Origin of the sequence: Paenibacillus anseongensis, assembly GCF_009757995.1 — a bacterium.
In the GTDB taxonomy this organism is placed as follows: Bacteria; Bacillota; Bacilli; order Paenibacillales; family NBRC-103111; genus Paenibacillus_E; species Paenibacillus_E chondroitinus.
On sequence record NZ_WSEM01000006.1, the window covers coordinates 230,687 to 288,357 of the forward strand.

The window sequence follows — 57,671 nt, forward strand, 5'->3', positions numbered from 1 at the left end:
GGTTCCACGCGCGGATGTAGTTGCCCTGCACGTTGAAGCGTGCAGCGAGCAAATTCGCCGCGAGCAAGCCGCGGCGCTTGGAGTCCTCCGCGCCTAACAGCTTGTAGCGCGCAACGCTCGTCAGCGTCCACATGAAGCCGATATCATGATCTAAGCGGTAATAATCCGCGATCACTTGATCGAGTTGCCCCTCACAGGACTCAGCCAGCAGCTTCAGCTGCTCGTCTTGCGTGTCGCGGTACAACAGCCACAGCAGTCCCGGCCAGAAGCCGGCCGTCCACCAAGACGCAGGCTCCAGTTGGTATTCGCCCTTCACGCTGGCATGCGGGAAGCGGTCTCCGATTCTTTGGCTTGTCTTTGCTACTTTGTGAACCGTCTTGTCCCAAGCTTCCTGAACCCAATCTAGTGAAGTACTCGAAGTACTCATATTGATCACATCCTAAGTTAATTTTATTGAAAGGCAAATCTAAACGCTGCATAAATATTTAGGTTTGAATCGGTCAACACACCCGGCTTCAACTTGAAATCAAGCGCATAGCATATCTCAGGCTGGTCAAAATGATTCACATGATCCAGCACCACTACCTCCCAATCAAACAGGTCCATATCATAAGAAACAAAAACCCGAGCTTCTGCCGATGCCGCTACTAAAATCCGCCCATCCTCCGCTTGCTGCGGGCGATGCCATGCCACGAACCGCTCCACAACTGTTGTTGGGGCTTGTGCAAATTCGTAGCTATCCGTCACCTCTAGTGTTGGCGGCTCTGTTTTGTGCCAAGTGAATCGACGTACAAGTTCATTAAGCTTCTCTGTGTCATAGGCGCTGGATATTTCTAATGCGAAATCATCCTGCTCCTCACTGCTGCTATACTCCAACACCTCTGCCCGATGCTCCGCCCCAGCCTGTTGATACAAGCCGTCAATGATCGGTACAGAGTGGCTCTGCGAGCCGTTGCACAAAATTTCATAACGCTCCGGACCAAAATATTTCCGCGAATATTGCCCGCTCCCCAGATCCGGAAGCAACGTTTCGCCTTGCGCATAGAGGATGAAATGTCCGATGTCATTATGATTATGCGGTTCATTATTATGTCCGCCTTTGGCCGCGAAAACATAAGCGCCCTGCTCTTGAAGCTGTCTGGACACCAGCCACTGGGCATCCGGCAAATAGTAAGCCGCCGTTCGCCAAGCGCTTTCCTCGATGTCCTCTAAAGACCAGAGCAAATTCCTTAACGCAGGCGCCCATCTGCTGCAATGATCATCACGGAAACCTGCACGCAGCGACAGCTCGGGATGCTCAATTTCCGGATAAAGCTGCTTCAGGTAGCCGCTTAATCCCATAAAAATCCCCGCCTCCCCTTGCGAGTCGGAGAAATTCACAACCTTCCTCCCGTGGAGGAAGCTTTTTTGCTGGAACAAGGCTACCTGCCGCACCTTGTCCGCCTGGAACCAATTGACGGCGCCGGCAGTACGCCGCAAGATCAAATCAGCGGCATAGGTGAAGTAGCCGAAGCCGTACTGCCAATACATGTACCCTTCGGTACATGCTCCGTCTTCTTCGAAGCCGCTGAGGTACGAAGCGAGCGCGGGAAAAGCTCGCTCCAGCACAGCTGCGAGCTCGTCCTCGTCCTGCAGCGTGTAAATCGCTGCAGCAGCAATGGAGCCTCCGCAGACAGAGGCCCAGTTGTGAGTTGCAGTCTCCCAGTGGCTGGGAGACTGCGTCACAAAGGGCCGCAGAATGCGGCGCAGCACTTCTTCGCGAATGCGTACGCGAAGAAGTTGCGGCAGCGCGTCGCCTAGCAGCGCGCTGATTTCGCTGAGCGCGAAGGCGGTCTCTGCCGCGAAGAGGTCAATGGTGAACGACTCCACGGAGTGGTTCATAAGCCCTTCCGCCGCATATTGCGCCTCTTCGGCGGACCTCATTTCCGGCCCATGCAAAATATGCGCAGGCAAACACCATGTATACTCATCCAAAATGGACGAAATTGTATCAGAAAGCGCATCCAAATAGGGGCTGTCCGCCCCATCTAACCAAGCTAATAAACCAAATGTCGTCAATCGGTTGCGACGGCGGAAATACACAAGCTCATATTCCCTTCGAGATCCAGTTGTGGAGAATAAACGAAACAAGGAATACGTCAATGCCGGCATCGTTTCCTGCAGAAGCTTGTCCCCTTCTTCTCGAATCTCCTGGATCAACTGTTTGCTTTCCTTGCCATGCAGTAAGCGCGTCTTTACTTGCAAAGGCGTTTCATCCTGAAACAACAGCTGTGAAGGGGTATTCGACGCAGCTAGCAGGGCTGCTTTTACATTTTCCAAGTTCAAGTTGTCTACAGATACACTCATCGTAATTCGACCCACTTTCCCATGTCATGTGAAGGCGGCTAGCCTTCCGTCCGAGCAGACTTCCTGCAACTTACCATTTACATGCTACATATCTTTCATTATAAAGAATTAGAGACCATTCGTTAGCCTGTTATTTTGACTTTTTTGACTATTATCTTGACCTGTTTGGCACTATGGCGCAACATGAGAGAGAGATAGAAAGACTAGACTTTACCGGAGAGGTTGGACAGAAAAATGAGTCATCAAGCCGTACAAGGAAGCAATGCCCCCAAAGGGCGGTTTCCGATTTCCCTGCTTTCTTTAACCGCTGGCGCCTTTGCTATAGGCATGACGGAGTTTGTGATTATGGGCCTTTTGCCCAATGTTGCGGAAGACTTGCATGTCACCATCTCACAAGCCGGCCAGCTCATCACAAGCTATGCCATGGGTGTAGCGATCGGTGCTCCGATTCTCGCTTTGTTCACGAACAAACTGCCGCAAAAGCTGTTGTTATGCCTGTTAATGGGTGTGTTCATTTTAGGCAATGCCATCAGCGTCATCGCACCCAACTACGCCATCTTGATGGGCGCTCGTATTGTGACAGCGCTAGCGCACGGGACGTTCTTCGGCGTAGGCGGCGTTATCGCCGTGCATCTGGTTCGCCCGGATCGACGGGCGGCGGCCATCTCCATTATGATGGCTGGTCTTACGATCGCCAATATTATGGGCGTTCCATTTGGTACTTTCATCGGGCAGCAGCTCGGCTGGCGTGCCTCGTTCGGTGCGATTGTACTGATGGGCATTGTCTCGCTCATCGGCATTATATTCTTAATCCCGCGTGTGCAACAGGAGAAAAGCGCGGGTATTCTACAGCAATTCCGTGCTTTAACGCAGCCTAAGCTGCTGTTGATGCTGCTCATGGGTGCGCTGGGCAGCGGGAGCTTGTTCACCGTTTTCACGTATATCACACCGCTGCTGGAACAAGTAACTGGCTTCTCGGAGCATCGTGTTGCGTGGATTCTCGTTCTTTTCGGCTTTGGCGTCACCTTCGGCAATATCATTGGTGGCAAGCTTGCCGACTGGAAGCTCATGCCGGCATTGCTGGGTAATTACGCGGCTTTGGCCCTCATTCTTATTATTTTTAATATCACGGTTCATCTACCCGTTGCTGCTGTTATCACCATTTTCGTCTGGGGAGCGGCTGCTTTCGGCATTCTTCCGGGGTTGCAGCTGCGCATTATGACGATGGCGAAGGACGCGCCTATGCTTGCTTCCACTTCGAACCATTCGGCGAATAATCTCGGCAATGCCAGCGGCGCCTTTATCGGCGGGTGGGTCATCACTCATATGGGGCTGACCTATCTCCCTTGGGCAGGCGCTTTGCTGCCTGTGCTGGGACTGCTGATCGGCTTCGTCAGCTATGGGTTGGAGCGGAAAGAGAAGCGCGCGAGCGCAACCCCAGATGGGCAAAAACTAGCCGGGTAACTCGTAGGTTCGCAGGTCAAACCTGACCCTCAAATCGCGGACTCCAGTTCCCTCCAGCAGTCTGGAGAACAACAAAAGGCATACCCACCAGTAGTTACTACTGAGGGTATGCCTTTTCTGTTATGGCCGCTGCGATTCCGCGGTAACCGGCTCAATTAATTTCAATAACGCGATGACGTCCGCTTTATCGAACGTTCTATTGCCATCCATATCGTAGCGCAATGGCGTCACGGCGAGAACATTGGTGATATCCCAAAGCTTCTCCCCTTTTTGATAAAAGAGGGACACGATACGTTCGGTCGAAACTGTACCGTCCAAGCTCACTACTTTGACTTGGAATCGGTTCAGTCCTTCCACGAAAGTAACAGGTTCACTCTGGCCGTTCGCCACTGCGATGGCTGCGCCCAGCTCGCCGCTCTGCGGATCCATTCGCTTCAGCGAGGTGCTAGTGCCCTCTTCCGAAGAAGCTGCGTGAAAGGTGAATGCCGGGCTACCGCCATGAACAACAGCTGCGGTCCACGACGTGGACGTTGGAAGCATTTTGCCATAGTCATCACTCGTGAGCACCAGCTGCGCCAAAGCAGGCTGCACAACAACAGTCACCGCTTGGGACTCCGTGCCGTCCGTGATGCCGCTTCTTTCGTACAGCGCTGTGAATTGGTGTGTACCAGAGCTCACGCCTGTTAAGTTAATTTCGGCGTTCCCGTACACATCCGTCGTTACCCTCGCTCGTTCAGTGCCGTTTTCTCTCAATGAAATGTAGCCGGGTTGATTCAGGTCACCGATCAAGTTCCCTACAGAAACGGAGAATTGAATAGGTTCCCCAAACTGAAAAATGCCACTCGGATGATTCAAAATGAGTACGGTCCCCTGTGTATTGGGTTTGATGATTTGGGTGATCGGGGCTGAAATCCGCTCCTCGTGCACCAAATCAGGAACGTACGTAGCTTGTATGTTGTATGTTCCCGGCAGCAGCGCTGCTGATGTCATTGTAGCAGTCCCTGTAGCGTCAAGATCTATTGGTGTGCCTAGTAAATTGCCGCCGCTAAAAACAATATGGCCGCCAGGGATTTGCGGTTCTCCATTCGTATTCGTCACGTGAGCGGTAAATGTAATTGGACTTCCGTAATAAACAGCCTCCGTTACTGAAGCGGTAACCATGACGGTAACAGGGATCGGCTTGATCTGCAAGCTGCTGCTCGTTGACACCCCGTCAAGGTGCTCGTCATCCCCCAAGTAGCTGGCGAGTACGGTATGTGTGCCAACGGCAAGCTGCTCGGTCTCCCAAGTTGCTGTCCCGTCCGTCAACGTCATAGCCCCTGGCCAATTGCTGAAGCCACCTGTACCTGAAAGTATGACCGTCCCCGTAGGAACAGAACCTCCACTGCCTGCATTAGCTACCTGCACGGTTACGCTAACCTTGTGCCCGTAGACGCTATCCCCCGATTGCGGTGTCATAGATAGGTGAACCGTAACCGGCGCTTTGGATACCGGCTGGGTGATTGACTGTGAAACACTCGTGACATGATTGCTATCACCGCTATATTCCGCCGTAATAACGAGATCGCCAACCGGCAGATCATGAGTGGTAAGCACCGCGGTGCCGTTGCTGTCTAGTGAGATCGGCACTTGTAAACTTTCACCGTTATTTTTGAATGTAACTGTACCTGTAGGTTTAATATTAGGATTACTTGAATTAATGACCTGTGCTGTTAAAGTCGTCGTTTCACCAACTGAAATCCCACCTGATGACGACAGGGTTGTTGATGTGCTTGCTTTGTTAACGGTATGCCCAATTGCAGTTGCTAGACTAACCGCATGGGTGGCATCTCCGCCGTACTCCGCTTTAAACGAGTAGGATCCTGCTGAGACGAGATTTGGCAACGTCCAATCAGCCGTTCCTGCATTAAGTGTGGCGGTACCCAAAGTGGTTGCACCATCTTTGAATGTTACGGTACCAGCTGGCGTAACCGAGCTGCCATTCGTATTCGACACGGTTGCCGTTAACTTCAATGGAGTCCCGTAGGTGGAAGCCGCGTCCGTCGCTCCTGTAACCGTCAAAGTGGAAGACGTAGGAATCAGATTAATCGTCACTGGCGTGGAGCTTGAACTATTCGCAGTATGGGTAAGACTTCCTCCGTAATTCGCTGTAATCGAATGGGTTCCCACGTCCAAATTGGAGGCCGTCCAGGTTGCCGTTCCCGAATTCAACGTCGCTGTGCCAAGCACTGTCGAACCGTCCTTAAACGTCACGGTACCCGTTGGTGAAAAAATGCTTGCCTGGCCATTCGTCACGGTAGCCGTTAACGTTACCGAATTCCCGTAAGTTGTACTTCCCGGACTGGCGCCAACCATCACTACGGTCGGTATCCCTAGCACGGATTGCGACAAACTGCTTGACGTACTGTCGAGGTGCTGACCATCTCCGTCATAAGTAGCCGTAACCGAGTACCCGCTAACCGGCAACGACGACGTTGTGAAGCTGGCAACGCCACTTCCATTGACACTCACGGTGCCCAGGACATTGCTGCCTTCTTTAAAAGTAACCGTCCCTCCCGGCAAAACCGGACTGCCGTCTGTGTTGGTGACTGTCGCCGTGAAAGTGATCGGCTCGCCGACGTAAATGAATCCGGCATTCGAGCTTAGCGTCGTATTGGTTTGAATCTTAGACACCGTATGTACAAAGCTAGACGTCTTTGAACCATGTATACCGTCACTGCTTGAATAATTAGCTGTTATCGTATGTTCACCGACGGCTAGACCGGAAAAAGACATGGCCGTGTAAGCGTTGAAGTTTTCAAGCTCTCCCCAAGTTCGTGTCGTGAGTACATTATCTTGACCGACAAGTGTAACTGTTTTTTCCACTTTATTTACTGTGATTGCTGTCACGTAACGATTCCCCGATAACTCCCAGGACTTTACCAGATTGTTATTCGCATCAAAGGCATTCAAATACACATAGAAATTGTTATTGTTATCGCTATACGCCCAGTAATTCAGCCCACCCCATTGAATCACAGGACAGTCCGAACAAGTCAATTTTTTGCCAGACTGCACCGGAGCAAGCCCAGCATTCTTAGTAACAACCTCCGGCTCTGAAGCAACAAGCTCCAGCGGTCCCCCGATCAGTGTGCTCCCATCGTAGAACGTTACGTTCCCAGTTGGGGTAGAACCGTTCGCTGCACGATCCGCCACAACCGAAGTCAATGGCACCGACTCTCCATAAATGGACGAAGCCGGACCTGTTATCACTTGTTCCACTGTTGTAGATGCATAAGCTGCAGGCTGGTAAAAGTTAGCCAGCAACGCGACCATTAGAACTGCGCCAATCCAACGCAGCTTATTCCCATTTTTCCGTTTCACTATCATTCCTCCGCCCTGCGTAACTCTAGTAAGTATACTAAATTTATCGGGTTTCCGGTGCATAAAATGAATAGAAAAAAGCCATCTGCCCCCATCAACCAGCGGGTACAAATGGCTTTTCTCGTCCCATGCGTCAAACAGGACGCTCAATCTCAAATTGCTCTCCCAATTTCGCATAGGAGTTGCCGGCCAGCCGGCTAACAGGTCTCAATTTCTGAGCATCAATATGGCCCTTGTCGTATAATTCATTGGCGATGTGAAAATGAACCACGCGGCCGATCAGCAAATCCGCAGAAGGAGCGTCTTCCGTCCCCCCAAGCGGGATGGCTCGCTCAAGAACACACTCCATCCGAATGCTTGCTTCCACGATGCCCGGCACAGCTATCTTCACACTTGGAACAGGTGTCAGGCCAGCTAACACCACTTCGCTTTCATCAGACGGCAGTGCAGCGGCCGTTTGATTGATCTCATTGACATATGACTCGTCAGAGATATGAACAACGAACTCCCCTTTGGCGATGGCATTACGTGATGTATCTTTGCGTTCGCCCTGTCGCCGTTGCACCGACACAGCGATCATCGGCGGGTCCGCCGTTACAATCGTGAAGTAACTGAACGGTGCGGCATTAAGGACGTTCTCTGTCGAGACAGTCGTAACAAAAGCGATCGGTCTGGGAATAATGCTGCCAATCAGCAGCTTGTAATTCTCCCGTTCGGTCTGATTCGAAGGGTCGATGGCGATCACAGACATCACCCCTTTTCTTAATTATTTAAGTTAAATTCGCCTTAAACCAAGTTCCCGCTGCATCAACTTCCGAACGAGTCAATTGATGCCCGGCATTTTCCCAATGGACTTCGATTTCGGCCCCCGCCTCACCTAGCAGCTTTTGCAGCTCCTCGGTCTCTTCCGGCGAGCAGATCGGATCATTGCGGCCCGCCCCGATAAAGATAGGGGTGTCGGTCAAATCCGGAAGCTGAATGCCGCGTCGCGGCACCATCGGATGATGCAGGATCGCGCCACGGAGCGCATCCGGGTAGTGGAACAACAGACTGCCCGCAATATTGGCACCGTTGGAGTAGCCGATGGCCACCACATTTCGGCGGTCAAAGCCGTGCTCTACGGCAGCTTCATCCAAGAAGTCGTTCAGCTCTTTCGTACGGAAGATGAGATCCTCCTCATCGAAGATACCTTCCGCGAGTCGGCGGAAGAACCGCGGCATCCCATTCTCAAGCACATTGCCTCTGATGCTTAATACGGATGACGCCGGGGAGATAGCTTGAGCCAGCGGCAGAAGATCGCGCTCGGTGCCGCCGGTCCCGTGCAAGAGCACGAGCACCGGAGCCGTTACGTCTGTTCCTTGTTGGAAAATATGTCTCATTGTCCGTTCCCCTCCAATTCACGCACCGCGATCGGCGGCAGGTTGCGCTCGATTTGAGCACGGTTCGCTTCGAACCATTCCGGAAGCATGATTTTCTTACCAAGCGCCTCAGGAGCTTCGTCTCTTGCGAAACCTGGAGGATCTGTCGCGATTTCGAACAGAATGCCGCCTTCTTCACGGAAGTAGATCGCGTTAAAATATTGACGGTCTACAATCGGCGTAGGGTGGTACCCACTGTTCTGCACATGATTTCTCCAAAGTTCATGCTCAGCATCATCTTTTGCCCGCCATGCGATGTGGTGGACCGTACCCGCTCCGCCTGCTCCATATGGCATTGGATTCACAAGAATGTCGATGATATTTCCAATGTCGCCAAAGGATTTGAATCGAGCGTAAGCACCTTCTTGCCCAACTTTCTCAAGCCCCATAACCTGCTCAAGCAGCTGCGATGTTTTGTCCGGAGCCGTACTGTAAAGGATAGCGCCGCCAAAGCCTTTGATCGCTTTGTCCGCAGGAACGCCGCCAAATGACCACGTGCTAGGAGCTCCTTGCTCACGCTCAACGATTTCCAATTTCAAGCCGTCGTGATCTTCGAATTGCAGATAGGTCTCATGGAATCTTTCTGTTTTCTCAAAGGATACGCCGAATTGGTTCAGACGTGCTTCCCAGAAGGCAAGACTACCTGTAGGGACTGCATATGTTGTGATACCTACTTGGCCCCCACCGATACGCCCTTTGCGGGAACCGGCCCAAGGGAAGAATGTGATGATTGTTCCTGGACTACCGTGCTCATCACCGAAGTAGAGATGGTACACTTCAGGTGCGTCGAAGTTGATTGTTTTTTTGACCAGACGTAATCCCAGAATACCCGCGTAGAAATCTACAGTTCCTTGTGCGCTTTGAACGAAAGCTGTTATATGGTGAATACCTGCAGTTTGTTGTTTTGTCATTTGAAAACACTCCTCTTTATTAGTTTAATAGTTAGTTTTAGTTATGTCCTGCCCTGTCTAGAAAGAATCTTAGAATAATAATGCATCAATGGAGTAGGCGCCCGCACCAGTTAGTGCTACACCTATAACAACTACAAGCAGCAGTAAATTGTACTCGTAACCGCCTGTTGTGTTCCAGTAACCGTTTTTGCCATGCACTTTAGCAATGGCCATCACCATCGTCAATGCAATCAGCAAGGAAGCGAACACAGTGCCCAAGCCCGCTGCGAACAATAATCCGCCTGCAAACTCCATCAGACCAGCCAGAACCGCCATCGCGACGCCAGGCTTAATGCCAATGGACTCCATCCAACCGCCCGTTCCTTTCGGACCGTAGCCCCCGAACCAGCCAAATAATTTCTGAGAGCCATGGGCCATGAAACTGAGCCCCACTACTAAGCGAATCAGCAGCAATCCTAATGCGATACTCATCACGATCATCTCCATTTCAAATTTAAGAATCTTTAATTTAAGATATTAGGTAAAAGGTAAAGTAGTTATTCCTCCGTCTAGAGGTCAAACTACTTCTCTATTTGAAACCGTCTTGGGCGAACTTGCCGAGCTTTTTTAACAATTGACTAGCGACCCTTTTCTCTTCGGCAGTAAGACCAGCCACCGCGCTCTCAATCACTTCAATATGCTGAGGAAAAACTTCTTCAATAAATTGCTTGCCTTTCACCGTAATTTCCGCAAAAACAAGTCTTCGGTCTTCCGTGGATGTCCGGCGGACAACAAACTCCTTCTTCTCCAGCTTATCGACCACGTAGGTGATATTTCCACTGCTCATCAGCACTTTGGAGCCGATTTGTTGGATAGGCTGTGCCCCTTTGTGATAAAGAAGCTCCAGTACGCCGAATTCAGTCCGGTTTAATCCATGCTTGCGGATGTCGCGGTCGCCGTGTGCATTAACCCATTCACTTGCTCTGGAAAGTGCGATGTAGAGATCCAAGGAATCATTTCGCATTTCGCTCATTAGGTTCACCTCATTTCGTTGTTGTTTTCGTTTGTGTTTGATGTCTTGATTTAAAGATACTTTAATTTAAGATAAATGTCAACACCTGTTTTTAAAATTTGTTGTTTGATGGACGGCTCACCTTACTCTAACGGACTCCGATGCTGCTATTCTTCTAAATTAGCTTCTATATTGTAAATCTAACGGACTGAGGAGCCGTTATCTATCGATTTTAGCGTCTGTTACCGTTCAAAAAAGACAATTAACGACTTCTGTGTCCGTTACATTCTATTTTAGCCCTAAAACGAAAAAATAGGGGCGCCTCAGTCCGTTAGCTCCAAGCTACACCACTTTGGCGACCCTATCCTGCATACACCCCTCTTCCTAAGAAAGAGGGGGCTTATGCCTGAGTATGCCTTATGCCACCAAACCTAACCCACCACAGCCGACTCGCCCTTCTGCAGCTGGTACATCTTCGCGTACCGGCCATTCAGCGCCATTAACTCGTCGTGATTGCCGCGCTCCGCGATCTCCCCGCGGTGCAGCACAAGAATCTGATCCGCATCGCGGATCGTGGACAGCCTGTGCGCGATGACGAGTGTCGTGCGTCCTTCGCTGACAACCTTCAGCGCCTGCTGGATCAGCCCTTCGGTCTCGCTGTCGATGCTCGCTGTCGCTTCGTCCAATATGAGGATGGACGGATCGAAGGCGAGCGCTCGCGCGAAGGAGATAAGCTGCCGCTGCCCAGAGGACAACGTGCTGCCCCGCTCCACAACCTGCTCATCATAGCCATGAGGCAGCTGCTCGATGAAGGGTGCTGCGCCGACATCTTTCAGTGCGCTTTTTACACGATCGATCGAAATCTCCTCATTATAGAGGCTTACATTAAACTTAATATCCCCTGCAAATAAGAATGGATCCTGCAGCACGATGCCCATATGTTTCCGCAGCGCCTGCTTGGACATCGACCGGATGTCACGCCCATCTATAGTGATACTGCCTTCATTGGGTTCATAAAAACCAAGCAGCAGGTTCATAATCGAGCTTTTGCCTGAGCCTGTATGGCCTACGAGAGCGATCGTTTCCCCTTTGCGTGCCTCGAAGGAAATCTGCTTCAGCACATTTTCCCCTTCTTTGTAGGCAAAGGTCACTTGATCAAACTTCACGATTCCTTCCGGACGGCTCACCTTATCTGTTTTCTCAACGTCCTGACCTTCCATATCCATGATTGCGAACACTTTATCTGCGGATACAAAAGCCCTTTGCGCATTCGTCAGCTGATCGAAAATTCCGATAATCGGTTGGAAAATACGCCCCAGATAATCGATAAACGCATAAAACACCCCAAAGGAAATAGCCGCTTGCAGAGATTCCCGGCCAAAATACCAAATGACCATGGCCGTCACCAAGCTCCCAATAGTACCTACAATGTTGCGGGAGGACAAGGAAAAAACGCGAAACTGCTTTAATTGGTTCACATAACGGTCCTGATTCAATACTTCAAATTCGTCCAACGTCACCTTCTCGCGGCGAAAAGCCTGAATAATCGGCATGACGACGATCGATTCATTAATCATTGCGTTCATGTCACTAAGCCTTGCACGCATGATGGTGATGAACACTTTGGAATATTTCAAGTGAATCTTCATAATGAGAGCGAAAATTGGAGGCAGCACCAAACAATAGACAGCCAAGTGCCAATCCAAAATAAACAAGGCGACGAAAATCCCGATAAGCTGCATCGTACTGACGACAAACGTCGCCATGAAGCTCATGAATAAGTCGCGTATCGCCTCCGTATCGTTGGCAATTCTCGACACCACCTGACCGATTGGCGTGTTGTCGAAATAACGCAGTGCGATGCGCTGGATGTGCTGCATTAAGTCCATACGCATGTTTTTGATGATTTGAAGCGCCGTGGACTGGAATAAATAAGCCTGAGAATAGTTGCAAATACTTGCTACTAAAAGCAGCCCCATATAGAGACCAATCAGTTTCAGCACAGAGGACATCTGACTTGTATCTACGGAAAGATGCTGGTCGATGATTGTTTTTGTAATGTAGGGTCCTGCAAGTTCGGCGCTTACCGCACAGCATAAAATGAGCAGCGCACCGATAATCCTGAATTTATAGACAAGCGCGTACGAGACGAGCCTTCTTGCCGTTGATGGTTGATTCATCGTGTTCCCCTCCCTTCTGCCATTATTCATCTAAACTTGCTTCCATCTGCTGACGGTCCCACTGTTCCCGGTACCAACCGCCAAACTGCATCAGCTGTTCGTGTGTTCCTTCTTCAATAATCCGTCCCTCGTCCAGAACGAGAATCCAATTCGCATGGCTTACCGCGGATAAACGATGGGTCGAGATGAATGTCGTTTTACCTGCCCGCTCCTTGCGGATGTTTTGCAGGATACGGCTTTCCGTCCGAGCATCCACCGCGGATAACGAGTCATCCAGCAGAAGGATCTCGGAATCGATGAGCAGGGCTCTGGCAATGGCCAAGCGCTGCTTCTGCCCACCGGACAGCATGACGCCGTTCTCACCGACGATGGTAGCAAGACCTTCCGGCATTTGCTCAATATCCTGAGTAAAAGAGGCCATCTCCACCGCTCTAGCGATCTCATCCGCGGGAGCGTCATGTTTGCCGAGCGCGATGTTGTCGCGGATCGATTTGGATAGCAGCAAATGCTCCTGCGGAACATAGGCAACCCAACTTTTAACCCGATCAATCGCGATCTGCTCAATCGGTACATCGGAGATCAGCAGCTTCTCAGGAGGGATAGGGTACTGCCGCAGCAGCTGCTTGAGCAGCGTGCTTTTGCCGCTTCCCGTACGGCCTACAATGCCTAAGGTTTGCCCCCGCTCCAGCTCGAAAGACACATGCGCCAGGCTTGGGTGATTCGCAGTGGGATAAGTAAAGCTGAGATCCTTCATTTCGATCCGATTAGGCACACTAACCGCTACCGGATGATCCACGTCTACGATATCAGCCTTCTGTGTCAGAGCCGTATCCAGTCGGTCAGCGGAGGCGCTGCCGCGCTGCAAGACGTTGATAAACTCGCCGAAGGAAATCATCGGCCAAATCAGCATCCCCAGATAAATGTTGAACGAAACGAGCTGTCCCAGTGAAATCTCATGATGAAACACCAGATAGGAACCATATCCGATCCCAATGGAATAACTCAAGCCTACAATGAGGGAAGTCAACGGTTGAAAAAGCGCATTGAGCATCGACACACGCTTGTTCTTATTCATCACTTCGGATGTGACTTGATCAAAGGCTTTAAGATCATGATCTTCCTGTACATACGATCGAATTACGCGAATGCCTGATATCGATTCCAATGCATGATCGTTCATTTTGCCGAAGGAAGCTTGTGCCGCGAGGAAACGCACTCTCACCTTTTGACCCAATTTACTGATCACAAAAGCTAGAAAAGGCAGCGGAATCAGCGCCGCAATCATCAATTTAAAAGAGATGAGGGAAACCATCATGACAATAACAACCGATGCCCCTACTATCGTGGACACCAACGTCATTACTCCATACCCCGAAGTTTGACCGATCGCCAGTACGTCATTCGTTGCCAGCGCCATTAACTGGCCTGTGCTGTTGCGTTGAAAGAACGCCGGCGTCATTTTCGACAAATGCGCAAGCAAACGGCCGCGAAGCACCTTTTCAACCAAAGCCGAGTTGCCGAATAACGTTGTGATCCACACATACGCCATTATGTATAGCAGCACAGCAAGTCCTATCAGCAAAAGGACCGTATGGTTGAGCGCAGTAGCGGACAAATTCCCGCTGCGGATATGGTCAATTGTATTTCCTATCATTTTAGGCGGGATAGTCGTCAGTAAATTCACTCCGATCAATAGACCGATCGCCAGCGCATAATATTTCCATCTTTCTTTGAAAAACCATTGAAGCTTGATGATAAAAGACAAGAATTCCACCTCTTTCCATTGTACACACATAAATTGATTCTATAGTTTCGCTCGAGTGAAGTCCATGAGGAAGTTCGATTTAATCAAACTTTCCTGTTCCTGCAACATTTTGGAAATTTTTTATGTAAGATGGGCAAACTAAGGACAACTTTACATCTTGAAAGGGAGTCACTCCATGCATCCTGTTATGAAAAAAAGTTTTGCCATTCTGTCGTTATCTGCCATGATCACTGCGGGCATAGCTTACGGTGCGCCTAGCGATACATATGCTACAGCTTTGATGAATGGTAACCACACCGTCTCATTCTCTATGAAGGAAGAAGCCAAACAATTGCAAGCGACAGGCGTCATCACTTCCATTCGCATGGACGGCGATCATGCATTGATCCACATACAAGGTGTTGGCACAGACGGCCTTGTTCTTAACGTCGACAAAGATACGGTCTTTCAAATGGCTGACGGCACTAAACTTAGTCTTGCCGATTTGCACGTAGGCTTAACCGTTTTGGCTGAACATTCCATGGTGATGACGATGAGTCTGCCGCCGCAAACGCCAACGTCCAAAGTAACGGTTCTGGATGCAAAAATACAAAAGGATCTGCTGGGAACGGCGGGTAGAATTGAAGAAGTGCGCAGCGAAAATAAGGATGATCTGCGAATCCGCGTGAAAGGTGAGGGCTTAACAGAAACTTCGCCAAGCGAAATCGTGCTGAATTTGACGAAAGATACGGCCATCGTAGACAAGAACGGGAGCAAAGTTGCGACATCGAAGCTAGTGAAAGGCGCGAATGTCATTGCATTCTACGGACCTGCCTTGACGAAGAGCCTGCCGCCTATCGGTACTGCCTGGAAAATCGTTATTGAAGATAAAGAAGAATAATATTTTTGTAAAAAGCTGAAATCTTCCATCCTAATGGGAGGTTTCTTTGTTTAACGTGGCGGATCGCACTGTCCAAATGATTCGTTTTTTGATACAATAACTGAAAATTCATTCGAATAAGGGGACTAATATGGAATACATTAGCACACGCGGAAAAGTAGAACCCCTCGGTTTTATCGATGCCATCCTGATGGGATTGGCGAACGACGGTGGTTTGCTTGTTCCCAAAACGATCCCGCAACTATCCGCAGACACGCTCCAGAAGTGGCAAAACCTCTCCTACTCGGAGCTGGCTCTTGAAATTTTCTCCCTATTTATTGAAAACGAAATCCCGCGCGCAGAGCTTAAACAGCTCGTTGAGGACAGCTACGGCACGTTCCGTGATGAAGCTGTCACGCCTGTTAAACGCCTGAACGATGACACTTATGTGCTGGAATTGTTCCACGGTCCAACGTTTGCTTTCAAAGACATCGCGCTGCAATTCCTGGGCAATCTGTACGGGTATGTCTCCCGCAAGACGAACTCGATCATTCACATCCTCGGCGCAACTTCCGGTGATACCGGAGCTTCTGCGATTGAAGGTGTGCGCGGCAAAGAAGGCATCCGCATTTGTATTCTTCACCCGCACCAGAAGGTAAGCCGCGTGCAAGAGTTGCAAATGACGACGGTGGATAGCGAAAATGTGCTGAATCTGTCCGTTGAGGGTACTTTCGACGACTGCCAACGCATTATCAAAGAGCTGTTTGCCGACGTTGAATTCAAGCATCGCTACCACTTGCGCGCAATTAATTCCATCAACATTGCCCGCATTTTAGCGCAAACGGTCTACTACTTCTATGCGTACTTCCAAGTTACAGCTGGCGACACAGGAGCTAAAGTTAACTTTAGCGTGCCGACTGGCAACTTTGGCGATATTTTCGCTGGTTATCTCGCTCAGAAGATGGGCCTTCCTATTCATAAGCTCATTCTTGCGACGAATGAAAACAACATCCTTGAGCGTTTCGTGAAGGAAGGCGTGTACCAACCGGGAGCTTTCCGCGGCACGCACAGCCCTTCCATGGACATTCAAGTAGCCAGCAACTTCGAGCGCTACCTGTTCTACCTATACGGCGAGGATGCAGAAGCCGTGACCACCCTGATGGCGCAGTTCAAAGCGGAAGGCCGCATTGTAATTCCTGCCGACAAACTGCAAGCGGTGCAAGCGGATTTCGCTGCGTACGGTGTACAGAACGAAGAATGTTTGGATACAATTAGCTCCTATTACAAGGAGTATGGTTATCTGCTTGATCCACATACAGCGTGTGGTGTCGCTGCTGCCGACCGTATCGCAGCGGACAGCGAAGTGACGGTAGCCCTTTCCACCGCTCATCCGGCAAAATTCGATGAATCGATCCGTTTGCGCGGTATTGAGCAAACCTACCCGCAGCAAATTCAAGCTCTATTCGACAAACCGCAATTCCAAACGGTTGTTGGCGGTTCGAATGAGGAGATCAAAGATCAGCTCGTGAAGTTTTTCTAAATCAAAGGGACTGTCTCTGAAAGTCTGAAATGACCTTCGGAACAGTCCCTTTTTCACTTTCTACTTAAACTTTTGCGGAAATTGCTTAATAATGCCGTCCGTCAGCACATCGGCGATCATTGTAAGATGATCCGCGTTTTTATCGAACCACAGGATATCCGCATCCCAATCCTTGGCCAGCATGGCTTTTACATCTTCCGTCAACATTTGCAAATGAACATACATCAAATCCTGCACTGTCTTCATCGGCCAATTCGGATTAGCTTTACTTAAAAAGGTGGCGATATCATCAGCGTTGCGGTACCACTCTTTGTTAACTTTGTCGAACTCAGCCGTATTCCCGCTTTTCGCCGCATCCACCACCTTGCCGGCAAGCACGATGTGCTCCGTCAACAGATCACCCAGCTGATTCCCGGCAGCCTCCCCGTAGAATGGCTTAATCGCATTCCCAATATCCTTCTGATTTCTTAACAACCTGGCTAAAGTTTTATCTTTATTTTCTAGATTGGCAAGATCGCTCACCACGTAGTTGCGTGTCCAAATCGCATGATCCAGCCATAGTCTTCTTAGATCGCCTTTCAACTGTACCATCGATTGCGTGTACATCATCTGCTTAGCAGATACTGCACGGTCATCCATATGCGCTTCTGCCCGAAGTGGAGCCGTACTGAAAGCAATAGAGAGAGACAGCAGTGTTAACTTGATCAACTTGCCTTGCATAGGTAAATTCTCCTTTTCATATAAATTGGAAACAGCTCGTTATATTGTGTACGCTCGAGTCGTTTTCATTCATAAAAGAGGGAGGAAGCTCCAGCATGAAGTTACCATGTAGAAATTCGGTGGGGCAAAATCAGTCTGGAGACCGAGAAGTTCCTATACCTAAGCAAGAGGACGCGCTTCTTGCACCGTGATATGCTAGATGTAATGAATAATTCTATGGGAGTGAAAATAGTGAATATGAATCGCAGCGCTTTTCTTGGCCCAATCTTGATTCTTTTAGGCATCTTCTTGTTTCTAAAAGGGGAAATCACGTTCAGCACGGGCACCATTTTTGAATACTTCTGGCCAACCTTTTTCATCATTCCCGTCGGTGTGTTCTTTCATTGGCTGTACTTCTTCATCATGCATCGCAGAGGCGTAGGGGTGCTAGTCCCAGGCGGCATTCTGCTTACAGCAGGAGTCGTTTGCCAAATATCCATGCTGTTCGACATTTGGCATCTCATGTGGCCTGGCTTTATGCTTGCGGTCGCCGTCGGTTTGTTCGAGCTGTATTGGTTCGGAGGACGCAACAAATGGCTGCTTATTCCGATCAACATTTTGACCGTATTGTCCCTCTTGTTCTTTGCGATTTTCTCGATCGGATCGCTCTTCTCCGGCATTTTCCACAATCAGCCTATCTTCGCCGCTCTGCTCATTGTTGCCGGTTTGGCCTTAATGTTTATGCGCGGTCGGGAAACTAGCAAGTATTGAAAAAAAACCTTCCAAACCACGAAATTGTGGCCTGGAAGGTTCTTTTTTATTGAGCAACCAAGTTATCCTCTGTGGATTTCTTGATCTGTTTACTGCGTAATTGTCCACAAGCGGCATCAATATCAGTTCCGTGTTCTAGACGGACACTGCAGGAAATGCCTTGCTTTTTGAGCGTATCATAGAAAGCCCGCACGGACTCCCGCTCGCTCCGTTGGTACTGGCTATGCTCATCCACCGGATTGTACGGGATAAGATTCACATTGGCGAGTTGGCGGATGTGCTGAATCAGCTCAGCCAGCTGGATCGCATGCTCCTTGCCGTCATTCACGTCTTTCAGCAAAATGTACTCAATCGTGATTCTCCGGTTTGTTTTCTCCAAATAGTACTCAATCGAACTCATCAACTTTTCAATCGGAATCGCTTTGTTAATTTTCATAATCCGCGTCCGAAGCTCGTTCGTCGGGGCATGCAAGGAAATCGCGAGGTTCGTCTTCAAATCGGAATCCGCGAATTCTCTGATTTTATCAGCAAGACCACTTGTGGAAACGGTGATATGTCTAGCCGCAATATCAAGGCCCTTCTGATCCTTCACAACGCGGATGAAATCAACCATGTTCTTGAAGTTATCGAAAGGCTCGCCAATTCCCATCACCACAATGTGGCTAACGTGCTCGTTCGCGCCCTTGCCGTCCAAATGAAGCTGAACCTTCATAATTTGTTCCACGATTTCTGCGCTCGTCAGATCACGGCTCTTAGCCAACAGACCGCTGGCACAGAAGCTGCACCCGATATTGCAGCCAACTTGTGTTGTTACACATACGGACAGCCCGTATTTATGTCGCATCAGCACGGTTTCGATCAGGTTGCCATCCATCAATTTAAACAGGAATTTGATTGTCCCGTCCGCTGACTCTTGTTTCAGATGCTCCGTCAAGGTTTGGATGGCGAAATGATCCCCTAACACCTGAAGACAGTCCTGTTTAACATCCGTCATCTCCGAGAACGAGGTTACCCGCTTCCGATACAGCCAATCCCATACAAGTAAAGCCCGCGACTTTTTGAACCCTTTTTCAGCGAGCCAAGCCACTAATTGATCAAACGTTAATCCATAAATGGATCCTTTATTCATGTGTTATCCTCTTTTCAAGACTTTCACTTACAGTCCAAATTCTATGAAACAGCCGAAGCTTACCATCTACTTATTATTGTGCCAAAAATCGTCCATGAACACAAGAGGAGTGAGCTTCCAGTGTTTCATGAAAGATTTACAAATAAATCGAACATATGTTCTTTATTTTTCTCGCGTTTTGTGTTAATAATAAGAGGTAAGGTTTTTTTTAACAATGATCCTAATCAAATTTAACCCAAGGAGCTGAAGGTTGATGACATTACGCTTAGACCCTTATTTAGTTATGGAAGGAAACGCTAAGGAAGCCATCCAATTCTATGAGAAGGCATTAGGTGCCCAACAAGTTTTCGTACAAACATTTGGTGAAATGCCTGCAAATCCTGACTACCCGCTCCCTTCAGAAGCAAATGAACTTATCGGACATGCGATGCTGATGGTAGGCGATACGCGTCTGATGCTGTCCGACGCCTTCCCTGGACAACCTGTTCAGAAGGGTGCCAATGTTACCATTTGCATTTCGATCAAGGATGTTGAGAAATCCAAAGCGATCTACCATGCACTGGAAGATGGCGGACGCGTCATCATCCCACTGTCAGAATCCCACTTCAGCCCTGCATATGGCCAAGTCGTCGACAAGTTTGGCGTAGGCTTCCACATTTTCACTGACCAACCAACGAACAACTAAAGACCGAACGGAATGTCAAAAAGCCTTCGTTCCATTTCTACCGTTGGATTGAAGGCTTTTTTATGTAGAACCCCTAACATGTTTATCGAACGATCTTCTCGAGAATTTTCATAGAAGAGACTGCTATTTCTTCAGCAGCTGGTACTTGTACAGGTGCTGAAGATGGTGCTGGCTGATCATGAAACATTTTATTCGCATACATCTTCTTGATTTGGCCGTAAAAGCTTGTCGTTCGTATGTAGGAAATCATCCTGCATATCATTTGCATTTGCATCGTATCTTCAATCCCGGAGGCGATGTTGAAAAGTGTATTCAAACTGCCAATAGCTTGATCCCTAGTGATGATCCCACTTTCCAAATCCCTCACAACCCGCTCCATTTCACTTTTCACAAACATGACTGCTCTGCTCTTTATAGTCTTATCTATCAACCACTGCACCTCCTAGATGTATGTACTAAAATAGTACAACACCCCGCTTGGAATAGCTGTCGAAGTGAGGGGAGCAAGATTATAGTATTTTTCGGGAATGCCAAGGAATCTTGTCGTCTTTTGTTAGGAAAAATTTGTAAACGTGGGCCTTACCTGTATTTTTCTCATATATTGCATGGTTCACTAGCTCTTTGACAATTAGAGGACCTACTCTCCTGCTAGCTGAACATTTGTTTCACTAATTCCCGATTTCGTTCTTTGAAAACTTCATTATGCGAAGAAACCATAGCATACTTGTAGGCGCCTGGCTGTATGTATTGTTTCGCTTTATTTACAGCATTCGCTGCATCATGGAACGCGCCTGCGATCAGGTGGACTTTCCCCTCATGATTGAGAATATCTCCAGCTGCATAAATCCCCTCGATAGAAGATTCGCTCGCTGCGCTGCCTTTAATATAATAATCGTCTACGATCTCGATCGTCACTTCGCTATTTTGAAGTAAAGTCGTATCTCGCTCGTAGCCGTGATTAATGATGACTTCATCAATTTCCAAATACGAAATTTCACCCGTTTCGTGGTTCTCAAGCTGTACATGTTCTATCGTTTCGTGATTTGCGCCGGCAATTAATTTAGAAATGGACGAATTGAAAATGCATTGCACGGAGCTTTCCAAAAGCTGCTTCACTTGAGCTTCATGACCGGAGAGCGCATCCTTGCGATATGTTAAATAGACTTTTCCAGCCACAGGCTCCAGCTCATTAGCCCAGTCAACAGCTGAGTTACCGCCTCCAGAGATGACGACCGTTTTACCCTTAAAGCGCTCCAGAGATTTTACCGTATAGTTCAAATTAGATACCTCATACCGCTCCGCGCCCTCGATTTCCAGCTTTTTGGGATTGAGAATGCCCCCGCCTACGGCGACTATCACTGTTTTCGACAAATGCTTAACACCGGATGCAGTGAGCAGTTCAAAGATCCCGTCTTCATTGCGCCTGATCGACTCGACTTTCTCACTTAAGACAACCTCCGGGAAGAAGGTTAATCCTTGTTCGACAAGCTTCTCGATCAGCTTTGCGCCAGGCAGCGGCGTATGGCCGCCAACGTCCCAGATCATCTTTTCCGGGTAGACATGCACTTTGCCGCCAAGCTGTGGCTGATACTCAATAATCTTCGTTTTCATTTCTCTCAAGCCGCTATAGAAAGCAGAGTAAAGCCCTGCCGGGCCTCCTCCGATGATCGTGACATCAAACAATTCCTGATTATTCATAAATATTCACTCCTCTTTACTCGCATGCAATTGATTATCATTATCAATTAAATATAAAGCTATTTTTTTCTTTTGACAACAAAATAATCATTGACAACCTTAATCTGGTGCCTTAAAGTATGTTTAGTTGTCGTGATGATAATGATTATCACTATCGATGACATCATGGAGGTGTCTTATGGTTCGCCTGTATATAGATGAACTCAACATTGGTTATGGAGAACGTTCGATTGTCAAAAATCTTAGTGCTGCCATTCCCGACAAAAAAATTACGACCATTATCGGTGCTAACGGCTGCGGCAAATCCACTCTTTTAAAAGCAACAACACGAATTATTCCTCACCAATCCGGTCGTATCGTACTGGACGGAGCGCTCATCTCGAAAGAAAACACCAAAGTTCTCGCTAAAAAAATGGCGATACTGCCACAGACTCCTGATAGCGCCAGCGGATTGACCGTTGGCGAATTAGTGTCTTATGGCCGCTTCCCTTATCAAACCGGCTTTGGCCGATTGACAAAAAAGGACTATGACGCCATCGACTGGGCGCTCGAAGTGACAGGCACCCAAGATTTCAAATACAGGCCTGTTGATTCCTTATCCGGCGGTCAACGGCAGCGCGTTTGGATTGCGATGGCAATCGCCCAGGAAACCGATATTATTTTTCTGGATGAGCCTACGACCTACTTGGACTTGGCCCATCAACTAGAGGTGCTGGAGCTATTGCAGCGCTTGAATCGGGAACAAGACCGAACGATTGTGATGGTGCTGCACGATTTGAACCAAGCCGCCCGCTTCGCGGATTACATCATCGCTTTGAAAGATGGCGAAATTGTCAAAGCCGGCGATTGCGAAGAAGTGATGCAGCCTGAAGTTCTCAAGCAAGTTTTCCACATTGATGCGGAGATCGGAAGAGATCCTCGGACCCATAAACCCATGTGCATTACTTACAATTTACTAAAGGGAGACAACTCAAGTGAAAAAACTACTGATTCCATTCCTGCTCTTCATCCTAGTACTAGCTACTAGCGCTTGCGGAGCTGCAGCACCTAAAAAAGAAGATGGCTCTGCAACACCGGCTGCTTCAACTGCGGCTGGGTCCAAAACAATTACGTATCAGTCCGAAGATGGGCCCGTTGAAGTGCCTGCCAATCCACAGCGTGTTATTGTCCTTTCTGCTTTTGCAGGAAACGTAATGGCGTTAAATGTGAAGCTTGTCGGTGTGGAGTCATGGTCCAAAGCTAATCCTAACTTTGACAAAACCCTAAAAGATGTGCAGGAAGTTTCAGATGAAAATTTGGAAAAAATCATTGAACTAAAACCCGATCTCATTATCGGTTTATCCACGATCAAAAATATGGATAAGCTGAAGCAAATCGCTCCAACCGTTACATACACGTATGGCAAAGTTGACTATCTAACCCAACATATCGAGATCGGAAAACTTCTGAACAAAGAAAGCGAAGCGAGAGCTTGGGTTGACGACTTCAAGAAACGCGCACAAAAAGCAGGTACTGACATTAAAGCCAAAATCGGCACAGACAAAACCATTTCCGTCATCGAGAGCTTCGACAAACAGCTTTACGTATATGGCGATAACTGGGGGCGTGGGACGGAAATTCTTTATCAGGAAATGAAATTGCCTATGCCTGCCAAAGTGAAGGAAACAGCTCTGAAAGAAGGCTATTATGCTTTGTCGACGGAAGTTCTGCCGCAATTCATGGGCGACTACGTGATTTTCAGCAAAAACCCGGATGCCGACAACTCTTTCCAACAAACGGAGACATACAAAAATACAACGGCTGCAAAAAACGGCCACGTTTATGAAGCTAACGCCAAAGTTTTCTACTTTAACGATCCGTTAACGCTGGAATACCAACTAGATTTCTTCATCAAAAATTTGCTTAAATAACATCACGAAGGAGCCGTCTCGGATGAAACAATCCATTTCATTTGGTTATAAATTTGCCCTTGGGCTCCTTGTGTTTGTGGGAATGTTTGTTGTTGCTATGGTGTTTGGGGCAGCAGATGCTACCCTCTCGGATGTCTGGCTGGCACTAACTTCACACACCACAAGTGATGCGATTACGATCATCCGTGAAATTCGATTACCCCGCGAAATCGCGGGGATTTTCGTTGGCGCGGCTTTAGGCGTCTCAGGCGCCATTATGCAAGGGATTACTCGAAATCCGTTAGCAGACCCCGGTTTGCTAGGGCTAACGGCAGGTGCTAACGCAGCACTCGCCCTAACCATTGCTTTATTCCCGTCAACAAGCTACTTGGGCATCATGCTCGCTTGTTTCATTGGAGCGGCCATAGGAGCGCTTCTGGTTTTTGGCATTGGAGCGATGAAAAAAGGCGGATTCTCACCCATCCGCATCGTACTCGCCGGAGCTGCGATCTCCGCCTTTTTATACGCCGTTTCCGAGGGGCTCGGCCTGTATTTCAAAATCTCAAAAGATGTCACCATGTGGACAGCAGGGGGATTGATCGGGGCGTCATGGGACCAGTTGAAAGTGATCGTGCCTTTTATCGTTGTGGGGTCGCTGGTATCTCTCCTGCTCTCCAGGCAGCTTACTATTCTTAGCTTAAGCGAAGAGGTGGCTGTTGGATTAGGGCAGAAAACGGCGCAAATTAAGGCCATTCTCTTCATCATCATTATTCTGCTGGCAGGCGCATCCGTTGCCCTGGTCGGCAATATGGCCTTCATTGGGCTTATGATACCGCACGTCGTACGTGCCATCGTAGGCACCGATTACCGGTTCATTATTCCAATGTCCGCGGTCTCAGGCGGTACCTTCATGCTGCTCGCAGATACACTCGGGCGTACCATGAATGCGCCGTACGAAACGCCTGTAGTGGCCATTGTGGCGATGTTAGGCTTACCTTTCTTCCTGTTTATCGTACGCAAAGGGGGCAAAGCCTTCCCATGATTCATCCATCCATTCTCAGAAAACAACGCCTGCTCGTAGTTGGGGCTCTAGCACTTATCATTGTTACGATTGTGATCGGTATGGGTCTAGGCTACTCGTCGTTGTCCTATAACCGGCTGCTCCCTACCCTGTTTGGTCAGGGGACCTTCAAAGAACATTTTGTCTTATTTTCAATTCGATTACCCCGGATTCTGATTACCTTATTGGCCGGCATGGCGCTTGCTCTATCTGGCGCGATCCTGCAGGGTGTTACACGCAATGATTTAGCTGACCCCGGCATTATTGGAATAAACTCCGGTGCGGGTGTCGCCGTTGCCGTCTTTTTTCTGTTTTTCCCGGTAAAAGCAGGCTCCTTCGTATATTTTCTACCGCTATTCGCTTTTATTGGAGCTCTGCTAACCGCTGCCTGCATTTACTTGCTTTCTTATAGTCGAAAAGAAGGTCTTCAACCCGTCCGATTAGTGTTAATGGGCATTGGCTTCTCCATGGCCTTATCCGGCATCATGATTGTCATCATCTCATCCGCAGAACGTGCGAAGGTGGACTTTATCGCCAAATGGCTGGCAGGCAACATCTGGGGAACCGACTGGCCGTTCATCTGGGCGCTTCTGCCGTGGCTTATCGTGCTCATCCCATTCACCTTGTATAAAGCCAACCGGTTAAATCTCCTTGGTCTTAATGAGCCTGTCGCAATCGGCGTTGGTGTGTCGGTGGAAAAAGAGCGTATCGTCCTACTTCTTACCGCTGTCGCACTTGCGGCTTCAGCCGTTTCCGTCACGGGAGGCATTACCTTCATCGGGCTTATGGCTCCGCATATCGCGAAAGCTTTGGTCGGGCCAAGGAATCAGCTGTTCATTCCCGTAGCTGTTCTAATCGGCGGATGGCTGCTGCTGCTGGCTGATACCGTCGGTCGCAATTTGCTCGACCCCGATGGGATTGCCGCCGGTATTATGGTCGCGTTGATCGGCGCACCTTATTTCATCTACTTATTGCTGAAAAAAGCATAAAGAAAAACAGCATGCCAAAAAAGCTATCCTCACGATTATGGGGAATAGCTTTTTTTTGATCATGAATTTTGCTCAGTTCGCAATTTGACTCCAGACTGGATACTCATCCAAGTAACCATACTGGTGCAGTTCCGTAAGTGCCTTGCGGATGCTGCTCTCGTCCTCGCCTGACTCACTGGAGAGATCCAATAAGTCGGTTAAATCAATCTTAGGATGTTCTTTGCAAAAAGCAAGCAAACCTTTGGCCGCCCAGGATAACCGATCGTCCTGAAAATCACCGACCAATCGGCGAAACATTTTCTGGGAAATAATTTTCATCTCGACGAGATTCTGCATCGCCTTCGTTGCCTGCTTCAGATTCATCCGGCCCAGTTTTGCAATATCAACCAAATCGGGGACGTTTGCTTCTGAGGAGAAGCATTTCAATACGATTACAGTCATTTGCGAATAAACATCCATGCCAGGATAACGAAATATATCATCAGTCAATGTAAAATGCCTAGCTGCTTCTTTCCCCTGATTGTTATCCATTAGGTGTCCTCCTTATCCTGAATCATGGAGTTCCCCCTACTCAGGCTCCCTTCCATGATCCGAAGTAGGCACTAGCTTCCCTGAATTTTGCCGGGACTGCCGGAATATTTGTGCCAAGCTGAATTTCTTCTGTTCCCCTTCCGCACCTGTTGCTTGAGTAGGCTCTAAAGGCTCGTCCAATTCTACCTTGGGATCGATCTCCTCTATTCCTGCGGGAGGGCTGACTTTGTCTATATCGTGGAACATTTCTTTCCCGGGAAATATTTCGATTTCAGTTGTTGCAGATGCAGACAGGCGCTCTTCGCGAACATATTTCGTTAAAATATCTATAATACCTTGGCTAAAATAGCCATCCATCTTCAACTGGTTTAAATAATCGATGACCTCAGTGGGCGTATCTGATGGAATATACAAAGTTACATCCTTGCCAGAGCGAACGTAGACGGTGGATCGGCGTTTTTTCAATCCTGACCGCTCCCGTTCTCGGAGACTCCTTTGGCATCTGTGCCTGCCGCGACTTCGTCCGCATGTTGCAGGGCGTGGTCCAGCATGAGGAACGTGCCTCGCACATTCCGGAATTGGCTGTGCTCGGCTGTATCAAACCGAATAGGCAGGCCCAGCTCGGCGTTTATTTTCTCAATCCAAGGCTGCAAAACAACAGCTCCGCCGCCGATAAACCAGAACTCATTCGCATAACGAACGTGCTTCCAGGAGCTGCGGGCGAACTTCAGCACCTTCTCCGCTAATATGCGCATGTGCTTGTTGATCAGGCTCGTCATATCAAACACGACCTTGCCTTCGGCATAGATCTCATACTCTTTGTTGACGAGCATAAGCGTCAATTCGGCTGTGCTTGCAAGCAGCTCCTCACCTTGCGCATTCACCTCATTACGAATGCTCTCCAGTGCATCGTTGAGATAGATTTTGGCGCCGGTGGAGTGCCTTTGATCCAGATCCAGGCCTGGTCGGAAGAAAGCGATATCCATATCTACGCCGCCGACATCGGCAATGCCAAAGCCCTTGTGCGACAGATGGGATTTCGAAGTTGCTTCCAGATCATAAACGCCGGATACATCGTCTATACTGATGTCGGTTGGAAGCGAAAATTCCATTTCAACTGTGATCCCTTTGAAAACAGGGGTCGTTACGAACGTGACGGAGTGGACACCTCCGGTGATTTTACGGGCAAATTCATCGCGGAATTTCGTAATTTCGCGAATCGGCAGGCCAGTGCCCAGGTTTACGGCAGCTTTGATCCGCTTTTTACCCCGTTTGATTGCGTCCTCATGTTGTTTGGCAATGGCATAAGCGGCAGCCGTCAGGAGCGTCACCATGGTCTCCGGTCTCTGGGCTTTCTTTTGCACAGCTTTATCTCCGACAATCTCATGAAGAATACCTTCATCGCCAATGGCGAGATTCCCCACATAAACGTGTCGGTACTGATCGCTTTCAATGGCAGGCGATGTAATTTGAACGTCGAGGAAATCCAGGGGATCACCTTGTTCCATCAAAAGAAATCGTTCACCAAACGGTTGTGCAAGTACATTAGGGAAAATGAAGCTACAGTCCAAATGGTCATAGATGACCTTGACATGACTGCTGCCGTTATCAATGGACAGTGTGATGGTAGTGGTTAAGACTTCGTTCTTTGTCAAGTCAATTCCCCTCTCCTACCTTGATTTGAATCTATATACCTATTCGCAATAGGAACGTAGAATGAGTGGGTATTTGGAATATTTCGTTAATTTTACGCTTTCACTGGAATAAAGTTTAAAGTCTAAAGTTTAAACTTTAAACGGTAAAGTTCATGCCTTAAACTTTAAGATTTAAACCTCAAATCTTAAACTTTAAAGTTTAACCTTCAAACGTTAAATCGTCTTTTTAGAGCAGGTGGAAGATTCATCTGTTCTCTATATTTAGCCACTGTTCGGCGTGAAATGACGAGCCCCTTGCTGATTAAAAGCTCAGATAGTTGTTGATCCGAGAAAGGCTGGTCTCGGTTTTCTCCTGCAATCGCTTCACGAAGCTTTTCCTTCATGTAAAAAGAAGAAACCGTTGTTCCATCGATCTTCTTCATCGAAGAGGAGAAGAAATATTTCAGCTCAAATATCCCCCACGGGGTTTGAACGTACTTCCGGCTGACCGTACGGCTCACGGTGGATTCATGTACTTTCAGCGCTTCAGCCACCTGCTTCATCGTCATCGGCCCGATATGAGCGGTGCCCTTCGCGCAAAAATCGGCCTGGAGCTCGAACATAAGGCTTGCTGTTTGCAGCAGCGTAGCTTTTCTTCGCTCAATGCTGTCCATAAGCCCCCTTGCGGCCTGCCATTGCTGCTTCAAGTAGCGGAATACATCTTGCGATGCCTTCTGCTCCATCAGACGAAGATAAGAATCGCTGAGCGTAATGCCCGGAATTGCAGCATTTTCAAGAAAAACAGTGTAAGTCCCCTCTACCAGCTTCAACGTAAGATCTGGTATTACATACTGCGGCTGCTCTCTGCTGTACATGGCTCCAGGCTTCGGATTGAGCGCTTTTATCTGTTTAATCGCCGCTTGGATGCGGGATGGCTCTGTATCGTATTTCACCGCTAACTGATGAAGCCTGCCAGCGGCAATATCGGGCAAATCCTGTTGGATTAAATCTGCCACCAAGGGGTCTATTCCCTTCAACTGCTGCAATTGGAGGAGAAGGCATTCCGCTAAGGTTGAAGCCCCTACACCGTATGGTTCTAAGCTCTGGATGATTTGAACAGCTTGACGCACATGCTCCAACGAGGAGCCTTGAATAGCGGAAATTTCATCTCTCGTATAGGGAAGGTAGCCCTTTGCATCCAAATTTCCGATGATCCATTTGCATGGCCCCTTTAGTCTACTGTCCAAATTCATACAGGCTATCTGTTCTAGTAAAACCGACTCTAACGTAGGCGCAGCGCTAGGATCGACATTAAGCCGCCAATCTGGATTAGAACCGCTGATATTACGGATTGCCGGATTTCTATGCTTAAGTTCAATAAAAGGATTCTCATTCGCTTGCTGCTTTACCAACTCATGCAGATCCAAGGAGGACATATGGAGGATTTCCATAGACTGCCGCATATGTGGGGTAAGCTGCATTCTGTGATCCTGCAGTGCACCTAATGAAATTTCCATCCGCAAACGCCTCCTTTTAAAGAATGAAATCGCTTACCAATAGTATATTCGTACTTTTAATGTAAAATCCAGCATGAAAAAGCGCAAAAGACCCAGCGATAAACCATCGCCAGGTCCAACGTACACTTTTTACAAACCTAACTCGTGCCGCTCCTCCTCCGTAAACATCCGCGAACGCGTCAAAAACCGCCGGCCCTCCGGGCCTTCGAGCGAAAACATGCCGCCCCTGCCGGGAACCACATCGATGATCAGCATCGTGTTTTTCCAATAATCGTACTGGGATTTACTCATATAAAAAGGGGCGCCGCCGATATCTCCCAACCAAACGTCGCTGTCACCGATCAGGAACTCCCCCTGCGCATAACACATGGGAGAGCTTCCGTCGCAGCAGCCGCCGGATTGATGAAACATAACCGGGCCATGCTTGGCTTTTACGATTTCAATTAGCTCCAGAGCAGCCTCAGTAGCAACGACCTTGCTTGCCTCTTTCATCGCGGCGGCTCTCTTAGAAGAAGCCCAATGCTTCAGGACTGTAGCTGACGAGCAAGTTTTTGGTTTGCTGGTAGTGGGACAGCATCATTTTGTGATTCTCGCGGCCGATGCCTGAAGTCTTATATCCGCCAAAAGCTGCATGGGCAGGGTAGGCATGGTAGCAATTCGTCCATACGCGTCCTGCTTCAATGCTCCGGCCCATCCGGTAGGCAGTATTCATATCACGCGTCCATACGCCTGCTCCAAGACCATAGAGCGTGTCGTTCGCTATAGCCAAGGCTTCTTCCTGGTTCTTGAACGTCGTAACCGCAAGGACAGGGCCGAAAATTTCCTCTTGGAAAATTCTCATCTTGTTATTCCCTTTAAGAACAGTCGGCTGGATATAGTAGCCTTCCGAGAGCTCCCCTTCCACTTTCCCTCTGTCACCGCCAATCAAACATTCCGCACCTTCTTGCGAGCCGATGTTGATATAGCTCATGATTTTCTCAACTTGCTCCGTCGAGGCCTGTGCCCCAATCATAGTATTTGTATCAAGTGGGTTGCCCTGTGTAATCGAAGCGACCCGCTTCAGAGCTCTCTCCATAAATTGATCGTAAATCGACTCCTGAATCAATGCGCGTGACGGGCTCGTACACACTTCCCCTTGATTGAGAGCGAACATAGCAAAACCTTCAAGCGCTTTATTGTAAAAAGCGTCATCCCGCGCAAGCACATCTTCAAAGAAGATGTTCGGAGACTTACCGCCCAGCTCCAAGGTAACCGGTATCAAATTCTGCGAAGCATATTGCATAATCAAACGGCCTGTTGTCGTTTCTCCCGTAAAGGCAATCTTCGAGATACGGCTACTTGAGGCTAGCGGTTTGCCCGCTTCAAGGCCGAAGCCGTTAACGACATTAACGACGCCTGGCGGCAGCAAATCTTGAATAAGTTCGAGCAGCACCAGAATGGAAGCCGGCGTTTGCTCAGCTGGCTTGAGAACAACGGCATTGCCTGCCGCAAGCGCTGGAGCGAGCTTCCACGTCGCCATCAGCAGCGGGAAGTTCCACGGAATGATCTGCCCGACGACGCCAAGCGGCTCATGAAAGTGGTAAGCCACCATATTGTCGTCCAATTGGCTGAGCGTACCTTCTTGAGCGCGGATGCTCCCTGCGAAATAGCGGAAATGATCAATCGCCAGCGGCAGATCGGCCGCAAGCGTTTCACGAACAGGCTTGCCGTTATCCCAAGTCTCGGCAACCGCGAGCATTTCCAAATTAGCTTCCATACGATCAGCAATTTTATTTAAAATAACAGCGCGCTCGGCAACTGACGTGCGCCCCCATGCCTCTTTGGCAGCATGCGCAGCATCCAAAGCCAGCTCGATATCCTCAGAAGTTGAGCGTGGAATCTCACAGAACACACGATTATTTACAGGAGACGGATTGTCGAAGTATTGCCCTTTAACAGGTGCAACCCACTGTCCACCGATAAAGTTTTCATACCGTTTTTTGAATGTTACTTTGGATCCGTTTTGTCCAGGTTGTGCATAAATCATTCTCGCTCAGCCTCCTTAAAATGGTATACATAAATAGATAAGCAAGAATCGTGCCAACGGACAAATTCCCGTTACAATGGGGTTTATGAATGGTGTACGAAGTTCGATGTTCCGTTTTGATACAAAGGATGTGTTCCATTTTGGGACATTCTTGCCAGCAGCCCTCCATTAATAAAAGCAACTATGGTATGATCGGGTAAGATACGATTGCAATGGAGGGATCTTTTTGCTATCCGTGGAAAATAACTTTTTATCCAACGCAGCGGCAGCTTCTTGGAAGCGCTGTCACGAATTTGGTTTAGTGCCCACCGACCCCATTGACGATGACATTTTAACAGGAATTCACATGCAGTCTCTCCTCAAGCAAAATGAGCAAACCATCCAATACACCGAGCAAATCTTCGAACACATGCATACCGACATCAAAGAATCCGGCCAGATGGCACTGCTGATCGACCCGGAAGGAACCATTATTCACACGGCAGGAGATATCGACTTCTCTCGGCGTGCATTGGCGGTTCAGCTGCAAGTAGGCGCCAATTGGGCCGAACATCGCAAAGGGACGAATGCCATCGGCGTTGCCCTTACAGAGCGGAAGCCCGTACGTGTGCATGCCGAAGAGCATTATTTCAAATCGAACCATTTCCTGACCTGCGCTTCTGCTCCTGTCTTCAACGCGATCGGCGAGCTGATCGGAATCGTCAATATTAGCGGCAAGCAAGAGAATTTCCATGCCTATACCTTTACCCTCGCCTGTTTGGCTGCTCAATCCCTGCAAAACAAAATTTTGCTCGAGGAGTCGAAGAAGGAACACCTCATCACGCTAAGAGAGTTGGACTACTCCTCCATGCATCATCCTTTGCCCCTGCTTTCGCTCAGTCGAGATAACCGTATCCTCCGCGCCAATCATGCCGCTATGCGGGTCATGGGCGGCGACGTCATCGGTAAGCCCATGCCGAAACTGGAGGGTTTTGCCGTTCAAACCTTACATAATGAACATCAAAAGCTGTGGCAGTCTGTCTCCATTCGAAGGGTGACGAGTAATGATCAGCATTTATACACGTTTCATGATCTTGTCGGCACGTGTCCGACATTCCTGCAGAGGAAAGAGTTAGCCCAGAAGGCTTCAACCGCGGACTTCCCTGTTCTGCTCTTGGGCGAAAGCGGCGTCGGCAAGGAATTGTTCGCCCAATCCATCCATACGGCAAGTGCCCGGTCGGGAGCGCCGTTCATTGCACTTAACTGCAGCGCCATCCCAGACAGCCTGGTCGAGAGCGAATTGTTCGGCTATGCCCGCGGCGCTTTCACAGGTGCAAGCAAGGAGGGCAATATCGGGAAATTCGAGGCCGCGCATAAAGGCACGATTTTCCTTGATGAAATCGGCGATATGCCCCTTCGGGCGCAAGCTGCGCTTTTGCGTGTGCTCCAAGACGGGCGGATTACTCCGGTTGGGAGTGCGAAGAGCAAAGCCGTTGATGTGCGCGTAATTGCCGCAACGAATAAGGATTTGGCCGCAGAAGTGAAGGCGGGCGGATTCCGGGCCGATCTTTATTATCGGCTGAAGGGCATCCCGGTTACGCTGCCGGCTCTACGGGAAAGAAGCGATATCCTGGCATTGGCGCATCATCTGCTCCAGAAGCATGCATCGCCATGCTGTGCCTTCACGGAAGCCGCCAAACGCAAGCTGCTGGCCTACAACTGGCCAGGCAATATCAGAGAGCTGAGCGGCATTCTGATGCAAGCGATCTTCCTGGCTGGCGATCAGCCGATTGATGCTGATCATCTAATGTTGGAGGCTGCGCAAGTGGATGAGACGATGAGCGAATCCCCTAGCGAAGATCACCCTCTAACGCTCAAAGAGGCGGAAATTAAAGCGATCAAGATGGCGCTGGCCGCCTCTGAGTGGAATCTCAGCAAAGCTGCCGCCAAATTGCAGATTGGAAGGACGACTTTGTACCGTAAAATCGAGGAATATGGGATCACTTAAGCGCCAATAGTCACAGAAGAGTAACTATCGTACTAAAAAGTACGTACTTTTCATCTCCTCATGAAACGTTCATAATAGCAATTGCCAACAGGTGACATCCTACTGATGGTGAGGATTTATGATGCGATGACGGCCGGTTGGCCAACATATAAACAGTTACATGAGGAGGAATTACGCATGACGATCAACCATTTACAATCCACAACAACCCTGTTGAACGGCGTTCAAATGCCATGGTTCGGGTTAGGTGTTTTCAAAGTAGAAGAAGGTTCAGAGGTAGTAAGCTCCGTCAAAGCAGCCATTCGTAATGGCTACCGCAGTATTGATACAGCCGCCATCTATGGGAATGAGGCCGGTGTTGGACAAGCTATTTCCGAGGCACTTGCGGAAACAGGACTCGCTAGAGAGGATCTGTTCGTAACCTCCAAGGTGTGGAACGCAGATCTTGGTTATGAATCGACAATTGCCGCCTACGAAGCCAGCTTATCCAAGCTGGGTCTGGAATATCTTGACCTGTACCTCATTCACTGGCCGGTCAAAGGGAAATATAAAGAAGCTTGGCGTGCTTTGGAAACTCTGTACAAAGAAGGCCGCGTGAAAGCAATCGGTGTCAGCAACTTCCAAATTCATCATCTCGAAGATGTGATGAAAGACGCGGAAATCGTGCCAATGGTGAACCAAGTTGAACTTCACCCGCTTCTGTCACAGCAAGAGCTGCTCACCTTCTCCAAAGCGAATAACATTCAGCTAGAAGCTTGGTCTCCGCTCATGCAGGGTCAGCTATTCGATCACCCGGTTCTCAATGACATCGCCGCTAGCCACAGCAAATCGGTTGCTCAAGTCATTCTCCGCTGGGATTTGCAGCGCGGCATTGTGACAATTCCGAAGTCGATCAAAGAGCAGCGCATCATCGATAACGCCAACGTTTTTGACTTCGCGTTAACAGATGCAGAGATGGCTCGTATCGATGCCTTGAACGAAAATCGACGTGTCGGACCCGATCCGGACAACTTTGATTTTTAATCCGCTTTTAAGCAGCAAAAAGCACCGATCCTTCCAATGTGGAGGAACGGTGCTTTTTTTCGTTTAACGTGCATTAGGAACGAAATAACCTTAATCGGCATTATGCAGAGCGTCCAGCGCTGCCTCTTTGTCTTTGAGGAAGAAAACCGAGTTTCCTTGATTGCTCTCATAGATAAAATCCTTCAGACTTTTACTGTTATACACGTCAAAATCGCCAACAATCGCAAATTTAACCTTGTAGTTCGTAAATTTCTGCAAAATCTCACCGGCAAGGCGGGTCTTCAGCTCGAAAAAGTCCTCCGATATGTTGGATTTGTCCATCAAAATTTTGTGGGCCTCTTCCAGATATTGAACAGAAGCCATCAAATCCAAAGCTTCCTGTACATTGCTAATGAGGATGTCATCGCTCTGCACAATAGCGACTTTGGAGTTATTCCTGATATCAACCGTGATTTTCATTCGTATTCTCCTTCAAATCTATTCCCGAATTGCCTGTACAGCTGCTTCTAAAGCGCGAATCACCTTATCGCACCATTGATCGAATTCCTGATCTTCTCTTTGCAACTCGGGTTTAGCTAAAATATGAGCAACTGTCGCTTTAATCCCCTGATCAAAACGAGTCGTCGCAACGAACTCCGGAACAAGCCGTTTCAGTTTCGCATTGTCGAAAACAACGGAATTCGCCTTATCTCCGAGTAATCCGCCTCTGTAATTCTCCGTGCTGCACGCATCCAGGAATTCGGACGAAACATGAACCGCCTGCAGTTTGACTCCTAGCGCATCAGCAATGGCTTCATAGATTTGATTCCAAGTCAGTGTCTCATCCGAAGTGATATGTACGGACTCCCCAATAGCATGTATATTGCCCATTAGTCCAATAAAACCTTTAGCAAAGTCACTATTATGCGTCATTGTCCACAGCGAAGTACCGTCTCCATGAATGATCACGGGCTTGTTCTCCAGCATACGTTTGGCAACCTGCCAGCTGCCTTTACTGCCATGCACGCCAAGCGGTATGGAGCGTTCATCATAAGTGTGGCTCGGTCTTACGATTGTAATAGGGAAACCATGGTCGCGATACATCTTGAGCAAGTAATCCTCACAAGCAATCTTGTTCCTCGAGTACTCCCAATACGGGTTCGATAAAGGCGTCCCTTCCGTAATTCTATAGTCAGACAGCGGTGTTTGGTAAGCAGACGCTGAACTTATGAACATAAATTGTTTGGTTTTACCTTGAAATAAGCGATAATCTCTTTCCAGCTGAGTCGGCTCGAACGCGATGAAATCCGCAACAACATCGAACTCCAAGTGTTCAATTAGACTAGCCACATGCTCTTCATCCCGAATATCCGCAGTGAGCAAGTTAGCCCCCGCTGGTAACGATTCATTTCTTGTGCCTCTATTCAGCAGATAAAGCTCGCATCCACTGTCCAGCAGCTGTTTGGTAATTGCTGAACTAATTGTTCCTGTTCCTCCAATAAATAGCGCTTTCATGTTCCACCTCCGGCGTTCTTAGACAATCATCTATTTATTTCGCCATAAGGACTCAGAAACCTCCTATGCTGACCGCTCTCAAATGAAACCTAGTACAAAGGGCACCCCATGGGTGTCTTTTGTACTGCTGTCATTTATTAGCATATAGATCCATTTTTAGTTCCAAATATGCATTTTTATATTTTTTTGTAATTTTCATAATGTTTAGTCAATACCCGTCCGATATTCAAGATAAGTTTGGAGGTGATAATGACGAGTACTTACCAACGGGGGACTATAGGCACGAATTCTCGAGCCATATAGAACACTGTCATAAAAAAATTTAAGGAGGAACTAGTATGAGATCAACATGGCAAAAAAGAAGAAAACACATCGTGCGGCTTCTGGCCGCGGCGCTGCTTCTGGCGTCCAGCGTAGGGGCTTATCCAAGCGCCACGCATGCAGCCGACGATTATTCCCACACAGAGTCGTTCGAGGGCGCTGCGCTGCCTTCCACCTGGAGCGTGGAGAATGGCGGCTCGGTTGAAGTATCAACAGAGCATTACAAGCACGGGGGCAGCTCCTTGCACTGGTCATGGTCGAATGGCTCCAAACTGCGCGACACACAGCCGGCAGATCTAACCGCAGCGAACGTCAAGCATGGCGGCATGAAGTTATGGATTTATAATGAAAATCCAGTCCATGATCAAGTGACTTTCAACTTCGGCAAAACGACAGAAATCAACAATGGCATCCATCATTTTTCATTCAAAGTGAATCTGAATTTCAAAGGATGGCGGGCCGTCTGGGTCAAATTTAGAGAAGAGGGTAAAAATCCTGCCTATACGCAAAACATGAACGAACCGCTCGAGGCAATGCAAATCGTACCTCCTGCCTCCGTACCATCAGGGAGCCTTTATTTCGATAACTTGGAATTTTGGCCTTTCATGGTAACGGCAAGATCCGCAGATGATCAAATGCCCAAGACTGGCCTGAATGTTGGCCAAAGCTCATGGGATAATGTCTACTACTACAGTCAACAACAACCTACGCTCCCGCTGCCAGCGACTATCACTCCGCAGGAAATTAATGCCTTTGATACGATCTCAAGCCGATATGAGAAGTGGATTTATGGAGATGCCCTGCAGTACGCACAGTTAACCGGGCCGCTCAAAATGAGATATGATGCCCTCCAAAGCTTCATTCGAGCGGGGCTTGCTGCTTACAACGCGCTGCATATCGTCAGACACCCTGATGGTACAATGACCGGAGAAGCGCTTTATGCAAACGCAGACCCGCATTCGCTTAAATTCGGCGATGATGTCAGCCAAACCGTGCTGCTGCCGCTCGTTTTCGATTACAAAATCAACGGCAATCTGTTAAGCAAGCAAAAAGTGATCGATGTACTCGATTATATGAACGACCAAGGATGGGCGAACGGAAGTGCCATCGGCACTCAGGATCATGAAGCAAACAGGCACAGCGGGTACTTTCATGCCGTCTATCTTATGCGCAATGAGCTAGAGGCGGCAGGTATTTTCGAACGGGAGCTCAACACCATATTCTGGTACACGAATTTCGGTAAAACATTCGATAATTCCGTTTACGAAGAGACAACGGCAGATGAAATCCGAACAAAATTCATGTATGACTTACTTTACGTGCTTGGTATGGATAATACCCCTAAAAAAGCTCAGTACATGAAAGGCCTCGTCGGCCTGTACGAACAAGCGCTGCAAATCGCACCTGGTTTCGCCGATACGATTAAGCCTGACGGCACCCTTTTCCATCATCGCGGCGTCTATATGAATGCCTATGGGGATCATGCGATGCAGACGGCTTCATTGATTGCCTACCTCCTGAGCGGTACTCCTTATGCCCTGTCCGATGGTGCAAAGAGTAACATCAAAAAAGCCTTGCTTACGCTAGAGCTGACCTCCAATACCTACACCATGCCCGTTGGGGCAACCGGACGTTTCCCCAATACGACCAGCCCGCTGACAAGTTTGCTGGCATATTCCTATCTCGCCATGGCCAATACCCCCATCGATACGGAACTTGCTTCCACCTTCACAAGACTTTGGAATCCGCAATCCAAGTTGCTGCAGGGCCTGTTCAAACAAGCCGACTCGTACGGTGTTGAGTATATGGATACGCTTGGCGGCTTGCAGCTTGCAGACAAATTGTCGAAGGCGGGGGTTCCGCCGAAAGCCAATCCACAAGGATACCGGGTCATGCCCTATGGTGCAATGGCTGTTAATCGAGTAAATGACTTGCTGATCGGAATAAAAGGCTGGAGCAAATATGCTTGGAACTTCGAATCTGCCAGCAATCAAAATGTGTATGGCGCATATCAGAATTACGGCAATATGCAGATCGTGAAGAACGGACTGACTTCCGGAATCGTCGAAAGCGGAATTCATCTTGACGCTGGATGGGATTGGAGCCGCTGGCCTGGCACAACAGTCAAGCACTTGTCTCTGGCTGAGTTAGCACAAAAAGCTGATCAGATGAGGCTTTTCACAGATAGCACCTTCGTAGGCGGTGTGTCCTCTCAAAATAAATATGGCGTTTTCGCTATGAAACTGCATGATACCGTCTTTGACTCCAGTTTCCGAGCCAACAAATCTGTCTTCTTTTTTGGCGATAAAATGATTAGCTTAGGCTCCGATATTCAAAACACAGATTCCCTCCACAATACGGAAACTACCCTATTTCAATCGTATATGCCAAACAGTGCGATGCCATTCTGGTATAATTCCACCACCTCGGTTACTCATGCCACTTATACGAGTACAATTACAAGTCCAACCCCGGCTTGGATCGTAGACCCTTATGGGAACGGATATGTGCTGCCGAATGCGGCTGGAACTGTCATTATGCGTGGTACGCAAAACTCTAGAAACAGCGCTGGCACGAAAGATACGTCCGGCAGCTACACCACGGCCTATATCAATCACGGTTCTGCTCCAGCATCGGCAGGTTACGAATATGCCATTAAAGTAGGGGCAGGAGCACAGGGGACGGCCGCGTTCGCGAACAACACGCAATACACGGTTTTGCAAAAAAATAGCGACGCCCATATTGTCAAAAACACAGAGCCTGGGAAGGAAGTTACCGGCTATGCCATCTTTAACAGCCATGTGCCGGTCAATCAAGGCCTGATTCAAAGCAGCAGCATCCCCATCATGGCGATGGTCCAGTCATTAAGTTCCGACAATATTGTGCTAAGCGTTGCGGATCCTGATCTGCGTCTTACCGGTTTGTTAACGCCGAGTGCGATGTCAAAGGCCACGGTTATATTAAAAGGGGCGTGGCACCTGAAAAATGCAAGCAGCGAGGCGCGGGTAGTTAGCGCAAGTCCTGGGACAACGACTGTAGAGCTTGATGCAGTAAACGGGAAATCAATAGATATCGAATTGATTAAATAAACGGCAAGAGTCTGCGCAAAGCCGTTAAGAACGTATTGGCTTTGCGCAGACTTTTCAAATTCCTACCCTATGGTTGTCTTAGTTTTTGGGAACCTTGGGAACCTTCCTTCCTTTCGATCCAAACTCCCTAATGTGCACTTTTGCCTCTACCTCTACGTTTGAACGGCTGAACGCTTCGTCCCAGTCATCCTTTACTTTCTTCCATTCCTTGTAGTTCTTGATCCTGAATTGTTCACCAAAGCCAGCAACATCCACTTTATAGGTGTCTTTAATTTTGGCAATAGCCTGTTCTGCAATCCGTTTGACCTCATCTGCTATCAGCGCATCCGCTTTTTTAATAAAATCCTCTTTAAATGCATCGTTTACCGTCCAGTCTTCTCCAAGTCGGCCTTCGGATTCAATGGAAACTAGAAAGGAAATCTGTTCCCCTTCCACCTTCGGTTTAATTTTGGTGTTTATTTCATTAACTTCATAGACCAACTCTTTCTTTGTTTTCTTATCAACTACCGTTAAGATCCCTCCTCTACCTCCATTTCCGGTTCCCAACACCCAATTGATTCCCGACACTTCCTCTTTATCTAACCAACCGACTAACCGCGTCTTTTTTCCTGAAACAATAGCTGCTCCATGCATCTCGGATTCGTTCGTAAGATCAATTTCCTGAACGAGGAAACTTTGGCCACTAGACAGATTGACGGACATCTCCCCCAAGGTCACCTGACGAGGGATTTCTAGCGTTTTGTAATGATTTCGCGATTTATAAAAAATATTAAAAGCCGGAATCTCTTTGTTTTCCGTCTTTTTTTCGAGCGCTGTTCTCGCAAGTCCTTTGGAAAAATACACACGAACGGTTCGTCTCATCTCATGATCTCTTTGAAAAAAGTTAATTAAGTCCATCAACTGAGAGGCAGACGTAATCTTATCGCTTAAAATGATGACCTTCAAATGCGTATAATACGGGGACCGATCTGTTCGAGATGACGTTCTTCGAATGATTTCAAATATATTGGAGCCCTCATCCGTAAGGTTAAAATAGCCTTTCACGATCCCCTCCTTCGTTCCGATGGTCGTATTGACGAATTGTTGCGTCATTTTTATCCGATGGTCGGCTGAATCTTCCCCTTGATCGAGTCCGATTCCGGCGACCATGCCGATCTGTTCGATTTCCCGTTTATCCCAACACCCTGGGAGTACAAGCAGCAACAGCATGGAGAGAAGTAAGACATTCCGTTTTGCACAAGTTTTCACGGGGTTTGTCTCCTTTTTCTAAGTGAAGCAATGAGCAGCAATAAGATCGGCATGACGCCTGCCGTGACTAACGATATATTGCCAATAAGTTCTCCGAGTTTTATACTGCCGTTCAAATCGCTTGGATAAATGCCAATGATATAAATAACAACCAACAAACCGATGTGTACGTAGTTGATATTGATGCGAAACAGTTTGCTTATTCCAAGACTTGCGATGTAATGGGAAATGATATACGTAGTAAAAATTTCAACTAGCCAGACACCGATAAAAATGACCTCAAAATTTTCTAAAAAGAACCCTGCCATTTCCACGTTTTTAATGAGTTCCAAAGTCGGCCAGGTTAACGTGCTGGATTCTGAGACGCCTAATACATCAATAACAATAACTGAATTTATCGTGTACAGGACAATGATCAGAGCAACGCCGATGATGGCGGAACGCACCATTTTTTGGGGCTTATCCACGAAAGCGGAGAACACCATAATACATTCAAAGCCTGAATAAGAAAGTGCTGTCGAAAGAAGGCCGTTAAAAACAGGGCGCATCCCTTCGCTCAGAACCGGGCGTAATTTATCGACGTCAAAGTCTTGGACGCTGAGCAGCATAACAAACAAAATGCTTATATAGGTAACCGGCAATAAAAATTCCATAAGTCGAGCAATAGGATTTATTTGTCCCAGAAGCAAATAACCGGCAACAAACAGAAAAGTGATCATTGTCACTTCAATCGGCGTTTGATCTAATAGAAATTGCCTGATCACCTCGGCTTGCATGCGTACCTCGAAGGCAGCCATCAAAATGTAGTAAACGCAGAACACCAGGCTGAAAGCAATCCCTATTGCTTTGCCGACAATCTGCTGATTGTATTCAAAAAATGTCTTTCCGGGAAACCGTTGGCTTACCTTCGCACAGATAACGGCTAGCGCCACAGAGATGAAACCCGCTATGATGATGCTGATCCATACATCCGGGGTACCGATCTTCTCCGAAGTAGCCCTTGGCAGCGTGAGGATGGACAGTCCGAGAATCATGGACGTGTTTAAAACAGTTAATTGCGATATCGATATCTGATCGCTTCGCACAATCTTCATGTGTCCATCCCCCTTCCTTCGTTGCGTTAATTCGCACGCTTCTTGTCCTTGGGATCAATCAAATTCGGACGCTCTTTGATCCACTTCAAGGGATATTTAATGATCGAATCCTTCCAGTTTGAAGGGTGATAATGCACGAACACGCCGGCATAGTTGGTTCCAAAACTTTTTAACTTCATGATATGAGACAGCAGAAGCAGCGTAACCATGATAATGCCGTATAAGCCCAACATTGAGGCTGCAAACATCATGAAGAATCTTAGCATCCGCATGGCGATTCCTGCCGAATAAATGGGGATTGTATAGGAAGATATGGCCGTGACAGCTACAACAATGACCATGATCGGGCTCACAATACCCGCCTGTACCGCGGATTGCCCAATGACAAGACCGCCGACCATACCGATGGCCTGTCCAATTGGCCTGGGCAAACGAATAGCGGCTTCGCGTAGGATTTCAATGGTTATTTCCATCATCATAGCTTCTACAAAGGTAGGGAAAGGAACACCCTCTCTGCTGGAGGTGATAGATATAGCCAGCTTGGTGGGAATTAGACCTTGATGAAAGGAAATAAAGGCAATATACAAGGATGGCAGATATAGAGAAACGAAGGCTAGGATATACCTCATCATGCGGATTAAGCTTGAATACATCCAGCGTTCGTTATTGTCTTCCGGCGAGTAAAGCATCATGGGAAATGTCACCGGCACAATAAGCACAAAGGGTGTACCGTCCAAGAGGATCGCCACTTTGCCCTCCATCAAGGCATTGACCACTCGATCCGGCCGTTCTGTGTTCATAACTTGAGGGAATGGAGAAAAGGTATTATCTTCAATAAACTGTTCAATAAACCCCGAATCCCCGGCATCGTCGATATCGATGGTCTCAATTCGGCGGCAAACTTCCTCCACAATCTGATCGTTTGCAATATCCTTAATGAAAGCTATAACCAGCTCTCTCTCGGTACGCTTGCCAACGTGATATTGGAGCATCGTGAAGGTGGGATCCTTGATCCGCTGCCGGATGAGCGAAATATTCGTTGAGATGTTCTCAACAAATCCTTCACGCGAGCCCCGCACCACGGATTCCGACTTCGGTTCTTCAATGCTTCTTCCTTCTAGATGCGCCGTGCTGAGAATGATATAGCTGCTAATTTGGTCAACTATGAGTACGGTATTTCCTGATAAAATATTGCGAATACATACCGCCACAGAGTCGTCTTCAACCAATTCAGTAAGTACAATCGTGGTGTCTATCACTCTTTCTTTGAATCGATCCGAATCCGCATCTTCGTCGGCCGCTTTCATCTGCATGAGCGGTTGCAGCACGCTTTTATTAATGACCTCCGCATTTCCAAGTGTAGCAATATAGATAATGGCTGCTTTCCGCCCCGTACTTCCAAGTGCAATTTCGCGTAAAACGACATCATGATTGTGCCCGATTACATCCATAATCGATTTAACACTAGCTGAAAGGGACTCACTCACCATCATTTTCGGTCCCCACCTTCCAACGTAATTTGTCAGATCTTCATGGTATTATTTGTTTGGCAAGAATTACTTATACGCAAAAACCCGACCAGCTCATCTGAGCTAATCGGGCTTCTAACTTAGCATCTTTATGATCCACTTGCTCGCATCGGCGCGAAGAAAGCTTCCTCTACATCTTGAGCAGGCAACGGCTTGCTGTAATAATAACCCTGAATCTTTTTGCAGTCATTATCCATAAGAATATCCAACTGTTCCTTCGTTTCAATGCCTTCCGCAATAACGTCCATATTCAAATGCTGCGCCATCGAAATAATCGTGGCCACAATCGCTTTATCATTGTTGTTCTCCGTAATATCGCGGATAAACGAACGGTCAATTTTGAGCTTGTGGATCGGCAGAAGCTTCAGATAACTCAAGGAACTATATCCCGTTCCGAAGTCGTCCAGGCTGATTCGAATGCCCGATTCCGTCAATTCATTGAGAATACTTCTGGAAACCGTCGCATCCATCATCATGCTTTCCGTAATTTCCAGCTCCAAATATTGCGGCTCAAGTCCCGTATCCTCAAGGATTTCCTTAATGTACATCGCCAAATTGGTCTGGTGGAACTGCTGGGAGGATAAATTGACGGAAACAGGAATCAGCGGCCCGCCGCCGCGATGCCATTCTTTCATTTGCCGGCAGGCTTCTCTCAGCACCCATGTGCCCATTTCATAAATAATGCCTGTTTCTTCGGCTATAGGAATGAACACGCCTGGAGAAATCGTGCCCTTCGTCGGGTGATTCCAACGAACGAGCGCTTCGACGCCAATCATCTGGCCGTCCCCGGCTCGAATTTGCGGCTGGTAATTCAAGAACAGCTGTTTGCGCGCAATCGCCTGACGCAATTCAACTTCCAGCTCAATTTTCTCCTGCAGCTGCGCGTTTAGTTCGCCCGTATAGAACTGATATCCGTTCTTGCCGTTTTTCTTCACTTCGTACATTGCAGTGTCCGCATTTTTGAGCAGCTGCACAGCATCTGCACCGTCGTTCGGATATACGGCAATACCAATACTAGCTGTGACGTAGAAGTCATTTTCTTTAAGTCGATACGGCACACCAATCGCTCTGATGATTTGTTCAGCAAAATCGGCAACTTCTTCCCTCTCGTAACGGCTGTCACAGAGCAATGTGAACTCGTCACCGCCCATACGCGCCAAGGTCACATTCATGCCCTCCATGCACCGACGGATACGTTCACACATCTCCTGCAAAAATTGGTCCCCATATGTATGTCCAAGCGAATCATTAATTAATTTAAAGCGATCCAGGTCCATTACCATAACGGCGAACTGCTTAGCTTCGCTATCAATCATTTGGCCCAGCACTTCATTGAACATTCGCCTGTTGGGCATTCCCGTCAGCTCATCATGAAAGGCGAGGTGTTGGATTTTCTCTTTGGACTGCTTTTCTTCTGTAATGTCTTTGGCAATGATGTAGCTGCCGACTACTTCCCCATCGAGGATAACCGGTGCGTTAATCACACTGAGTTCAACACGATGCCCTTGCTCGTGGATAATCGCAGTCTGGTACGTCTGCATCTCGCCGCCGCGCGACTTTACAAACATCTCCCTCGTACGCTCCTGATCTTCCTGTACAATGAAGGGTAGAATATTGTCGATCGTTTGATTGCGGAACCATTCACCGGTTAACCCTGTTAGCTGCGTGACCGCCGAATTGAACCCAATAATGCGATACTGCATATTAATTGAAATGATGCCATCCTGATTATTTTCAAATAAGGACCTATACCATTTCTCATGTTCCTCAATTTCGTTATCTTTGCGTGACAATCGATTTGATATGAATATGCCAAAAAGCGACAAACCTAACGTGAACAATGTACCGCCTGCAATCGTATAAGCCAAAAGCTTCTGATCCAGAAACATACCCTTTGTTTCGTCTAGCGCATCTAGCATTTGAAATTGTGCTGCATACATACCCGTATAGTGCATGCCTACCACGGCAGCTCCCATAATTAAGCCGCTGCCTAGCTTCTTCCACATTCTACTTGGCTCTGTGCCCTTGCGGAAATAGAATGCTAACCATAAAGCCGCGATAGACGCCACAATAGCAATGATAATCGATAGTACGAAATAAAAAGGCTTATAGGAAATATGAATTTCCATTGCCGCCATCCCGATGTAATGCATGGCCGAGATGCCCGTTGCTAGCAGCAGCCCTCCTGCAAGTAATAATCGCCAAGATAATTGACTGCGGCCAACCACATACAAAGCCAGGAAGGAAGCCGCGATAACAACAACGACGGAAAGTATGACTTTGACTAAGTTATAGGCAACTGAAATGTTCAGCGAAAATGCAAGCATCCCGACAAAATGCATAGACCATACGCCGAGCCCCATTGCGATCGCTCCGAAAAGGAGCCATAACCAGCGAAACATCCCTTTGGACGTGCTGATTCTTCCTACTAAATCGAGGACAGTATAGGATGCCACGACAGCAACCACATAGGAAAATGCAACTAAAACCATATCGTATGTACCATGCAAATGATGCACTGCTAGACCTCATTTCAACTATAAAATATTGGCAATCATTTATAATATATATATTACCTGATTTGTCGAAAGATATATAGCTTCCTAACATGTAAAAAAGAGCTAACTGATTAACAGTTAACCCTTTCGACACAGATGGTTGTTAATACTGCGCTGCTTCCGTTGGATTCATCGTCAACGTAATATCCAAGTTCCCGTTCCTGCATCTAATGGCATCCAGGAAGTCTTTTTGATTGGTGAGATGGTCGATTGTGACCATATACACCAACTCGTACAAGCTGCCGAGCTCCGTCGTTTTCACTTTTCTCAGCTCATAAGCAATGCCGAATTTGTTGAAAATCTCATCAAATGCTTCCTCGTACCCCAGATTCTCCGGGATCGTAACCTTCAACAATCTTTGGGAGGATTTCTTAGCTCCAAATTTAATAGTTTTCAAGAAGAACATCAGTAAGCAGAGCGCAACGGTGAATAGCACTGCGTAACCGAAGGATCCAACCCCACAAGCTAATCCCGCCGCCATCGTAAATAAGACAAACGCAATATCCTTCGGATCGCCGGGAGCGCTTCTGAACCGAATGATGGAGAATGCGCCGGCAAGACTAAAAGCTCTGGCAATATTGCTGCCGATTAGCAGAATAATGACGGCTATGATCGCCGGAAGCACAATCATCGTCAACGTGAAGCTTTGATTGTACATCGGCTGTGTTTTCATATAAGTGAAGCTGATAATTGCGCCTAGTGCGAAAGAAATTAGAATCGTTAGCAGCGCATGGACGAACGTTAAATTATCCGAACTGACCTGCATCGAAGTCAAAATAGTATCTATCATCTCTCCACGACCTCCCCTGCGAATCTTCTGTTTCGCATTTTTTTGTATTCATTGCCGTATTTCGAGAAACTCGTCCGGAACATCTCATGTTTCGACAGCATTTTCGACAGCCAGACAGGTATCGTTTTCTCGGCCTTCACTTCCATTAACCATTGCCCGCCGCTGATCAGCGATTCCCCATAATCGCCATCCTCCAGCTTGAGATCATACCGCCTGGACCGAATATTCGTATCAAACGTAATTCGCAGGTCCCGATTATTTTTGCAAAACATGGCGATCCGGTCATAAGCCAGATACACCTTAGGCTGCAACTCGTAACGCTGGAGGAAATAGTCGATTTCATGAATAACCTGCTGATTCATATATGGTTTGAGCTCCGGCACTTCCCCTGTGCGGACAAACTCATAAGCCTCGTTCAGCTTGAGCGCAGTCCGTCGCTTGTTCACTAAGCCGAATACTTTCTTTTTAAGCTCCAGGTACACTTTGCCGTCTTTTTCAGGAATGCCGTAAGCTCTTATTCGCAGCTTCTCCCTGTATTTCGGCTTCGCCAAGCTGTTCCGGATTAAAGAATCATGTTCCGTATCGTAATACATGTTGCTTATCGAGTAGAATTTATCATTCTTGTTGTATTCATCAAGCTCCATATAAGCCAGCAGTTCGTTATACAACGTGGAAAATGATTTGGTATCCATGAGATATTTATTTTCATATCGGTTAAAAACTTCTATGGCCATTAGGCTGCGCCCCTTTCGCATTTGCGTGTGTTTGCTGCTTCATGTCTGTATCTTAGCGGTCGAACCTTTAGTGAAACTTAAATGAGTATTGCTTTGTAAATTATTTGTTAAGCTCTAGGCAAATGCTAAGATTAAGTTTGATTAAAGGTTCGCTCCCTATAATGAAGGCATGCAATTGAGCTTCATCACACTGGCACAAAAGGGGAAACGAAAATGAGACTATTAATTGTCGAAGATGAAATTCATTTGGCCGAGGCCTTGACCCAGATTCTTAAAAAACACAATTATTCCGTTGATACGGTTCATGACGGTCAATCGGGGTTGGATAACGCATTGAGCGGCATTTATGATCTGCTATTGCTCGACATTATGCTGCCTGAGATAGACGGCATTACCTTGTTGAAGACGATTCGCAGCAAAGGAATTGCGACTCCCGTGATTTTGCTGACTGCGAAAGGTGAAATTTCGGATAAAATCACAGGTCTGGATCACGGTGCGGATGACTATGTGGCTAAGCCGTTCTCGACAGAGGAACTGCTCGCGAGAATCCGCGCTGCGTTGCGGCGCAAGGGAGAGGTTGTCGCGGAGGATACTTTGAAATTCGGAGATATCGAATTGAATACAGGGACGCTCAAGCTGACGTGCAGTGGGAAGGAGCTTAAACTCATTTTAAAAGAAAGTGAGTTATTGGAGCTTCTGATGTCGAGGAAACAAGCGGTTATCTCCAAGGAGCAGATCATTGAAAAGCTCTGGGGTTTCGATTCTGAGGTGGAACATAACAATGTGGAAGTGTACATTTCTTTTTTGCGGAAAAAACTCACGTTCTTGCAGTCATCTGTCCGCATCACGACAATCAGAGGCGTAGGCTACGTATTGGAGGCGAGCTCCTAAATGTTCCGTAAGCTGCGCAATCGATTTCTTATCGTCAATCTGGTCATCATCACGTTCATCATGCTTCTGGCCTTTGCCTCCATCTATACAATTACTTATCAGAATGTACGCAAAGGCATCGATATGGAGCTGCATCGTGTCACTGATTTCTATCATAATCCTGATGGGAACAAAGGCGTGCCGCGGCCAGGCGGGAGTCCTCTCCCCCAGCAAAGCTATGATACCGCCGGTCCCCCGCCGGAGCGTTCCGTCTCTTTCTTGCTGCAAGCGGATGACCAGTGGAATCTTGTAGCCGCGAACTCCCGGTTCGACATGGATACGGATTTCTATACCCTTGCTTTACAAAAAGCCGCCTCCAGCAAGTCGGATAACGGCCAGTTTCATTTGGAAGGCAATACGTGGGCTTATCTGGTGCAAAAAAATGGCACAGGAAACTCCGTCGTCTATTTGGATATCACCGCTCAAATGAACATTCTTACGAATCTCATTTATACCTTCTCCGTTGTCGGATTCATTATGCTGATCGTCATCTTCTTTACGAGCCGGTTTTTCGCGAATCGGTCTATATCGCCAGTGAAAGAAGCTTTCAATAAGCAAAAGCAGTTTATCGCTGACGCCTCTCACGAGTTGAAAACACCCTTAGCCGTCATCAATACGAATGCCGATGTTCTTTTGGCCAATAGCGATGACACGATTCACAATCAAGTGAAATGGCTGCACCATATCAAGTCCGAAACGGAGAGAATGAAGACGTTAACCAACGATCTCCTGTACTTGACCGAGATGGAGGATTCCAGAGCAGGCTTGCTGTTTGCGAACTTCAATATCAGTGAAGCCGTTGAGGGCGTCATCCTCACGATGGAGGCTGTTGTGTATGAGAAGGATATCTCGCTTACCTATGAGATTGAACCCGATCTCAGCCTACGCGGCAGCTGTGAGCAAATCAAGCAGGTGGTCATGATCCTTTTGGATAACGCGATCAAATACACCAAACCGAAAGGTTCGATTGCGCTTACCTTGCAGAAGCGGCATAGCGATATTCTGCTCACGGTAACCAACACAGGCGAGGGTATCCCCTCCGACCATCTGGGGAGGATTTTCGACCGCTTCTATCGCGCTAATCAATCCCGTTCGCGCAAAAGCGGCGGCTACGGCCTCGGACTAGCCATCGCCAAATCCATTGTCGAACAGCATAAAGGGAAGATTTATGCGAAAAGCGTGCTGAATGAGACCACTTCGTTTTACGTTCAGCTTTCATAAGGCACCGATTATTTATCCCTTTTTAAGTTGCTATTAAGGATCGTAGGATACAATTTTTCCAAACGACTATCCTACCACAAAGGAAAATAAATAAAATGATGCATGTGGAAGCCTTATTTTCCTCTTTCCCTTTCATTTATACCGAACGGCTCGTCTTACGGCAAATGGATGTCGCGGATGCGGAGGATATCTATGCTTTTTACACCGATCCTCAAGTCACCAAGCATTTGGATTGGCATGGTCCCTCTTCGATCGAGGACACCCGTATGCTAATCGATTCGTGGAATCAAGCTTTTGCAGACAGAAGGTTAATTTCTTGGGGAATTTCCTTCTATCCTAGCGAATCTCGGCATATTATCGGAACCATTACACTTATGCCTACAAGAGGCATATTTGATGCCGATCACCGTTATCCTCTAACTGTCGGCTATGATCTACAGACCGATTATTGGGGCAAAGGCATAATGTCCGAAGCCATGCAGGCGGTTATCCATTTCAGCAAAACACATATAAGTCCTCATAGAATTCAAGCCGAAGTCTACCCTGAAAATGTGGCCTCACTGAAGCTATTAAAAAAACTCGGGTTTCAAGAAGAGGGGCTGCTGAAGCAGTATTTAATGCACGAGGTCACGAAGACCTTTCTTGACGTGGTTTTACTTGCGTTGTTGTTGAATTAGTAGAAAAAAGAAAGGCCGTTCGAAACCTTGTGGTTTCTGACGGCCTCATTTTTATTGGTTCGTGCTTGTTGCTTTGATACGACGAATCACTACACGTTCCTGCTCCTGATTCATCTCTTCTATTCTTCTGTTTAGGAAAAAAGCATCGATCCAGCTCCAAAGCAAAGATCCAGCTAATATGGTTATGCTAAACCATAAAAGAAAGTAACTAAATGCTTCTAACTCTGTGTAGACCGCCAATAGAATGATTGCAAGACCAGGAACGACCGTAGCCGTAAACATCAAGCTTGCATACAGATAATTCTCTGTATAATAACGGTGAGCTCCAAAATAATGCAGCACAGACCATAGCGCCCATACAACTTCCTTAGATTTGCGCTTCTTCAACAGTTCTGCTTCTAAAATAGCTAGTTCTTCCAGTGTTAGCGTACGCAATAAATTTAAATTATCCATAATATGATGTTCGTTATGCCTGCGCCACAGCAGCTTCTGAGTTTGCTCGCGCTTGGTGGATCAGACGGATTTCGGAAATAATCTCATTCTCAACTTTTTCATTCGTATCTCTAATCATCCCTGATAACAGGAACAAATCAACGAGTGACCAAATACCCAAACCGCCTAGTGTGAGTAACATAGCTACTCCTGTTCCAATTCGACCTAAATAGAAACGGTGACCCCCAAATGAGCAAGTAAAAAACCAAAGTAGCCATGCAATACCACCTGATTTCTGTTTCTTACTCATCTCGGAAGCAAGCAATTGAAGCTGTTCCGATGTTAAACTCTGTTTTTGCAATAATGACGACATAGTTCGACCCCTTCTCGTATAATGTTTAAATTATACCGTGAGGAAGTATCATTTTATATCAATTTTCCCTAAAATTTGGTCAAGTTTTCACAAAGATTCGTATAGAAAAAGAAGAAAACACCCTTACAGATGTCTTCTTCTTTGTTAACTTTGCCCCGAAGTTTACTGAGCCGCTCGCTCCGGAGTTAGCACACTGGCAGTTGGCTCAGCCTGTGCCGGCCGAGTATCCGGTACCGGTACAGGCGCTGCCGTCGGCCTTTTCACATCTCGGGATTCAGGCACTGCCGTTACCTCACTCGCTTGTCGTGATGAAGCAGGCACTTGTCTTGGACTCTCCGCTGCCTGAGCCGCGGCACTTCGTCTTGCTTCCGTGACGGATGCTACCGGTGAAGGCTTCGACTCGTCCGCTCTTGAAGCTGCTGCGTTTGATCTCGCCTCTTCCGCGGTAACTGTTGGCGGTGCAGTTGGTGTCACGGAGTCAATGGATTTTGTATCAGCTGTTGTTTCCGTCTTTTTATCCGTATCCGTTGTCTGCGTACTTGTATTTGTTGTATCTGTTGAATTTGCAGTATTTGTTGTGTCTGTCGTCTTTTGATCAATAGCCGGAGAGCTCGGTGGAGCTGAAGCTTGCTTATCCGTATTCGTCGCATTCGTCAATGAACATCCGCTAATGATCAAAACAGCTGCTAAGCCAACGAATGACCAACGGTACGAATTAAATTGAAACTGTTTAATCATGATAATTCTCCTTTTTAACTGTGACTTGCTGCCCGATAAATTAACATTGCCAGGTACACTTACAGGACGTATATAGCTCTCTAATAATTGAATGAGCGTATATCCGTAACTGTCTCTTCCCGCTGGTTCAAGATAAGAAAGTGCTAACGCGTCGCTTGCAATCTCCTGATCTTCACGCATGCGTTGATTCACGTACCAAAGTACAGGATTGAACCAGTGAATAATCAATAAAAATTGCATGATCCAATTGATTCCAATATCATTCCGTTTGCAGTGGGCCAGCTCATGCATAAAGATATGCCGCAGTTGTTCCTGACTCAAGCTGTTAATCACCCTCTGCGGTATAACTAACCGTGGTTTCCAGAATCCAAAAAGCGTAGGCATCGACAACCGGTCCGATACGACTAGAGTGACGGGTTTATGTACCGACATTAACTTTTGACATTGAGAGAACAACTGCAGGATGCCGGTGTCTGTCATCGGAGTCGTTTCTTTTGTTATTTTCTGCGCAAATCTACGGTTAATCACTAACGTGTATATGCCAAATACGGCAATACCAAGCAGCCATACATACATCGAATACCTGTACAAAATAGTACCTACGGAGTCTACAGCAGCCAATCTCTCTTGTGTTCCCATCTGAACCACGGAGTCGATTTCGTGAATGCCGCCAGAGTAAGATAGCCAATTGTAGATGCTTAAATCGCTTTCCAGGTCCCAAGGTAGGAGCAGTCGCACCATGACCAACAACCACATGAGATAGTGCCATCTAGGTTTTATCCGTTTATGCAGAATACGTTGGGTTAGCATGATCAACACGGCCGTAATGGCGGCCATTACCGATACCGACAAAATCCACTCAAAAATACCTTTGAGAAGTTCATTGGTTTGGTTCACTTTCACCCTTTCCTTCCTGAAGCCGCGCCGCCTGTTCTGGCATCGCTGTTTATTTGGATTTATTTTCGAGAAGTTGTTTTAGTTCTTTAATATCTTCCTCCGACAGCTGCTCCTCCTTCAAAAAGTTAACCAGCATCGGCTTAAAGGCACCGCCATACATTCTTTTCAGAAAAGATTGCGTCTCTGACTTCACACATTCACCCTCAGAAACTAAAGGGAAATAGGCATACACTCTGTTTTCTTGCGTAAAAGACAACGCCTGCTTCTGCGTTAATCGGTTTAACAGGGTTCGAATCGTTTTCGGCTTCCAATCCGTCTGATCCTGCATAGCTTCAATCACTTCATTCGCCGTGCGTGGGGACTGATTCCAGAGCACCTTCATTACTTCCCATTCAGCATCCGTAATATGTGGGACAGTTTTCACATTAGCTACCTCCTTTCCACTTGGATTACAAATGTAATACACACTCAGTATTACATTTGTAATCCATGCTTGTCAAGTTCAACGACTAGGTCATGATATAGCAAAAAACCACCCTGCAGAAGGATGGTTTTCCTCTTTAATCGTTCAATCCCTTGCCTTCGAGAATTTTCGGCACATTTTTCTCCACCCGCGATTCTCGCGTTTTTGTTTGTTTCGGCTCAGAAAAGTGAAGTAGATAATTTCGTTGCCGTCCAGGTGTTAAGGCTTCAAAAGCCGTTTTCAAGGCAGGATTCTCATCCAGCTTCATTTGAAACTCTTCGGCAACGGTGAATTCTGTATGTTTTTTAAAACTTACTTCCAAACCGGCATTTTCAACTTCAATCGCCTCGTTAATGTATGCTTTCAAAATCGGCTCCATGGCAAGGATTTCCCGAACATGCGTAAACCGAATCTGGCGCCCCGCCTGAACATTCTCCGTTTGTTGAATTAGGATACCTTGAGCATCCTTCAGCAAAACTCCTTTGTGAAACAGAAGCGCGCAATAGTCTTTAAACCCGTGTATGAGGACGACGTTTTTATCCTGAATCGTGTAGCAGGGATGCATCCATTTATATTCCTCAGTTAGCTGGCAGTCAAGAACGATTCGCCTCAACTCTATGTATTCTTCCTTCCAGGTCTTGGCCTTACTGATAAATTCGTCAACCTTAGGATTGGTTTTTGCCATGAAAGATCACCTCATCAAGCTTCAGTTATATGCATATTCTCCTTTGATGACGAAAAACGAACCCCGAATCGTCCCAGCTAATTTAGACTTCTGCCTAGCGAACTTGAACTTCGGTTCTAGCTCCTTAGGTATCTCCATCCCCTCGGAAAGCTTAAAGCCAACCGCCCGCTTCTTAGGGTCATCCACCGTATACATGACATTGATCGACAGGCCATCCTCGTAAAAAACATAGGTAAACTGAATATTCTCCACTTGAAAATGTGAGGTTTCCAAAGGTTTGGCGGCAAACTCAATGTCACGTTCTTTTAAAACTTTGTTCACATAATCAAGGTTTTCCTGACTTTCACTGGCGGGTATAACCTCGAATTCATGCTTGTATTTGTTCATAAAATAACGGGCTTCATTCGCGCGCAAACCTGCAAGCGCTTCTGCTACAGGTGAAGACTCTAAACCTACTGTAGATACATTTTTAAAATCAACGATATACGACATTTCCATCCCTCGTTTTCTATCAATATTTGATATTACTAGGATTCCATTTTTGTCCAATAATTAAACAGCCCCGCTATTCCTATTATAGCAAAAAGTAGACCACCCTGAGGAAGGATGGCCTACTTTTCGTGTTTTGATTTACTTGGCATAGACCATTCTCCTAGTGATCATCAGCGTAGACAGCAGCGTAATAAGCGCAATGGATCCGACTATAAGAGAAAGCATCCATATTGCGAAGCTAAAGCCATAAATAGTGGAAGCCAAACCACCGCCAAATGCGCTGGCTCCTTGGAACAGATAAGAGACGACAAAAACAGAGGATAAAAACTGCGCTTTGTTTTCAGGTGACGCGTACATGTTCGCAAGGCCAATCCCTCCGGTTACAGAGAATCCATAACCAAGTCCTCCGGTGATCGACGATGTTACGAATAGGATGAAAGAATGCATTTCCGACGCCATGACAAGAAGAACCAATGTCGAGCTTATCAGAAGCGTTCCGATACGAATTGAAGGCAGCGGACTCATTCGCCCTGCAATCGTAGCACCCACCGCTATTAGCAAACTCAAAATCGATAAGACCATACCGATCACAAGAATATCTTTTGTCCCAACGACATCACGCGCAATTTGGGCCCCAAGAGATAAAAATATTCCTCCATAGGCAAAACCGATTCCTACGGCCAAAGCTGCCAGGAGATAAATGCCCCATAGTCCTTTCGGTATCTTAATCCCCGCTGGCTTCCAGTTCGATTTACGGCCAGATCGAGATGTTTGATTCTTCGGAAGGAATAAGCACAGGAGGATACTGACCAATATGAGTAAGGATAAAACCCAATAACTTAAATGTAGCGGGAATGGCTCATACTTAATCAGTATTGCCCCAAGAATTAATGCAATGAATACACCAGTTGCCTGAGTAATCGTGTTAATCGATCCGGGAAATTTCGTGTTCGATGTCGGATTAAACTCTACAAGCGCTGCGGCCCCCGCCCCCGATGTCAGTCCAACCCCAATGCCCTGTAGGGCTCGGGCCACAAACAGCCAGTGCAAGTTAGGAGCTAATGCAAAAACGGTTGCGCCAAAAAGGAGGAACATAAGTCCGATCATTAACGTCATTCGACGTCCGATGTAATCTGAAATATTACCTACTATCACAAGCACGAAGATGATTGCAATAGGATACATAGCAAAGATACCAGTCGTTGTTGCTTTCGAGAGATGCCAATCCGTTGCATATAATGGAAACACAATGGAAGGTGCTGCACTCGACCATAAACAGAGCACGAGCACCCAGGCGACTATCCAAAATGCTGCTTTGGCTGACTTTCCTTTCATTTGTCATCCTCCAAGAAATAATAAGGTTGTGGCGAAAAAGCGATATCGTGTAGTCTTCCCTTTTTCCAATCACTTATTATAAGAAGGTGACGCCGTTATTTAAGTCGTAATACTTGCTCTAATTTGCTCCGTATACCTCAAACTCATAGATTCGTGCCGCGACGTTTGTCGTTTGGGTAGGTGTCGTAACGTTTAATTTGATATATCTTGCTGATACGGAAGTGATATTATCTAATGTTATGCCTTTCGTATTATTCGTTACGTTGACCACTGTGCTCCAGTTCGTACCGTCGGTGCTGACCTGGATCGTATACGCCTTCGTGTTATAGGAGGCGGTCTCTCCGCCTTCCGATGCATGCTTGATAACAAATTGGTTGACTTGCATCACGGTACCTAGATCGACCTGCAGCCAGCGGTTGCTGGATAATGAACACCATTTGCTGTCATTGATGACATTGCCGTCCACAGCTTTGGCCGCGGTCTGCGAGGGGTTGCACGTGCTGTCAGCTGTGGCGGGTTTATTTAATGCTAAATTCGGAGGTCCGTATACCTCAAAATCATAGATTCTTGCGGCAACGTTTGTCGTTTGGGTAGGCGTCGTGACGTTTAGCTTGATATATCTTGCTGATACGGAAGTGATATTATCTACAGTTACACTTTTCGTATTATTCGTTACGTTGACCACTGTGCTCCAGTTCGTACCGTCCGTGCTGACCTGGATATTGTAAGCCTTCGTGTTATAGGAGGTAGTCTCTCCGCCTTCTGACGCGTGCTTGATGACAAATTGGTTGACTTGCTTCACGCTGCCGAGATCGATCTGCAGCCATCGGTTGCTGGATAATGAACACCATTTGCTATCATTGGTGACACTGCCATCCACGGCTTTGGCCGCGGTCTGCGAGACGTTGCACGTGCTGTCAACCGTTGCGGGTTTATTTAATGCCAGATTGGAAGGTCCATATACCTCAAAGTCATAAATTCGTGCCGCTACGTTTGTCGTTTGGGTAGGCGTCGTAACGTTTAGCTTGATATATCTTGCTGATACGGAAGTGATATTATCTATTGTTATGCCTTTCGTATTATTCGTTACGTTAACCACTGTGCTCCAGTTCGTACCGTCCATGCTAACCTGGATATTGTAAGCCTTCGTGTTATAGGAGGTAGTCTCTCCGCCTTCTGACGCGTGCTTGATGACAAATTGGTTGACTTGCTTCACGGTGCCGAGATCGATCTGCAGCCATCGGTTGCTGGATAATGAACACCATTTGCTATCATTAGTGACGCTGCCGTCCACAGCTTTAGCCGCAGTCTGCGAGGTGTTGCACGTGCTGTCAACCGTCGCGGGTTTATTTAATGCCAAATTCGGTGAAATTACCGTAATCGTGTACGTAACCTTACTCGTTCCATTTTGCGAAGTTACAATGATCTTCGTGCCCGTCTCTAGCGTCGTCGCTTTCGTTGTTCCGTCTGCTTGGTAGATCTCAAAAGTTGCATTCGCTGCCGGCGTGATCGCTGCCTTCAACTCAGCTAACTTGATGCCACTCTCTATCGTTATCGTCTCATTCGCAGTTCCCCCAGCGCTTACCGTACCGATCGCAGAGGTTATTGTAGCAGAGCTGCACTGCGCGTTTGTGCCCAGAGCCGCCCACTTTGCATACAGCGTTAGATCTCTAGTGATTCGATCTGTCGACTTGTAAGCTTGCGTCAAGGCGCTGTCGTAAAACCAACCTTCGAAGCTGTAGCACTCTTTCACAGGGGTATGCTGAAACAACACTGTACCTCCGCCCGGAGATACAAATTCAGGACTAATCGTTGAGCCACCGTTCGAGTTATAACTCACGACCAGTTGGGAGGGGACATACCCTGGATCGCCTCCGGCAAATACAGGAGCTCCGACTGTCATTAATGAAATGATGATCACTACCACCATCAAGTAACCTCTTATCATCGTAGTAATCCTTTTCTTTCCCTTCCTGCGTCCTGACCCTTCCATCATTCATGCCCCTTTCTCCTACCCTAATGAATACATCAGCAGCATACTGACTGCTGCACCATTCATAATGTTATTCACATAAATACAGAAGAATGCTTGGTTA

General features: G+C 47.5%; 51 protein-coding genes (1 of these 51 cut by a window edge). 15 read left to right on the top strand and 36 right to left on the bottom strand.

Going from position 1 to position 57,671, the window contains the following annotated elements:
* Together GON05_RS06725 and GON05_RS39875 are read right to left on the bottom strand one after the other, a co-directional pair.
* Positions 1–427, bottom strand: partial view of a glycoside hydrolase family 88 protein gene (locus tag GON05_RS06725; protein WP_157318402.1) — the 5' portion only. The gene continues 713 nt to the left of window position 1, outside the view; only the first 427 of its 1,140 coding nucleotides appear in the window; it begins with the start codon at positions 425–427; its stop codon lies beyond the left edge, outside the window.
* Between the two features lie 23 nt (positions 428–450).
* Positions 451–2,361 (bottom strand): heparinase II/III domain-containing protein, encoded by a 1,911-nt coding sequence (locus tag GON05_RS39875; protein ID WP_185157193.1) that lies wholly within the window; start codon positions 2,359–2,361, stop codon positions 451–453.
* 219 nt (positions 2,362–2,580) lie between these two features.
* Here GON05_RS39875 and GON05_RS06735 point away from each other — a divergent pair, with 219 nt between their 5' ends.
* Complete coding sequence (locus GON05_RS06735) at positions 2,581–3,810, top strand: MFS transporter (RefSeq protein ID WP_157318404.1); 1,230 nt, start codon at positions 2,581–2,583, stop codon at positions 3,808–3,810.
* A gap of 120 nt (positions 3,811–3,930) precedes the next feature.
* Here GON05_RS06735 and GON05_RS06740 read toward each other — a convergent pair whose 3' ends face one another.
* The 8 genes from GON05_RS06740 to GON05_RS06775 all read right to left on the bottom strand — a co-directional run bounded on the left by GON05_RS06740 (position 3,931) and on the right by GON05_RS06775 (position 14,468).
* Positions 3,931–7,173: an Ig-like domain-containing protein gene (locus GON05_RS06740; RefSeq protein WP_181646519.1), complete on the bottom strand. Its 3,243-nt coding sequence runs from the start codon at positions 7,171–7,173 to the stop codon at positions 3,931–3,933.
* Positions 7,174–7,306: 133 nt separating this feature from the next.
* Positions 7,307–7,918 (bottom strand): flavin reductase family protein, encoded by a 612-nt coding sequence (locus GON05_RS06745; RefSeq protein WP_181646520.1) that lies wholly within the window; start codon positions 7,916–7,918, stop codon positions 7,307–7,309.
* A gap of 25 nt (positions 7,919–7,943) precedes the next feature.
* Positions 7,944–8,552, bottom strand: coding sequence for an alpha/beta hydrolase (locus tag GON05_RS06750; RefSeq protein WP_157318407.1), 609 nt, complete (start codon positions 8,550–8,552; stop codon positions 7,944–7,946).
* Complete coding sequence (locus tag GON05_RS06755; RefSeq protein WP_157318408.1) at positions 8,549–9,502, bottom strand: ring-cleaving dioxygenase; 954 nt, start codon at positions 9,500–9,502, stop codon at positions 8,549–8,551. Before GON05_RS06755 ends, GON05_RS06750 begins: the two co-directional genes overlap by 4 nt.
* A 69-nt stretch (positions 9,503–9,571) precedes the next feature.
* Positions 9,572–9,973, bottom strand: coding sequence for a DoxX family protein (locus GON05_RS06760; protein WP_157318409.1), 402 nt, complete (start codon positions 9,971–9,973; stop codon positions 9,572–9,574).
* Positions 9,974–10,070: 97 nt separating this feature from the next.
* Positions 10,071–10,514: a MarR family winged helix-turn-helix transcriptional regulator gene (locus tag GON05_RS06765; protein ID WP_157318410.1), complete on the bottom strand. Its 444-nt coding sequence runs from the start codon at positions 10,512–10,514 to the stop codon at positions 10,071–10,073.
* A 410-nt stretch (positions 10,515–10,924) separates the two neighbouring features.
* Entirely contained in the window at positions 10,925–12,673 is a 1,749-nt protein-coding gene (locus GON05_RS06770) for an ABC transporter ATP-binding protein (RefSeq protein ID WP_127453951.1), read from the bottom strand.
* Between the two features lie 22 nt (positions 12,674–12,695).
* Positions 12,696–14,468 carry an ABC transporter ATP-binding protein gene (locus GON05_RS06775; protein WP_181646521.1) on the bottom strand — a complete coding sequence of 591 codons (1,773 nt, stop codon included), beginning with the start codon at positions 14,466–14,468 and terminating at the stop codon, positions 12,696–12,698.
* Positions 14,469–14,625: 157 nt separating this feature from the next.
* On the opposite strand from GON05_RS06775, the gene GON05_RS06780 reads away from it, so the two are divergent.
* The gene (locus GON05_RS06780; RefSeq protein WP_157318412.1) at positions 14,626–15,318 is read left to right on the top strand and encodes a hypothetical protein; all 693 of its coding nucleotides are present in this window, start codon (positions 14,626–14,628) and stop codon (positions 15,316–15,318) included.
* Between the two features lie 130 nt (positions 15,319–15,448).
* Complete coding sequence (thrC, locus tag GON05_RS06785) at positions 15,449–16,837, top strand: threonine synthase (protein WP_157318413.1); 1,389 nt, start codon at positions 15,449–15,451, stop codon at positions 16,835–16,837.
* Positions 16,838–16,897: 60 nt separating this feature from the next.
* On the opposite strand, the gene GON05_RS06790 is transcribed toward thrC, so the two are convergent.
* Positions 16,898–17,557 carry a glycosyltransferase gene (locus GON05_RS06790; RefSeq protein WP_157318414.1) on the bottom strand — a complete coding sequence of 220 codons (660 nt, stop codon included), beginning with the start codon at positions 17,555–17,557 and terminating at the stop codon, positions 16,898–16,900.
* 237 nt (positions 17,558–17,794) lie between these two features.
* On the opposite strand from GON05_RS06790, the gene GON05_RS06795 reads away from it, so the two are divergent.
* Complete coding sequence (locus GON05_RS06795) at positions 17,795–18,307, top strand: hypothetical protein (RefSeq protein WP_157318481.1); 513 nt, start codon at positions 17,795–17,797, stop codon at positions 18,305–18,307.
* A 46-nt stretch (positions 18,308–18,353) separates the two neighbouring features.
* On the opposite strand, the gene rlmN is transcribed toward GON05_RS06795, so the two are convergent.
* Positions 18,354–19,436 carry a dual-specificity RNA methyltransferase RlmN gene (gene rlmN / locus GON05_RS06800; protein WP_157318415.1) on the bottom strand — a complete coding sequence of 361 codons (1,083 nt, stop codon included), beginning with the start codon at positions 19,434–19,436 and terminating at the stop codon, positions 18,354–18,356.
* Between the two features lie 253 nt (positions 19,437–19,689).
* Between rlmN and GON05_RS06805 the strand changes: the two genes are divergently transcribed.
* On the top strand, positions 19,690–20,121 hold the full coding sequence (locus GON05_RS06805; RefSeq protein ID WP_157318416.1) for a VOC family protein: 432 nt from the start codon (positions 19,690–19,692) through the stop codon (positions 20,119–20,121).
* 82 nt (positions 20,122–20,203) lie between these two features.
* Here GON05_RS06805 and GON05_RS06810 read toward each other — a convergent pair whose 3' ends face one another.
* Both GON05_RS06810 and GON05_RS06815 read right to left on the bottom strand, forming a co-directional pair.
* On the bottom strand, positions 20,204–20,551 hold the full coding sequence (locus GON05_RS06810) for a hypothetical protein (protein WP_157318417.1): 348 nt from the start codon (positions 20,549–20,551) through the stop codon (positions 20,204–20,206).
* A 218-nt stretch (positions 20,552–20,769) separates the two neighbouring features.
* Positions 20,770–21,819: an NAD(P)/FAD-dependent oxidoreductase gene (locus GON05_RS06815; RefSeq protein WP_157318418.1), complete on the bottom strand. Its 1,050-nt coding sequence runs from the start codon at positions 21,817–21,819 to the stop codon at positions 20,770–20,772.
* A 178-nt stretch (positions 21,820–21,997) separates the two neighbouring features.
* Between GON05_RS06815 and GON05_RS06820 the strand changes: the two genes are divergently transcribed.
* Genes GON05_RS06820 through GON05_RS06835 form a run of 4 tightly spaced genes read left to right on the top strand, consistent with a single transcriptional unit; the run spans position 21,998 to position 25,757 of the window.
* Positions 21,998–22,846 (top strand): ABC transporter ATP-binding protein, encoded by an 849-nt coding sequence (locus GON05_RS06820; RefSeq protein WP_157318419.1) that lies wholly within the window; start codon positions 21,998–22,000, stop codon positions 22,844–22,846.
* Positions 22,794–23,729 carry an iron-hydroxamate ABC transporter substrate-binding protein gene (locus GON05_RS06825; RefSeq protein ID WP_181646523.1) on the top strand — a complete coding sequence of 312 codons (936 nt, stop codon included), beginning with the start codon at positions 22,794–22,796 and terminating at the stop codon, positions 23,727–23,729. The genes GON05_RS06820 and GON05_RS06825 overlap by 53 nt, the downstream gene beginning before the upstream one ends.
* A gap of 22 nt (positions 23,730–23,751) precedes the next feature.
* Positions 23,752–24,750, top strand: coding sequence for a FecCD family ABC transporter permease (locus GON05_RS06830; protein WP_157318420.1), 999 nt, complete (start codon positions 23,752–23,754; stop codon positions 24,748–24,750).
* Positions 24,747–25,757 carry a FecCD family ABC transporter permease gene (locus GON05_RS06835; protein WP_157318421.1) on the top strand — a complete coding sequence of 337 codons (1,011 nt, stop codon included), beginning with the start codon at positions 24,747–24,749 and terminating at the stop codon, positions 25,755–25,757. Before GON05_RS06830 ends, GON05_RS06835 begins: the two co-directional genes overlap by 4 nt.
* A gap of 72 nt (positions 25,758–25,829) precedes the next feature.
* Here GON05_RS06835 and GON05_RS06840 read toward each other — a convergent pair whose 3' ends face one another.
* The 6 genes from GON05_RS06840 to adh all read right to left on the bottom strand — a co-directional run bounded on the left by GON05_RS06840 (position 25,830) and on the right by adh (position 31,465).
* Complete coding sequence (locus tag GON05_RS06840) at positions 25,830–26,288, bottom strand: hypothetical protein (RefSeq protein ID WP_127453974.1); 459 nt, start codon at positions 26,286–26,288, stop codon at positions 25,830–25,832.
* Between the two features lie 36 nt (positions 26,289–26,324).
* Entirely contained in the window at positions 26,325–26,753 is a 429-nt protein-coding gene (locus GON05_RS06845; protein ID WP_157318422.1) for a hypothetical protein, read from the bottom strand.
* A complete protein-coding gene (locus GON05_RS06850) occupies positions 26,750–27,943 on the bottom strand; it encodes a ParM/StbA family protein (RefSeq protein WP_157318423.1) in 1,194 nt (397 codons plus the stop codon). Before GON05_RS06850 ends, GON05_RS06845 begins: the two co-directional genes overlap by 4 nt.
* A gap of 206 nt (positions 27,944–28,149) precedes the next feature.
* On the bottom strand, positions 28,150–29,439 hold the full coding sequence (gene rpoN / locus GON05_RS06855) for an RNA polymerase factor sigma-54 (RefSeq protein WP_157318424.1): 1,290 nt from the start codon (positions 29,437–29,439) through the stop codon (positions 28,150–28,152).
* Between the two features lie 129 nt (positions 29,440–29,568).
* Positions 29,569–29,931: a DUF779 domain-containing protein gene (locus GON05_RS06860; RefSeq protein ID WP_157318425.1), complete on the bottom strand. Its 363-nt coding sequence runs from the start codon at positions 29,929–29,931 to the stop codon at positions 29,569–29,571.
* 13 nt (positions 29,932–29,944) lie between these two features.
* The gene (gene adh / locus GON05_RS06865; protein WP_157318426.1) at positions 29,945–31,465 is read right to left on the bottom strand and encodes an aldehyde dehydrogenase; all 1,521 of its coding nucleotides are present in this window, start codon (positions 31,463–31,465) and stop codon (positions 29,945–29,947) included.
* Between the two features lie 235 nt (positions 31,466–31,700).
* On the opposite strand from adh, the gene GON05_RS06870 reads away from it, so the two are divergent.
* Both GON05_RS06870 and GON05_RS06875 read left to right on the top strand, forming a co-directional pair.
* Positions 31,701–33,452, top strand: coding sequence for a sigma-54-dependent Fis family transcriptional regulator (locus GON05_RS06870; protein ID WP_309492211.1), 1,752 nt, complete (start codon positions 31,701–31,703; stop codon positions 33,450–33,452).
* 177 nt (positions 33,453–33,629) lie between these two features.
* Positions 33,630–34,475: an aldo/keto reductase gene (locus GON05_RS06875; RefSeq protein WP_157318427.1), complete on the top strand. Its 846-nt coding sequence runs from the start codon at positions 33,630–33,632 to the stop codon at positions 34,473–34,475.
* A 90-nt stretch (positions 34,476–34,565) separates the two neighbouring features.
* Here the strand turns inward: GON05_RS06875 and GON05_RS06880 are convergent, their stop codons facing one another.
* Both GON05_RS06880 and GON05_RS06885 read right to left on the bottom strand, forming a co-directional pair.
* A complete protein-coding gene (locus GON05_RS06880) occupies positions 34,566–34,934 on the bottom strand; it encodes a DUF4180 domain-containing protein (protein WP_127453987.1) in 369 nt (122 codons plus the stop codon).
* Between the two features lie 18 nt (positions 34,935–34,952).
* Positions 34,953–35,969 carry an SDR family oxidoreductase gene (locus GON05_RS06885; protein ID WP_157318428.1) on the bottom strand — a complete coding sequence of 339 codons (1,017 nt, stop codon included), beginning with the start codon at positions 35,967–35,969 and terminating at the stop codon, positions 34,953–34,955.
* A 338-nt stretch (positions 35,970–36,307) separates the two neighbouring features.
* Between GON05_RS06885 and GON05_RS06890 the strand changes: the two genes are divergently transcribed.
* A complete protein-coding gene (locus tag GON05_RS06890) occupies positions 36,308–39,379 on the top strand; it encodes a chondroitinase family polysaccharide lyase (RefSeq protein WP_157318429.1) in 3,072 nt (1,023 codons plus the stop codon).
* 78 nt (positions 39,380–39,457) lie between these two features.
* Here the strand turns inward: GON05_RS06890 and GON05_RS06895 are convergent, their stop codons facing one another.
* The 6 genes from GON05_RS06895 to GON05_RS06920 all read right to left on the bottom strand — a co-directional run bounded on the left by GON05_RS06895 (position 39,458) and on the right by GON05_RS06920 (position 47,332).
* Positions 39,458–40,627, bottom strand: a complete 1,170-nt coding sequence (locus GON05_RS06895) for a Ger(x)C family spore germination protein (RefSeq protein WP_157318430.1) — start codon at positions 40,625–40,627, stop codon at positions 39,458–39,460.
* Positions 40,624–41,721: a GerAB/ArcD/ProY family transporter gene (locus GON05_RS06900; RefSeq protein WP_157318431.1), complete on the bottom strand. Its 1,098-nt coding sequence runs from the start codon at positions 41,719–41,721 to the stop codon at positions 40,624–40,626. Before GON05_RS06900 ends, GON05_RS06895 begins: the two co-directional genes overlap by 4 nt.
* A 26-nt stretch (positions 41,722–41,747) precedes the next feature.
* On the bottom strand, positions 41,748–43,214 hold the full coding sequence (locus tag GON05_RS06905) for a spore germination protein (protein WP_157318432.1): 1,467 nt from the start codon (positions 43,212–43,214) through the stop codon (positions 41,748–41,750).
* A gap of 125 nt (positions 43,215–43,339) precedes the next feature.
* On the bottom strand, positions 43,340–45,769 hold the full coding sequence (locus GON05_RS06910) for an EAL domain-containing protein (protein WP_309492193.1): 2,430 nt from the start codon (positions 45,767–45,769) through the stop codon (positions 43,340–43,342).
* A 142-nt stretch (positions 45,770–45,911) separates the two neighbouring features.
* Positions 45,912–46,598 carry a DUF4956 domain-containing protein gene (locus tag GON05_RS06915; protein ID WP_157318434.1) on the bottom strand — a complete coding sequence of 229 codons (687 nt, stop codon included), beginning with the start codon at positions 46,596–46,598 and terminating at the stop codon, positions 45,912–45,914.
* On the bottom strand, positions 46,595–47,332 hold the full coding sequence (locus GON05_RS06920) for a polyphosphate polymerase domain-containing protein (RefSeq protein WP_157318435.1): 738 nt from the start codon (positions 47,330–47,332) through the stop codon (positions 46,595–46,597). Before GON05_RS06920 ends, GON05_RS06915 begins: the two co-directional genes overlap by 4 nt.
* Before the next feature lie 213 nt (positions 47,333–47,545).
* Between GON05_RS06920 and GON05_RS06925 the strand changes: the two genes are divergently transcribed.
* The 3 genes from GON05_RS06925 (at position 47,546) to GON05_RS06935 (ending at position 50,160) form a co-directional block, all read left to right on the top strand.
* On the top strand, positions 47,546–48,223 hold the full coding sequence (locus tag GON05_RS06925) for a response regulator transcription factor (RefSeq protein WP_157318436.1): 678 nt from the start codon (positions 47,546–47,548) through the stop codon (positions 48,221–48,223).
* Positions 48,224–49,483, top strand: coding sequence for a sensor histidine kinase (locus GON05_RS06930; protein ID WP_157318437.1), 1,260 nt, complete (start codon positions 48,224–48,226; stop codon positions 49,481–49,483).
* Between the two features lie 95 nt (positions 49,484–49,578).
* On the top strand, positions 49,579–50,160 hold the full coding sequence (locus GON05_RS06935) for a GNAT family N-acetyltransferase (RefSeq protein WP_157318438.1): 582 nt from the start codon (positions 49,579–49,581) through the stop codon (positions 50,158–50,160).
* A 51-nt stretch (positions 50,161–50,211) separates the two neighbouring features.
* Here GON05_RS06935 and GON05_RS06940 read toward each other — a convergent pair whose 3' ends face one another.
* The 8 genes from GON05_RS06940 to GON05_RS39020 all read right to left on the bottom strand — a co-directional run bounded on the left by GON05_RS06940 (position 50,212) and on the right by GON05_RS39020 (position 57,505).
* The gene (locus tag GON05_RS06940; RefSeq protein WP_157318439.1) at positions 50,212–50,613 is read right to left on the bottom strand and encodes a TM2 domain-containing protein; all 402 of its coding nucleotides are present in this window, start codon (positions 50,611–50,613) and stop codon (positions 50,212–50,214) included.
* A 13-nt stretch (positions 50,614–50,626) separates the two neighbouring features.
* Positions 50,627–50,965 (bottom strand): TM2 domain-containing protein, encoded by a 339-nt coding sequence (locus tag GON05_RS06945; RefSeq protein WP_127454005.1) that lies wholly within the window; start codon positions 50,963–50,965, stop codon positions 50,627–50,629.
* 162 nt (positions 50,966–51,127) lie between these two features.
* Entirely contained in the window at positions 51,128–52,606 is a 1,479-nt protein-coding gene (locus GON05_RS06950; RefSeq protein ID WP_157318440.1) for a M56 family metallopeptidase, read from the bottom strand.
* Between the two features lie 43 nt (positions 52,607–52,649).
* Positions 52,650–53,024: a penicillinase repressor BlaI gene (gene blaI / locus GON05_RS06955; RefSeq protein WP_127454009.1), complete on the bottom strand. Its 375-nt coding sequence runs from the start codon at positions 53,022–53,024 to the stop codon at positions 52,650–52,652.
* Positions 53,025–53,160: 136 nt separating this feature from the next.
* Positions 53,161–53,748: a YdeI/OmpD-associated family protein gene (locus GON05_RS06960; RefSeq protein ID WP_157318441.1), complete on the bottom strand. Its 588-nt coding sequence runs from the start codon at positions 53,746–53,748 to the stop codon at positions 53,161–53,163.
* Between the two features lie 21 nt (positions 53,749–53,769).
* On the bottom strand, positions 53,770–54,240 hold the full coding sequence (locus tag GON05_RS06965) for a phage tail protein (RefSeq protein ID WP_127454011.1): 471 nt from the start codon (positions 54,238–54,240) through the stop codon (positions 53,770–53,772).
* Between the two features lie 138 nt (positions 54,241–54,378).
* Positions 54,379–55,575, bottom strand: a complete 1,197-nt coding sequence (locus tag GON05_RS06970; RefSeq protein WP_157318442.1) for an MFS transporter — start codon at positions 55,573–55,575, stop codon at positions 54,379–54,381.
* Between the two features lie 118 nt (positions 55,576–55,693).
* On the bottom strand, positions 55,694–57,505 hold the full coding sequence (locus GON05_RS39020) for a discoidin domain-containing protein (RefSeq protein WP_220138873.1): 1,812 nt from the start codon (positions 57,503–57,505) through the stop codon (positions 55,694–55,696).
* Between the last annotated feature and the right edge of the window lie 166 nt (positions 57,506–57,671).

What these genes read in the sequence shown, in the direction of transcription:
- GON05_RS06735 (WP_157318404.1), top strand. Translation starts at nt 2,581, where the DNA reads ATGAGTCATCAAGCCGTACAAGGAAGCAATGCCCCCAAAGGGCGGTTT.
- GON05_RS06750 (WP_157318407.1), bottom strand. Translation starts at nt 8,552, where the DNA reads ATGAGACATATTTTCCAACAAGGAACAGACGTAACGGCTCCGGTGCTC.
- GON05_RS06755 (WP_157318408.1), bottom strand. Translation starts at nt 9,502, where the DNA reads ATGACAAAACAACAAACTGCAGGTATTCACCATATAACAGCTTTCGTT.
- GON05_RS06760 (WP_157318409.1), bottom strand. Translation starts at nt 9,973, where the DNA reads ATGAGTATCGCATTAGGATTGCTGCTGATTCGCTTAGTAGTGGGGCTC.
- GON05_RS06765 (WP_157318410.1), bottom strand. Translation starts at nt 10,514, where the DNA reads ATGAGCGAAATGCGAAATGATTCCTTGGATCTCTACATCGCACTTTCC.
- GON05_RS06770 (WP_127453951.1), bottom strand. Translation starts at nt 12,673, where the DNA reads ATGAATCAACCATCAACGGCAAGAAGGCTCGTCTCGTACGCGCTTGTC.
- GON05_RS06775 (WP_181646521.1), bottom strand. Translation starts at nt 14,468, where the DNA reads ATGTGTGTACAATGGAAAGAGGTGGAATTCTTGTCTTTTATCATCAAG.
- GON05_RS06780 (WP_157318412.1), top strand. Translation starts at nt 14,626, where the DNA reads ATGAAAAAAAGTTTTGCCATTCTGTCGTTATCTGCCATGATCACTGCG.
- thrC (WP_157318413.1), top strand. Translation starts at nt 15,449, where the DNA reads ATGGAATACATTAGCACACGCGGAAAAGTAGAACCCCTCGGTTTTATC.
- GON05_RS06790 (WP_157318414.1), bottom strand. Translation starts at nt 17,557, where the DNA reads ATGCAAGGCAAGTTGATCAAGTTAACACTGCTGTCTCTCTCTATTGCT.
- GON05_RS06795 (WP_157318481.1), top strand. Translation starts at nt 17,795, where the DNA reads ATGAATCGCAGCGCTTTTCTTGGCCCAATCTTGATTCTTTTAGGCATC.
- rlmN (WP_157318415.1), bottom strand. Translation starts at nt 19,436, where the DNA reads ATGAATAAAGGATCCATTTATGGATTAACGTTTGATCAATTAGTGGCT.
- GON05_RS06805 (WP_157318416.1), top strand. Translation starts at nt 19,690, where the DNA reads ATGACATTACGCTTAGACCCTTATTTAGTTATGGAAGGAAACGCTAAG.
- GON05_RS06815 (WP_157318418.1), bottom strand. Translation starts at nt 21,819, where the DNA reads ATGAATAATCAGGAATTGTTTGATGTCACGATCATCGGAGGAGGCCCG.
- GON05_RS06820 (WP_157318419.1), top strand. Translation starts at nt 21,998, where the DNA reads ATGGTTCGCCTGTATATAGATGAACTCAACATTGGTTATGGAGAACGT.
- GON05_RS06830 (WP_157318420.1), top strand. Translation starts at nt 23,752, where the DNA reads ATGAAACAATCCATTTCATTTGGTTATAAATTTGCCCTTGGGCTCCTT.
- GON05_RS06835 (WP_157318421.1), top strand. Translation starts at nt 24,747, where the DNA reads ATGATTCATCCATCCATTCTCAGAAAACAACGCCTGCTCGTAGTTGGG.
- GON05_RS06840 (WP_127453974.1), bottom strand. Translation starts at nt 26,288, where the DNA reads ATGGATAACAATCAGGGGAAAGAAGCAGCTAGGCATTTTACATTGACT.
- rpoN (WP_157318424.1), bottom strand. Translation starts at nt 29,439, where the DNA reads ATGGAAATTTCATTAGGTGCACTGCAGGATCACAGAATGCAGCTTACC.
- GON05_RS06860 (WP_157318425.1), bottom strand. Translation starts at nt 29,931, where the DNA reads ATGAAAGAGGCAAGCAAGGTCGTTGCTACTGAGGCTGCTCTGGAGCTA.
- adh (WP_157318426.1), bottom strand. Translation starts at nt 31,465, where the DNA reads ATGATTTATGCACAACCTGGACAAAACGGATCCAAAGTAACATTCAAA.
- GON05_RS06875 (WP_157318427.1), top strand. Translation starts at nt 33,630, where the DNA reads ATGACGATCAACCATTTACAATCCACAACAACCCTGTTGAACGGCGTT.
- GON05_RS06880 (WP_127453987.1), bottom strand. Translation starts at nt 34,934, where the DNA reads ATGAAAATCACGGTTGATATCAGGAATAACTCCAAAGTCGCTATTGTG.
- GON05_RS06885 (WP_157318428.1), bottom strand. Translation starts at nt 35,969, where the DNA reads ATGAAAGCGCTATTTATTGGAGGAACAGGAACAATTAGTTCAGCAATT.
- GON05_RS06890 (WP_157318429.1), top strand. Translation starts at nt 36,308, where the DNA reads ATGAGATCAACATGGCAAAAAAGAAGAAAACACATCGTGCGGCTTCTG.
- GON05_RS06900 (WP_157318431.1), bottom strand. Translation starts at nt 41,721, where the DNA reads ATGAAGATTGTGCGAAGCGATCAGATATCGATATCGCAATTAACTGTT.
- GON05_RS06905 (WP_157318432.1), bottom strand. Translation starts at nt 43,214, where the DNA reads ATGATGGTGAGTGAGTCCCTTTCAGCTAGTGTTAAATCGATTATGGAT.
- GON05_RS06915 (WP_157318434.1), bottom strand. Translation starts at nt 46,598, where the DNA reads ATGATAGATACTATTTTGACTTCGATGCAGGTCAGTTCGGATAATTTA.
- GON05_RS06920 (WP_157318435.1), bottom strand. Translation starts at nt 47,332, where the DNA reads ATGGCCATAGAAGTTTTTAACCGATATGAAAATAAATATCTCATGGAT.
- GON05_RS06925 (WP_157318436.1), top strand. Translation starts at nt 47,546, where the DNA reads ATGAGACTATTAATTGTCGAAGATGAAATTCATTTGGCCGAGGCCTTG.
- GON05_RS06930 (WP_157318437.1), top strand. Translation starts at nt 48,224, where the DNA reads ATGTTCCGTAAGCTGCGCAATCGATTTCTTATCGTCAATCTGGTCATC.
- GON05_RS06935 (WP_157318438.1), top strand. Translation starts at nt 49,579, where the DNA reads ATGATGCATGTGGAAGCCTTATTTTCCTCTTTCCCTTTCATTTATACC.
- GON05_RS06940 (WP_157318439.1), bottom strand. Translation starts at nt 50,613, where the DNA reads ATGGATAATTTAAATTTATTGCGTACGCTAACACTGGAAGAACTAGCT.
- GON05_RS06945 (WP_127454005.1), bottom strand. Translation starts at nt 50,965, where the DNA reads ATGTCGTCATTATTGCAAAAACAGAGTTTAACATCGGAACAGCTTCAA.
- GON05_RS06960 (WP_157318441.1), bottom strand. Translation starts at nt 53,748, where the DNA reads ATGGCAAAAACCAATCCTAAGGTTGACGAATTTATCAGTAAGGCCAAG.
- GON05_RS06965 (WP_127454011.1), bottom strand. Translation starts at nt 54,240, where the DNA reads ATGTCGTATATCGTTGATTTTAAAAATGTATCTACAGTAGGTTTAGAG.
- GON05_RS06970 (WP_157318442.1), bottom strand. Translation starts at nt 55,575, where the DNA reads ATGAAAGGAAAGTCAGCCAAAGCAGCATTTTGGATAGTCGCCTGGGTG.
- GON05_RS39020 (WP_220138873.1), bottom strand. Translation starts at nt 57,505, where the DNA reads ATGGTGGTAGTGATCATCATTTCATTAATGACAGTCGGAGCTCCTGTA.